Source organism: Photobacterium iliopiscarium (assembly GCF_003026395.1).
In the GTDB taxonomy this organism is placed as follows: Bacteria; Pseudomonadota; Gammaproteobacteria; order Enterobacterales; family Vibrionaceae; genus Photobacterium; species Photobacterium iliopiscarium.
Genome location: NZ_PYOO01000002.1, coordinates 115,343 through 173,013 on the forward strand (window position 1 = coordinate 115,343; position 57,671 = coordinate 173,013).

The 57,671-nt window shown below is 38.9% G+C and carries 51 protein-coding genes (2 of these 51 running past the window's edge); 23 read left to right on the forward strand and 28 right to left on the reverse strand.

Features of this window, described 5'->3' with window-relative positions; all coding sequences use genetic code 11:
- The 5 genes from C9J51_RS03870 to C9J51_RS03890 all read left to right on the forward strand — a co-directional run.
- Positions 1 to 505 carry the 3' portion of a porin gene (locus tag C9J51_RS03870; protein WP_045039361.1) on the forward strand. 449 nt of this gene lie to the left of the window's left edge, so the window shows 505 of its 954 coding nt (coding positions 450–954); its start codon lies off the left edge, out of view; it ends in the stop codon at positions 503 to 505.
- Positions 506 to 673: 168 nt separating this feature from the next.
- Positions 674 to 937, forward strand: a complete 264-nt coding sequence (locus C9J51_RS03875; RefSeq protein ID WP_045035599.1) for a GrxA family glutaredoxin — start codon at positions 674 to 676, stop codon at positions 935 to 937.
- Between the two features lie 261 nt (positions 938 to 1,198).
- Entirely contained in the window at positions 1,199 to 2,881 is a 1,683-nt protein-coding gene (locus C9J51_RS03880) for an aspartate:alanine antiporter (protein ID WP_045035600.1), read from the forward strand.
- Between the two features lie 254 nt (positions 2,882 to 3,135).
- Positions 3,136 to 3,810 carry a response regulator gene (locus C9J51_RS03885; protein ID WP_045035601.1) on the forward strand — a complete coding sequence of 225 codons (675 nt, stop codon included), beginning with the start codon at positions 3,136 to 3,138 and terminating at the stop codon, positions 3,808 to 3,810.
- The gene (locus C9J51_RS03890) at positions 3,807 to 5,150 is read left to right on the forward strand and encodes an ATP-binding protein (protein WP_045035602.1); all 1,344 of its coding nucleotides are present in this window, start codon (positions 3,807 to 3,809) and stop codon (positions 5,148 to 5,150) included. Before C9J51_RS03885 ends, C9J51_RS03890 begins: the two co-directional genes overlap by 4 nt.
- A 75-nt stretch (positions 5,151 to 5,225) precedes the next feature.
- Here the strand turns inward: C9J51_RS03890 and C9J51_RS03895 are convergent, their stop codons facing one another.
- The 5 genes from C9J51_RS03895 to C9J51_RS03915 all read right to left on the reverse strand — a co-directional run bounded on the left by C9J51_RS03895 (position 5,226) and on the right by C9J51_RS03915 (position 11,766).
- Complete coding sequence (locus C9J51_RS03895; RefSeq protein WP_107274874.1) at positions 5,226 to 5,636, reverse strand: PACE efflux transporter; 411 nt, start codon at positions 5,634 to 5,636, stop codon at positions 5,226 to 5,228.
- A gap of 163 nt (positions 5,637 to 5,799) precedes the next feature.
- Positions 5,800 to 7,002 carry an enoyl-ACP reductase FabV gene (fabV, locus tag C9J51_RS03900; RefSeq protein ID WP_045039360.1) on the reverse strand — a complete coding sequence of 401 codons (1,203 nt, stop codon included), beginning with the start codon at positions 7,000 to 7,002 and terminating at the stop codon, positions 5,800 to 5,802.
- Between the two features lie 214 nt (positions 7,003 to 7,216).
- Complete coding sequence (locus C9J51_RS03905; RefSeq protein WP_045039359.1) at positions 7,217 to 9,466, reverse strand: acyl-CoA dehydrogenase; 2,250 nt, start codon at positions 9,464 to 9,466, stop codon at positions 7,217 to 7,219.
- 44 nt (positions 9,467 to 9,510) lie between these two features.
- Complete coding sequence (locus C9J51_RS03910) at positions 9,511 to 10,176, reverse strand: TetR/AcrR family transcriptional regulator (RefSeq protein WP_045039358.1); 666 nt, start codon at positions 10,174 to 10,176, stop codon at positions 9,511 to 9,513.
- A 762-nt stretch (positions 10,177 to 10,938) separates the two neighbouring features.
- A complete protein-coding gene (locus tag C9J51_RS03915) occupies positions 10,939 to 11,766 on the reverse strand; it encodes an NAD-dependent epimerase/dehydratase family protein (protein WP_045039357.1) in 828 nt (275 codons plus the stop codon).
- A 358-nt stretch (positions 11,767 to 12,124) separates the two neighbouring features.
- Here C9J51_RS03915 and C9J51_RS03920 point away from each other — a divergent pair, with 358 nt between their 5' ends.
- Both C9J51_RS03920 and pyk read left to right on the forward strand, forming a co-directional pair.
- Entirely contained in the window at positions 12,125 to 12,982 is an 858-nt protein-coding gene (locus tag C9J51_RS03920; protein ID WP_045035607.1) for a MurR/RpiR family transcriptional regulator, read from the forward strand.
- Between the two features lie 196 nt (positions 12,983 to 13,178).
- On the forward strand, positions 13,179 to 14,624 hold the full coding sequence (gene pyk / locus C9J51_RS03925; RefSeq protein ID WP_107237420.1) for a pyruvate kinase: 1,446 nt from the start codon (positions 13,179 to 13,181) through the stop codon (positions 14,622 to 14,624).
- A gap of 102 nt (positions 14,625 to 14,726) precedes the next feature.
- Here the strand turns inward: pyk and rimJ are convergent, their stop codons facing one another.
- Positions 14,727 to 15,311 (reverse strand): ribosomal protein S5-alanine N-acetyltransferase, encoded by a 585-nt coding sequence (gene rimJ / locus C9J51_RS03930; protein ID WP_045035609.1) that lies wholly within the window; start codon positions 15,309 to 15,311, stop codon positions 14,727 to 14,729.
- Between the two features lie 202 nt (positions 15,312 to 15,513).
- Between rimJ and C9J51_RS03935 the strand changes: the two genes are divergently transcribed.
- On the forward strand, positions 15,514 to 15,975 hold the full coding sequence (locus tag C9J51_RS03935; RefSeq protein ID WP_232568082.1) for a methylated-DNA--[protein]-cysteine S-methyltransferase: 462 nt from the start codon (positions 15,514 to 15,516) through the stop codon (positions 15,973 to 15,975).
- Between the two features lie 77 nt (positions 15,976 to 16,052).
- Here C9J51_RS03935 and tyrR read toward each other — a convergent pair whose 3' ends face one another.
- From tyrR to pspA, 6 genes are all read right to left on the reverse strand, one after another.
- Positions 16,053 to 17,591 carry a transcriptional regulator TyrR gene (tyrR, locus tag C9J51_RS03940; protein ID WP_045039356.1) on the reverse strand — a complete coding sequence of 513 codons (1,539 nt, stop codon included), beginning with the start codon at positions 17,589 to 17,591 and terminating at the stop codon, positions 16,053 to 16,055.
- 310 nt (positions 17,592 to 17,901) lie between these two features.
- Positions 17,902 to 18,933: a YcjF family protein gene (locus C9J51_RS03945; protein ID WP_045035612.1), complete on the reverse strand. Its 1,032-nt coding sequence runs from the start codon at positions 18,931 to 18,933 to the stop codon at positions 17,902 to 17,904.
- A complete protein-coding gene (locus tag C9J51_RS03950) occupies positions 18,930 to 20,327 on the reverse strand; it encodes a YcjX family GTP-binding protein (RefSeq protein WP_045039355.1) in 1,398 nt (465 codons plus the stop codon). Before C9J51_RS03950 ends, C9J51_RS03945 begins: the two co-directional genes overlap by 4 nt.
- A 133-nt stretch (positions 20,328 to 20,460) precedes the next feature.
- Positions 20,461 to 20,850 (reverse strand): envelope stress response membrane protein PspC, encoded by a 390-nt coding sequence (gene pspC / locus C9J51_RS03955; protein WP_197076345.1) that lies wholly within the window; start codon positions 20,848 to 20,850, stop codon positions 20,461 to 20,463.
- Positions 20,847 to 21,074, reverse strand: a complete 228-nt coding sequence (gene pspB / locus C9J51_RS03960) for an envelope stress response membrane protein PspB (RefSeq protein ID WP_045035615.1) — start codon at positions 21,072 to 21,074, stop codon at positions 20,847 to 20,849. Before pspB ends, pspC begins: the two co-directional genes overlap by 4 nt.
- Positions 21,075 to 21,149: 75 nt before the next feature.
- Positions 21,150 to 21,818, reverse strand: coding sequence for a phage shock protein PspA (pspA, locus tag C9J51_RS03965; protein WP_045035616.1), 669 nt, complete (start codon positions 21,816 to 21,818; stop codon positions 21,150 to 21,152).
- 218 nt (positions 21,819 to 22,036) lie between these two features.
- On the opposite strand from pspA, the gene pspF reads away from it, so the two are divergent.
- The 6 genes from pspF (at position 22,037) to C9J51_RS03995 (ending at position 28,476) form a co-directional block, all read left to right on the forward strand.
- Positions 22,037 to 23,059: a phage shock protein operon transcriptional activator gene (gene pspF, locus C9J51_RS03970; protein WP_045039354.1), complete on the forward strand. Its 1,023-nt coding sequence runs from the start codon at positions 22,037 to 22,039 to the stop codon at positions 23,057 to 23,059.
- A 136-nt stretch (positions 23,060 to 23,195) separates the two neighbouring features.
- Positions 23,196 to 24,815 (forward strand): ABC transporter substrate-binding protein SapA, encoded by a 1,620-nt coding sequence (sapA, locus tag C9J51_RS03975; RefSeq protein WP_045039353.1) that lies wholly within the window; start codon positions 23,196 to 23,198, stop codon positions 24,813 to 24,815.
- Between the two features lie 3 nt (positions 24,816 to 24,818).
- On the forward strand, positions 24,819 to 25,781 hold the full coding sequence (locus C9J51_RS03980; RefSeq protein ID WP_045035619.1) for an ABC transporter permease: 963 nt from the start codon (positions 24,819 to 24,821) through the stop codon (positions 25,779 to 25,781).
- A complete protein-coding gene (gene sapC, locus C9J51_RS03985; RefSeq protein ID WP_045035620.1) occupies positions 25,768 to 26,655 on the forward strand; it encodes a putrescine export ABC transporter permease SapC in 888 nt (295 codons plus the stop codon). Before C9J51_RS03980 ends, sapC begins: the two co-directional genes overlap by 14 nt.
- Before the next feature lies 1 nt (position 26,656).
- Complete coding sequence (locus tag C9J51_RS03990; protein WP_045035621.1) at positions 26,657 to 27,655, forward strand: peptide ABC transporter ATP-binding protein; 999 nt, start codon at positions 26,657 to 26,659, stop codon at positions 27,653 to 27,655.
- Positions 27,652 to 28,476: a peptide ABC transporter ATP-binding protein gene (locus tag C9J51_RS03995; protein ID WP_045039352.1), complete on the forward strand. Its 825-nt coding sequence runs from the start codon at positions 27,652 to 27,654 to the stop codon at positions 28,474 to 28,476. Before C9J51_RS03990 ends, C9J51_RS03995 begins: the two co-directional genes overlap by 4 nt.
- Before the next feature lie 77 nt (positions 28,477 to 28,553).
- Here the strand turns inward: C9J51_RS03995 and pyrF are convergent, their stop codons facing one another.
- The 7 genes from pyrF to aroA all read right to left on the reverse strand — a co-directional run bounded on the left by pyrF (position 28,554) and on the right by aroA (position 35,341).
- Positions 28,554 to 29,264 carry an orotidine-5'-phosphate decarboxylase gene (gene pyrF, locus C9J51_RS04000; protein ID WP_045039351.1) on the reverse strand — a complete coding sequence of 237 codons (711 nt, stop codon included), beginning with the start codon at positions 29,262 to 29,264 and terminating at the stop codon, positions 28,554 to 28,556.
- A gap of 153 nt (positions 29,265 to 29,417) precedes the next feature.
- On the reverse strand, positions 29,418 to 30,587 hold the full coding sequence (lapB, locus tag C9J51_RS04005) for a lipopolysaccharide assembly protein LapB (RefSeq protein ID WP_045035624.1): 1,170 nt from the start codon (positions 30,585 to 30,587) through the stop codon (positions 29,418 to 29,420).
- Between the two features lie 6 nt (positions 30,588 to 30,593).
- On the reverse strand, positions 30,594 to 30,878 hold the full coding sequence (locus tag C9J51_RS04010) for a LapA family protein (protein WP_045035625.1): 285 nt from the start codon (positions 30,876 to 30,878) through the stop codon (positions 30,594 to 30,596).
- Positions 30,879 to 31,006: 128 nt separating this feature from the next.
- Positions 31,007 to 31,297, reverse strand: a complete 291-nt coding sequence (gene ihfB, locus C9J51_RS04015) for an integration host factor subunit beta (RefSeq protein WP_036795301.1) — start codon at positions 31,295 to 31,297, stop codon at positions 31,007 to 31,009.
- 80 nt (positions 31,298 to 31,377) lie between these two features.
- On the reverse strand, positions 31,378 to 33,048 hold the full coding sequence (gene rpsA, locus C9J51_RS04020) for a 30S ribosomal protein S1 (RefSeq protein WP_045035626.1): 1,671 nt from the start codon (positions 33,046 to 33,048) through the stop codon (positions 31,378 to 31,380).
- Between the two features lie 123 nt (positions 33,049 to 33,171).
- Complete coding sequence (cmk, locus tag C9J51_RS04025; protein ID WP_045035627.1) at positions 33,172 to 33,849, reverse strand: (d)CMP kinase; 678 nt, start codon at positions 33,847 to 33,849, stop codon at positions 33,172 to 33,174.
- 211 nt (positions 33,850 to 34,060) lie between these two features.
- Positions 34,061 to 35,341 (reverse strand): 3-phosphoshikimate 1-carboxyvinyltransferase, encoded by a 1,281-nt coding sequence (gene aroA / locus C9J51_RS04030; RefSeq protein WP_045039350.1) that lies wholly within the window; start codon positions 35,339 to 35,341, stop codon positions 34,061 to 34,063.
- A 173-nt stretch (positions 35,342 to 35,514) separates the two neighbouring features.
- On the opposite strand from aroA, the gene C9J51_RS04035 reads away from it, so the two are divergent.
- Positions 35,515 to 35,943: a nucleotide triphosphate diphosphatase NUDT15 gene (locus C9J51_RS04035; protein ID WP_045039349.1), complete on the forward strand. Its 429-nt coding sequence runs from the start codon at positions 35,515 to 35,517 to the stop codon at positions 35,941 to 35,943.
- 80 nt (positions 35,944 to 36,023) lie between these two features.
- Here the strand turns inward: C9J51_RS04035 and C9J51_RS04040 are convergent, their stop codons facing one another.
- The gene (locus C9J51_RS04040; RefSeq protein WP_045039348.1) at positions 36,024 to 37,163 is read right to left on the reverse strand and encodes a DUF5666 domain-containing protein; all 1,140 of its coding nucleotides are present in this window, start codon (positions 37,161 to 37,163) and stop codon (positions 36,024 to 36,026) included.
- A 101-nt stretch (positions 37,164 to 37,264) separates the two neighbouring features.
- Here C9J51_RS04040 and C9J51_RS04045 point away from each other — a divergent pair, with 101 nt between their 5' ends.
- The 3 genes from C9J51_RS04045 to C9J51_RS04055 are packed head-to-tail and all read left to right on the forward strand — an operon-like array spanning position 37,265 to position 39,695.
- Positions 37,265 to 37,936, forward strand: coding sequence for a response regulator transcription factor (locus tag C9J51_RS04045; RefSeq protein WP_045035631.1), 672 nt, complete (start codon positions 37,265 to 37,267; stop codon positions 37,934 to 37,936).
- Positions 37,905 to 39,152, forward strand: coding sequence for a sensor histidine kinase (locus tag C9J51_RS04050; protein WP_107274875.1), 1,248 nt, complete (start codon positions 37,905 to 37,907; stop codon positions 39,150 to 39,152). Before C9J51_RS04045 ends, C9J51_RS04050 begins: the two co-directional genes overlap by 32 nt.
- A gap of 18 nt (positions 39,153 to 39,170) precedes the next feature.
- Positions 39,171 to 39,695, forward strand: coding sequence for a lipocalin family protein (locus C9J51_RS04055; protein WP_045035633.1), 525 nt, complete (start codon positions 39,171 to 39,173; stop codon positions 39,693 to 39,695).
- Positions 39,696 to 39,728: 33 nt separating this feature from the next.
- Here C9J51_RS04055 and C9J51_RS04060 read toward each other — a convergent pair whose 3' ends face one another.
- The 4 genes from C9J51_RS04060 to gyrA all read right to left on the reverse strand — a co-directional run bounded on the left by C9J51_RS04060 (position 39,729) and on the right by gyrA (position 46,766).
- On the reverse strand, positions 39,729 to 40,454 hold the full coding sequence (locus tag C9J51_RS04060) for a sulfite exporter TauE/SafE family protein (protein ID WP_045035634.1): 726 nt from the start codon (positions 40,452 to 40,454) through the stop codon (positions 39,729 to 39,731).
- A 130-nt stretch (positions 40,455 to 40,584) separates the two neighbouring features.
- Positions 40,585 to 42,591 carry an EAL domain-containing protein gene (locus tag C9J51_RS04065; protein ID WP_107274876.1) on the reverse strand — a complete coding sequence of 669 codons (2,007 nt, stop codon included), beginning with the start codon at positions 42,589 to 42,591 and terminating at the stop codon, positions 40,585 to 40,587.
- A gap of 156 nt (positions 42,592 to 42,747) precedes the next feature.
- Entirely contained in the window at positions 42,748 to 43,830 is a 1,083-nt protein-coding gene (gene serC / locus C9J51_RS04070; protein ID WP_045035636.1) for a 3-phosphoserine/phosphohydroxythreonine transaminase, read from the reverse strand.
- Between the two features lie 266 nt (positions 43,831 to 44,096).
- Positions 44,097 to 46,766, reverse strand: a complete 2,670-nt coding sequence (gyrA, locus tag C9J51_RS04075; protein ID WP_045035637.1) for a DNA topoisomerase (ATP-hydrolyzing) subunit A — start codon at positions 46,764 to 46,766, stop codon at positions 44,097 to 44,099.
- Between the two features lie 488 nt (positions 46,767 to 47,254).
- Between gyrA and C9J51_RS19460 the strand changes: the two genes are divergently transcribed.
- The 5 genes from C9J51_RS19460 (at position 47,255) to yfaE (ending at position 52,524) form a co-directional block, all read left to right on the forward strand.
- Entirely contained in the window at positions 47,255 to 47,398 is a 144-nt protein-coding gene (locus C9J51_RS19460) for a hypothetical protein (RefSeq protein WP_164838136.1), read from the forward strand.
- Between the two features lie 162 nt (positions 47,399 to 47,560).
- On the forward strand, positions 47,561 to 48,271 hold the full coding sequence (gene ubiG, locus C9J51_RS04080; RefSeq protein WP_045035638.1) for a bifunctional 2-polyprenyl-6-hydroxyphenol methylase/3-demethylubiquinol 3-O-methyltransferase UbiG: 711 nt from the start codon (positions 47,561 to 47,563) through the stop codon (positions 48,269 to 48,271).
- A gap of 508 nt (positions 48,272 to 48,779) precedes the next feature.
- Positions 48,780 to 51,047, forward strand: coding sequence for a class 1a ribonucleoside-diphosphate reductase subunit alpha (gene nrdA, locus C9J51_RS04085; RefSeq protein ID WP_045035639.1), 2,268 nt, complete (start codon positions 48,780 to 48,782; stop codon positions 51,045 to 51,047).
- A 50-nt stretch (positions 51,048 to 51,097) separates the two neighbouring features.
- On the forward strand, positions 51,098 to 52,231 hold the full coding sequence (gene nrdB / locus C9J51_RS04090) for a class Ia ribonucleoside-diphosphate reductase subunit beta (RefSeq protein ID WP_045035640.1): 1,134 nt from the start codon (positions 51,098 to 51,100) through the stop codon (positions 52,229 to 52,231).
- A complete protein-coding gene (yfaE, locus tag C9J51_RS04095) occupies positions 52,228 to 52,524 on the forward strand; it encodes a class I ribonucleotide reductase maintenance protein YfaE (RefSeq protein ID WP_107237430.1) in 297 nt (98 codons plus the stop codon). Before nrdB ends, yfaE begins: the two co-directional genes overlap by 4 nt.
- A gap of 71 nt (positions 52,525 to 52,595) precedes the next feature.
- Here the strand turns inward: yfaE and adiA are convergent, their stop codons facing one another.
- The 4 genes from adiA to C9J51_RS04115 all read right to left on the reverse strand — a co-directional run.
- Positions 52,596 to 54,887 carry an arginine decarboxylase gene (gene adiA, locus C9J51_RS04100; RefSeq protein ID WP_045039345.1) on the reverse strand — a complete coding sequence of 764 codons (2,292 nt, stop codon included), beginning with the start codon at positions 54,885 to 54,887 and terminating at the stop codon, positions 52,596 to 52,598.
- Positions 54,888 to 54,942: 55 nt separating this feature from the next.
- Positions 54,943 to 56,265: a putrescine-ornithine antiporter gene (potE, locus tag C9J51_RS04105; RefSeq protein WP_045035643.1), complete on the reverse strand. Its 1,323-nt coding sequence runs from the start codon at positions 56,263 to 56,265 to the stop codon at positions 54,943 to 54,945.
- 303 nt (positions 56,266 to 56,568) lie between these two features.
- On the reverse strand, positions 56,569 to 57,411 hold the full coding sequence (locus C9J51_RS04110) for an META domain-containing protein (RefSeq protein ID WP_045039344.1): 843 nt from the start codon (positions 57,409 to 57,411) through the stop codon (positions 56,569 to 56,571).
- A 208-nt stretch (positions 57,412 to 57,619) separates the two neighbouring features.
- Positions 57,620 to 57,671: the final stretch of a CinA family nicotinamide mononucleotide deamidase-related protein gene (locus C9J51_RS04115; protein WP_052667770.1), read on the reverse strand. Its footprint extends 1,166 nt past the window's final position; the window shows 52 of its 1,218 coding nt (coding positions 1,167–1,218); its start codon lies off the right edge, out of view; it ends in the stop codon at positions 57,620 to 57,622.

Consider the following 57,671-nt stretch of genomic DNA (forward strand, 5'->3'; position numbering starts at 1 on the left):
AAACAATTTTTTATACGTTGGTGAATTTAATAATATTGCTGTTGCCACTAACTACATCGCTGAAAATAATAACAACCTAAAAGACAGCGATAGCTATGGTATTGCCGCACAATATCAGTTCCCATTTGGGTTAAATGTGGGTGCAGGTTACGTTAATGGTAATGATGGCGCTAATATTGATGCTCGCCAATTTAACTTCGCCATGAGTTATGAACTGAATAACATTTATGCGGCGGCTACTTATGCGAATGGTAAACATGGTGATGCTGATTTAAGTGGCTATGAGTTAGCCGCGGCTTACACCTTTGATCAGTTTACGGCGCGAGGTGTTTATAACTTTCAGCAATCAGAACAAAATAATACCACTACCGATGAAGTCGATTATTTTGCTCTAGAAGGTCTCTATAAGTTCAACAAATCGCTACGCACTTATATTGGTTATAAATTCCAACAACTCGATGCAAAAGATGACGAATTACAAGCGGGTATTCGCTACGATTTCTAAATAAAATCACAATATTAAAGCCAGACTCAGTGTCTGGCTTTTTGTGGTTGGATATTGTTTTAGGTTGTGGTTGCTATATCGCTTTTATCTATTGGTTTAACAGAAAAAACCCGCTTTCGCTATTGCCTTAGCCGCGTTATAGTAATGACAAATTATGAGGAGAAATTTATGTTCGTTGTTATTTTTGGTCGTCCAGGTTGCCCATTTTGTGTTCGTGCAAAAGAATTAGCAGAAAAAATCAAAGAAGAGCGCGACGATTTTAACTTCCGCTATGTTGATATCCACGCTGAAGGTATCAGTAAAGCTGATCTAGAAAAAACCGTTGGTAAACCCGTTGAAACGGTACCTCAGATTTTTGTTGATCAAGATCACATTGGTGGCTGCACTGAATTTGAAGCTTATGCAAAAGAACATAACCTTCTATATAAATAAACACCATATTATTGATTAACAAAAAGGCTGACATTGTCAGCCTTTTTTTATAATTTTATAATTGTCATTCATTATTAAAACACTATTTTTTAACGTATGACGCTCCTTTAAACAACCCTTCAAAAAAAATACAATTTATATTGAAGAGTTCGTTTATAAAATGGCTTTTCGTTATTTATTTCTAATATAAACTATAACCTCTGTTCAAAATCAGCTAGAATTTACCCCACTTTTATCTTTCCATTATTTCGGAAATCCGTCGTGAACATTGATGTAGCCGCTCTTCTACACCAAAATGATATTTTATTGCTATTTGTAGTCCTTGCTGTTGGTTTAAGTATCGGTAAAATTCGTTTTGCCAAAATGACACTAGGTAACTCTATTGGCGTTCTACTTACTGCTTTATTATTTGGTAATGCTGGTTTTACGTTTGACACTGACGCACTAAATATTGGCTTTATGCTATTTATTTTCTGTGTGGGTATAGAAGCTGGACCAAACTTTTTTGGCATCTTCTTCCGTGATGGTAAACACTATTTATTACTCGCATTAGTTGTCTTGTTGTCATCAATAGCTATAACGATGACCATGGCACGTTATCTGCACATGGATATAGGTTTAGCGACAGGCTTGATGGCTGGTTCACTAACAGCAACGCCAGTACTTGTGGGTGCAAAAGATGCGCTTCACAATGGTCTTGCGGGTATTACCGATCCTGCGGTGATTAAACAATTAAGCGAAAGCTTAAGTGTTGGCTATGCTATGTCATATCTTGTCGGCTTAGTCAGTTTGATCTTCCTCGCTAAACTGATGCCTAAATTACAAAAGCAAAACCTTGCTGAATCATCACAGCAAATTGCACGCGAACGTGGTATCGGCGAAGTCGCACAACGTAAAGTGTATCTACCCATTATTCGTGCCTACCGCGCAGGCCCTGAATTGATTAATTGGATTGATGGCCGTAATTTACGTGAACTCGGTATTTATCGCCAAACGGGCTGTTATATCGAACGTGTACGTCGTAATGGTATCTTAGCTAACCCAGATGGTGACGCTATTTTACAAGAAGGCGACGAAATCGCACTAGTAGGTTACCCTGATAGCCACGCGCGCCTTGATCCTAGTTTCCGTAACGGTAAAGAAGTCTTTGACCGCGATTTACTCGATCTTCGTATTGTTGAAGAAGAAATCGTGGTTAAAAATGATGGTATTGCAGGTAAGCGTTTATCAGAATTAAACTTATCTGAATATGGCTGTTTCTTGAACCGCGTAGTTCGAGCACAAATTGAAATGCCAATGGACCACAATATCCTATTGAATAAAGGGGACATTCTACAAGTTAGTGGTGAGAAAAGCCGGGTTTTAGGACTTGCTGAACGTATTGGTTTTATCTCTATTCACAGTCAAATTGCTGATCTTCTCGCGTTCTGTTGCTTCTTTATTATTGGCCTATTAATGGGCTTAGTAACCATGAAGTTTGGTCATGTTGCTTTTGGTTTAGGCAGTGCTGCCGGATTATTGATCGCAGGTATTACATTAGGCTTCTTACGTGCTAACCACCCAACCTTTGGTTATGTGCCTCAGGGCGCGCTTAATATGGCTAAAGATTTAGGCTTAATGGTCTTCATGGTGGGGATTGGTTTAAGTGCGGGTTCTAATCTATTTGCTTCTATTGGCAATATAGGTTTAACCGTCTTTATTACTAGCTTAATGGTCAGTGTTATTCCTGTCGTGTTAGCCTATTTATTTGGCGCTTACGTACTTAAAATGAATCGAGCATTATTGTTTGGTGCCATCATTGGTGCACGTACTTGTGCCCCTGCAATGGACATGATCAATGAACATGCTCGCAGTACAATTCCCGCGCTAGGCTATGCCGGCACGTATGCGATTGCCAACGTGTTACTGACTATCGCAGGTACACTGATCTTTATTTTCCAATAATTGCATCAGGCAACCTTAGTAGAGGCTGATTTATTAGTTTACTGATAAGTCAGCCTCTATTCAGTCAGACTCTCAACACTAAATATTTACGTTAAGTGTAACTAGCACAATAATAACGCTCTCTTTTATCATACTATTCTCCGCTAGCTTACATACCCCATCATGCCGTTATGGTAACAATAACTAATGCACTTTATGCTTTGATACTTTACCATAGCCTATCAATACCGTTTGTTATCTTTGGTGCCCAATCTATGCGTATTCTTATTGTCGAAGACGATGCTATTCTTAGCCATCACTTAAAATCGCAACTCAGCGAATTAGGAAATCAAGTTCAATGTGCCAACACCGCCGAAGAAGGGCTGTTTTTTGCACAAAACTATCCCAATGATATTGCCATTGTTGATATCGGTTTACCGGATAGAGACGGCATCAGTCTAATTAAAGATATGCGTAAAAAAGGCTTACGTTTACCGATAATGATTTTAACCGCACGTTCAAATTGGCAAGATAAAGTCACAGGTCTTGAAGCCGGTGCGGATGATTATTTAGTTAAGCCCTTTCAAAAAGAAGAAATGGTCGCTCGTCTCAGTGCCCTTGTTCGTCGTAGTGCTGGCTTTGTAAAACCAGAAATGACGGCGGGTGATATTCGTGTCGATTTATTAGCAAAGCAAGTTTATGTTTGCGACGAACTACTTGAACTCACCGCGTTTGAATATGATTTATTAGAGTATTTAATGCGTCATAGCCGCCAAGTCGTCTCAAAACAACGACTACTTGATGTGCTATATGAAGATCAAGAAGGCGATCCAAATACAATTGAAGTTATGATCAGTCGTCTACGCAAAAAATTCACTAAAACTGGACAAAACAACCCTATTTCAACCATTCGTGGTCAAGGGTATATTTTTGAAATCAGCGCTCAATGAAACGTTTTTTCCAGCCACGATTAAGACAACGAGTATTGATCACATCAGTCGCCATCATTGCATTGGTGACTTCTGCATTGGCGGCGGTTATCAATAAGCTCTACTCTCAAAGCTATATGGCATCATATTCATCAGAACTTGTTGCTCAAATGCCGATGGTAGTCGCACAACTTAATCGAGCCGGATTAATTAAAGATGTTGATAAATGGATAGATTCTCTCGACCCATCAGATACTGATTATATTGCCGTTGTTTGCGATCAAAGTGATCAAACAACCTGGGTTTCCAATCAAGCATCAGAAGCCAACTTACGTGATGTTTGTCGTTATTTACCCGAGAATATTTCGACACCAACATTGATTAAAATGAAAAATCATCAAGATTATATTGCTTATAATCTCAGTCGTAATAAAGAAGATGGCACCATTTATCAATTGGTTGTTCTTCGTTCTGCTGATGCCTATGAATATTCTTTATCCCAATTGCATAAACGTACCGCTTTTTATTTAGGATTATTTGTTTTAATTGCGGTTGCCTTTCTTATCGCTGCCTTTCACTGGGGGTTTCAGCCACTTCGAAAATTAGCCTCTCAGTTAGATCAAATGACCGAAGCTAAACGAGAAAAGCTAGATGATGATTATCCAATGGAATTACAAGAAGTCACCATGGCGGTTAATCGACTCAGCCGTATCAGTAATGACCAGCAAGGACGTTATCGTCATGCGATGGATGACCTTGCTCATAGCTTAAAAACGCGTTTAGCCGCCACCAATGCCCTACTTGATGACTCAACCTTAGATCGCCGTGAGCTGAACCAACGTATCATGGAACAAATCAGTCAAATGGATGATTTAGTACAATATCAGCTCAAACGAGCCATGGTGGGTCAGCAAGGGTTACATAAAAGTAATGTTGAACTTAAACCGATAATTACCAGCCTAAATCGAATGTTAAACAAGATTTATGCCGATAAACAGCCAGCATTACATTATCATTTTGATGAAGACTTAAAACTACCCATCAATAAAGATGATTTAATGGAATTATTTGGCAATATGTTGGAAAACAGTTTCCGCTTTTGTATTAGCCAAGTGAAATTATCTGTTATTGAAAATAGTGATTCTTTCACTATTATCATTGAAGACGATGGTCCTGGGGTTAAACCTGCATTACGTGAAGCTATTTTTCAACGGGGTGTGCGCGCAGATCAACTCAATCCAGGGCAAGGTATTGGCCTCTCGGTGTGTAATGAAATCATTGATAGCTACCAAGGTAAGATTCATGTTGAAGACTCAAAACTTGAGGGTGCTGCGTTCATTATTGAGCTACCAAAAAGCTAATGGTTAATCGTTTTCTCTGATTTATTAGCCAGCACTTTTATGCTGGCTTTTTAACACCTGAAAAATATAAAATTATTATGAATCAATAGGATAAATACGATCATAAATCAAATTATATCCATACGCGTAGAATAAATAAAATATCACCATACCAATATCTAACACTAACGCATGCCATAAACTCACATTCAGCACCCATGCTAAAGCTGGAATAGTGAAAATTAATAATCCAACCTCAAAACCTAAACTATGTACTATCCGTTGCGACATTGTTTTTTGAGTCACGTTATATTTTTTATACATTAACCGATCAAACCATCGGTTATATAAGTAATTCCATACTGTGGCTACAATAGAAAAAAATATCCCCATAATACCGACATGTCCAAGTTCAAACCCAAATTGACTTAAAATACCCACCATCAATATCAGACCAATAATCTCAAAACCAATAGCATGGCGAATGCGATCAAACGTTGTTCTCATAGTAAATGCTCTGTTGTGAACCAATAATATCTTTCACTAATATATCTACAAATCTCACCAATAAAAGTCATTAACTATCCGCTTAACAGATAGAAAAAAGAGCAAATATAAAAAAACCGCCATCACTGGCGGTTTATTCAATATCTATTTTATGATGCGATTACTAGATGTCTGCTACGTCAAAATCAACCACAGGATTCACATCAGCATCGTAATCAATGCCATCAACACCAAAGCCAAATAGCTTCAAGAATTCATCTTTGTATTGTTGGTAATCAGCAACATCATATAAGTTGTCATTAGTTACTGTTGACCATTGATCACGACAATGCTGTTGAATATCTTCACGCAATTCCCAGTCATCTAAACGAAGACGATTTTCAGCATCAACGTCAGGTGCCGTGCCGTCTTCTTTATATAAGCGCTGCTTAAACATACGTAGGATCTGCTCCATGCAGCCTTCATGTACGCCTTCTTCACGCATTTTCTTAAAGACCATTGCAATGTACAACGGCATAACTGGAATCGCAGAGCTTGCTTGTGTAACAACACTCTTTAATACAGCAACATTGGCAGAACCACCCGTCGCACTTAGCTGAGTGTTTAGTTCTTTCGCAGCACGATCTAGGTCCATTTTCGCTTTGCCTAACGCGCCATGCCAGTAAATTGGCCATGTTAGCTCAGTACCAATGTAACTAAAGGCTACGGTCTTACAACCATCAGCCAATACACCAGCATTTGCTAGCGCATCAATCCATAGCTCCCAATCTTGGCCACCCATAACAGTAACAGTGTCTTCAACTTCTTGTTCTGTTGCAGGCTCAATACTGGTTTCAATTAATACGTTTTTATTGGTATCAACGGCTGTTGTTGTGTACGTTTCACCCATCGGTTTTAGGCATGAACGAATCACTTCACCAGTCTCTGGCAATTTACGTACTGGTGATGCCAGTGAGTAAATAACCATATCAATTTGACCAAGATCTTGTTTAATCAAATCAACTACTTTTTGTTTTGCTTCGTTAGAGAACGCATCACCATTTAAACTTTTTGAGTAAAGACCTTCAGCTTTAGCAAACTTGTCAAATGCAGCAGAGTTATACCAACCAGCAGTACCTGGTTTCTTCTCTGTTCCTGGCTTTTCAAAGAAAACGCCAATTGTTGCAGCGCCACCGCCGAATGCCGCAGCAATGCGAGATGACAAACCGTAACCACTAGAAGAACCAACCACTAAGACACGCTTAGGTGCATTTGTAATTGGGCCTTGTGCTTTAATATCAGCAATTTGCTGCTTTACATTTTCTTCACAACCAACAGGGTGCGTTGTTGTACAAATAAATCCACGAGTCTTAGGTTTGATGATCATTTTCAACTTCCCTTACATAATTGTGAATAGGATAAAAGGTTAATGACAGATACGCATTAAATTTATGCCATAAATGAACAAAAATCACAGTGGTTGGAGGTGTTACGCTAAATTTTGGTCAAAAAAAGTGCCACGCATTTACGTGGCACACGGGAGAATCCAGGTTTATATATCAAAGACTAAGTACCCTAAGCTGCCTTCCCTGGTAGCAAACTTAGTTATTAAAATGGTTAGCACAGAAATGATCAACTTGAATCGCTCTCTGCCTTAGTTGCTCTGCATTCTCTATTTTTTTAACATCCTCTTCTGTGACCACTCCCGCATCCAACGCTAACTGTAACTTCTTATTTAATAAAGCCTTGCATGGGATCTCACCATTGCGTGTTGCTTGCATTAATTTGCGTTCTAAAGGTTTGATCTCGTGCAGAGCCAGAAATGCACGTTCCATAATAGCAATGGGATCATCATCTTTATCACCGACATAACATAAATGCGTTAATCGATCACGATGCACACTCGGTGTCATTAATAATGCTGCAATGTTGATACTAAGCGCATCTTTAGGCGCTGAATAATGTATACCCAAAGGGAATGTTAATAATCGTAATGTGCGTCCAACCCTTTTACGAGGAAAATTCGTAAACACGTCATCAAATGCGACCCCACATTGATGCAAACAATGCTGTAGCGCATAATCAACTAACGGTAGATCTTGTTGCTGACGTCCTTGATCTTCAAATCTTTTCAACGTTGCTGACGCTAAATATAAATAACTAAGCACATCCCCTAAGCGAGCAGATAATAACTCTCGACGTTTTAATTCACCGCCTAAGCTCAACATTGATATATCAGCACAAACGGCAAGCGCTTTTGACATACGGTTTAAATGCCGATAATAATGACGCGTTTCACCACTAACAGGCACACGATTAAAACAACTACCACTCACCGCATTTAACAATGACTTGGTTATATTGCGGGTCGCAAAACCAATATGCTGCATTAACAAGCTATCAAAATCGTTCAAACCTTGATCTAAATCTGGGTTAGCTGCTGCTGCCATTTCATCAAGTACATAAGGATGACAACGTGTAGCACCTTGACCAAATATCATTAAATTACGGGTAATTATATTTGCTCCCTCAACCGTTATTGCCACCGGCATACCAAAGTAATGATGACCCAAATAATTCATTGGCCCTAATTGAATAGCTCGTCCAGCATGCACATCCATCGCATCATTTAAAACAGTTCGAGACATCTCTGTCATATGGTATTTAGCAATGGCTGTCACAATACCCGGTGTTTGCCCCATATCTAATGCTGTGGTTGTCAATGTTCGTGCCGCTTCTAGCATATACGTAAAACCACCAATACGACCTAATGCTTGTGCTACTCCTTCAAAATGACCAATTGGCATACCAAACTGTTTACGTACAACGGCATAGGCTCCCGTTGTTTTGGCAGCTAAGTGTCCAACAGCCGTTCCTAAAGCAGGTAAAGATATACCACGTCCCGCAGATAAACACTCCACCAGCATCCGCCAGCCTTTTCCTGCATAATCTTGGCCGCCAATGATCCAATCTAATGGTATAAAGACATGATGACCGCGCGTAGGACCGTTCATAAATGCCATATTAAGTGGATCATGCCGCTCACCAATATCAACGCCAGCATGATCAGCGGGAATCAACGCACAAGTAATACCTAAATCAACTTTATCGCCAAGTAAGCCTTGAGGATCTTTCATTTTAAATGCCAGACCAAGCACCGTTGCAACAGGCGCAAGCGTAATATAACGCTTATTCCATGTTAGGTTTAAGCCAAGAACTTGCTCACCATCATATTCGCCATAACAGACTATTCCCTCATCAGGAATGCCGCCAGCGTCAGATCCCGCTTCGGGGCCTGTTAATGCAAAACAAGGAATATCTTCTCCATGAGCAAGGCGAGGTAACCAATACTCCTTTTGTTGTTGAGTACCATAATGGGTAAGTAATTCACCGGGGCCAAGTGAATTTGGCACCATCACACAAACCGCAGCACTTAAACTGCGGGTCGCTATTTGTGCCACAATGGTTGAATTAGCATGGGCTGAAAAATCAAGGCCGCCATATTGTTTACTGATAATTAATGCAAAGAATTTTTCACGACGCAGAAATTGCCAAACATCCTCAGGCAAATCTTTTTGTTGCTGCACAATTTGATAATCATTTAACATTGCCAATAATGTTTGCAGGGTTGTATCAATGAACCGTTGTTCTTCTTGCGTCAATGTTGGTTTAGGGTAACCAAGCAATGTTTGCCATTGTGGATCCCCACCAAATAACTCACCATCCCACCACACACTACCCGCTTCCATTGCTTCTTTTTCAGTATCAGACAGTGGTGGTAATAATGTTTTAAACCGTTTAAAAACAGGATCACTTACATAACGTTTACGCATGGTTGATAACGAGCTCATAATGCATATCCTTTTGTGATTCAATGGCGAGTATTCATGGTTTATTAGCCGTTAATATTAACGACAAAAGACTGATTCAATTCTATGGGTGCAGCAACGCCTGCCGCAAGATAAGGTACTAATCGATTAATTAGATCGTCAATTTGGATGCGATGAGAAAAATCATTGACTGCTATTTCGCATAGGGCCGTACTTGATGCCATCGTAAATACAGCCGCACCAAGGGTAAAATGTAATCGCCAAAATAATGTTTCAGGATCTAAACAAGGATAAGCACGACGTACAGCGCTGATAAATAAGTGAATAACATCATCATAATGTGTCGTTATAAACCACCGTAAATGCCCTTGTACATCGGTATAGCCACGGCCAAGTAAAGACATAAAAATAGTAGTACCATTAGTCTTACAGCTATTCAATGTCAGCAATGGCTGTTTAACGCAGAGAAACACCTCTTCCATCGTAAACTTATCACGCTGATGTAACGTCATTAATTCCATTTTTAATGCGGGCATAAATTGCTCAAGGTAACGGCTTAATACTGCACGAATTAATCCTTTCTTATCGCCATAATGATAATTAACCGAGGCTAGGTTAACCCCAGCAGTCGCCGTAATTACCCGTAATGACGTTGCTTTAAAACCACGAGCGGCAAACAATAATTCAGCAGCATCAAGTATTCGATTTTTCGTCGTTGCCTGTATCTTCATCTGTCAGCCCTGATTAAAACGCTTGTTTAAATATTACACAAACCACAATATTTAACAATTGCGCTACATCACAAACTACTATTTTAATTTAACCTCATGAAAAACAATTAACCTCTTTATAATCAAGAATAAAAAGCTGTCTGTTGTTTATAGAATAAGATTGGAACCAATATGAGGAAGCAGTGTCTTATCAATACCACTGCTTTTTTTAGAAGTTTTTACTTCAAAACCCATTAACAAATATTTGTTGGTGGGTTTCTTTATTTTTATGGTAATACACCGCTACAAAATATTAATTTCAAATAAAACCATTTTTTTTGAACTTTATCTTACATAGGCACTCTTACTTATGTATTCAATTTGATAAATGGTTATTTTGCACTGCAATAATGCCTTTTATGAAATGTTTAATTTACTACTGCTTTAAATCCTAATTGTATTTTTTTGGATAATCTCCATCCCGCTGATATTTGTCAGCGGGATTTTTTTATCTACAATCATCACATCTGCTTTATCAAACGTCGACGTAAGAGAAGTAAACAGCAGCTTTCAATAAAATAATGACATCTTTTTTATATTAAATTGAACTCTTTCATTAACGGGCAGTCTGATTATATAAGAATTGGAATTATAGATGATTATTTTGTTTTTCAGGCCGTCAAACACAACATCTGTAATTCAAATTGCTACTACTGCTTTAAATCCTAATTGTATTTTTTGTTTACGCTGAAATATTTATTTCAGCGTTTTTTTTTGCTTTTTTTAGCGAATCTGCGGCGTACCTTGCAGCAAATCATCATGCTGCAACACAATACCTAAATGTCTAATTGTCTGATTCGAATTGATTTTCTTACCATTAATACCATTATCATCATTACCAAACTCAGGAGGTGGCAACTGTAACTTAATCGCCATCGCTGTATAATATTGCTCGCGAGTAGGATGGGTACTTGCCGCTAAATGCATGATAGGCATTGAAGGATGCTGCGTAATAATGGCAGAGATCACACCAATACAATCATCAAGATGTACTAGATTTACAGGCTGTTTACCTGCACTCAACTGTTGACGACCAGATAAAAACGTTACCGGATGCCGTTGTGGTCCAATTAATCCAGATAAACGTAACACTGTCAGTTGTTGTTGCCATTGCTGACGTAACTGCTGTTCTAATGCGTAATGTAATTGCCCAGAAGCCGAACTAGGATTAACCGGGGTTGTTTCTAGTACCTCCCCTTGCAATGGGTCATATACAGAAGTAGTACTAATAAAAATAATCCGCTGACACCCGGCTTCCTTTGCTGCGGTTGCTAATGACATTACCTTTTCAATATGATCCTGTGGATCAAGATTTTTTCGTCCCGGTGGAATCGCAATTATCAATACATCCGTTGTTAAAAATTGGACTATTGTTGGATCAATATCCCCAATCAATGGCAAAGTTAATAAGCAGCTATTAATGCCTTGTTGTTGTAATACATTTGCCCCCTCAACGGTTGTTTTAGAGCCCCATACTTCAATCGCTTGGCTTTTTAATGATAATGCTAACGGTAATCCGAGCCATCCACAGCCACAAATACTAACTTTCATTGATATTCCTTTTTATTTATATCTACATTGAATCAAACCTGTCATTTAATTACTTTAATTAAAAACCTACACAATAGAATCATGCTTATTTATTTCACGGCTTAAAATAACGCTTTATTTATAAAACAAACACTTATAATTGGTAAAATAAAACGACAAAAAATAACATTATTTGTTTTAAAAATTTCAATTATGAAAATAAAAAGTCGATCCCGATCAAAATCTAATAAAAACGCACTGAAAAAGAGCGTAAATGGCTAGAATATGTTAACAGTTAAGTAGTATAGTTTCATTATATGGGCAACTTGATGACAAGAATGCTACAAATGAAATTCAATAACGAAGTGCATAAATAACTATGAATACCATAGAAAAAATACAAAATAACTTAGAACACTTCAGCAAATCTGAACGTAAAGTAGCGGAAGTTATTATAGCTTCGCCACAAACAGCAATTCACTCAAGTATTGCAACATTAGCTAAAATGGCCGATGTAAGTGAACCGACTGTTAACCGTTTTTGTCGTCGACTTGATACCAAAGGCTTTCCTGACTTTAAATTACATTTAGCACAAAGTTTGGCAAATGGTACCCCTTATGTAAATCGTAATGTCGAAGAAAATGATGGTCCTGATGCCTACACTGCAAAAATATTTGAATCGACCATGGCTTGCTTAGATGTTGCGAAAAATAGCATCGACCCTATGCAAATTAATCGTGCTGTTGATTTACTCACCCAAGCAAAAAAAATATCCTTTTTTGGTTTAGGTGCATCCGCTTCAGTCGCGCATGATGCTCAAAATAAGTTTTTTCGATTTAATATCCCGATTGTGTGTTTTGATGACATTGTCATGCAACGTATGAGTGTGATTAATTGCAGTGATGGTGATGTTGTGGTTGTTATTTCACATACTGGGCGAACTAAAAGTTTGGTTGAAATCGCACAAATGGCGCGTGAAAATGGCGCAACAGTCATCGGCATTACTGCAAAACATTCACCATTAGAGCGCGAATGTTCATTATCAATTTGTCTTGATGTTCCTGAAGATACCGATATTTACATGCCAATGGCGAGTCGCGTTGTACAAATGACGGTTATTGATGTACTCGCAACGGGCTTTACACTACGTCGCGGATCCAGTTTTCGTGATAATCTAAAACGAGTCAAAGACTCACTCAAAGACTCCCGTTTTTCTAAAGAGCATCACCTACTGTAATACAGATATATAGCGAAGTTTCGACTTCGCTACTACAAAGACAGAACACGCACGATTACCTCTTTTTCTTTAATACTAATCATCATCTTATCTTTTATTAGTGAGCGCACTCATCTACATAATCCTATTTGTTCAATGCGTTATATCTTGCAATTGCATTAAAGAGATAAGTTAGTTTATTTACACGGAGCTTATAATGTCAGAACAACTAAGACGTACCAAAATTGTAACGACCCTAGGACCTGCAACGGATCGCGATAATAATCTAGAAAAAATCATTGCTGCTGGCGCTAACGTAGTCCGTATGAATTTTTCTCATGGTAGCCCTGAAGATCATATCCTTCGCACCCAACAAGTACGCGAAATTGCAGCACGTCTAGGTAAACATGTGGCTATTTTAGGTGATCTCCAAGGCCCTAAAATTCGAGTATCAACCTTTAAAGAAGGTAAAATTCAGCTCAATATTGGTGATACCTTTACGCTTGATAGTGATTTACCCAAAGGTGAAGGTCACCAAGATGCTGTTGGTCTTGACTATAAAGAACTGCCAAATGATGTTATTAAAGGCGATGTGTTGTTACTTGATGATGGTCGAGTTCAACTACAAGTAACTGAAGTAACGGGTAATAAAGTACATACTATCGTTACCGTTGCTGGCCCTTTATCTAATAACAAAGGCATAAATAAAAAAGGCGGTGGCTTATCTGCCGCAGCATTAACAGCAAAAGATAAAGCAGACATTATTACAGCCGCTGCCATGAAGGTTGATTACCTCGCAGTTTCTTTTCCTCGCAATGGTGCAGATATGCATTATGCCCGTCAATTAGCAACAGAGGCGGGATTAACAGCAAAATTAGTCGCAAAAGTAGAGCGAGCAGAAACAGTTGCTACCACTGAAGCGATGGATGACATTATTCTCGCATCTGATGTAGTGATGGTTGCCCGAGGTGATTTAGGGGTTGAGATTGGCGATCCTGAGCTTGTTGGCGTACAAAAAAAGCTGATCCGTCGTGCTCGTAGCTTAGACCGTACCGTTATCACTGCAACTCAAATGATGGAATCAATGATCACTAGCCCAATGCCAACGCGAGCTGAGGTGATGGACGTTGCTAATGCTGTATTAGACGGTACTGATGCGGTAATGTTATCGGCAGAAACAGCAGCAGGTGATTTCCCTGTTGAAACCGTGACAATAATGGCGAGTGTTTGTCTTGGCGCTGAAAAAGAACCGAGTATTAATATTTCCAATCACCGTTTAGATCGTAAATTCTCAAATCCTGAAGAAACTATTGCAATGGCAACCATGTATGCCGCTAATCATATGGTGGGCATTAAAGCGATTGTCGTGATGACAGAATCCGGCCGTACACCCCGCTTAATGTCTCGTATTTCATCAGGATTGCCTATTTTTGCGTTATCAAGAAATAAAACGACATTGAACCAAGCTTCATTATATCGCGGCGTTACTCCCGTCTTTTTTGATCGTGATAGTGACGCGGGTTTAGAAGCGGCAAAACATGCTCTGAATGTGCTAAAAGAAGCAGGATATGTACAAGCTGGCGACTTAACCATTATTACCCAAGGTGATAAAATGGATACGGTAGGATCAACCAATAATATGCGTATTTTAACGGTTGATTAATTCTTAACTGCGCCGTTATACACGTATCATTAATAGCCGTGAAAACAATGAATAACAAAGGCTGAGATCGTATTCTCAGCCTTTTTCGGTTTTAAAACAGACTCAGTTTATCGGCAGTGACCAATTAGGGTTCACTAACGATGTTAAAATATGATCCTGCCATTGGCCATTGATCAATAAATAATCTTTCGCTAACCCTTCTTGCTCAAAACCAACCGCCGTTAATACACCGCCACTTTTATTATTATGTGGCATATACGCCGCCATAACACGATGAAAATGCTTATCGATAAAAATCCACTCACATACTGCCGTTAACGCCCGACGCATCACCGCTTTGCCCTGATGCTCTTGATCTAATGAATAACCGACATGGCAGGCATAAAAGGGTGACTTCACTAAATTACTAAAATTAATCACGCCAATAATAGTATTCGTCTCTCGGTGTTCAATCACAAAATAAAAAGCCATCTCATGACGATGTAGGGTCGCGATTTGTTCTAAACGTTGTTGCCAACCCGCAAGGCTAAAAAAAGCCTCATGCCGTAATGGCTCCCAAGGTGCAAGAAAATGACGGTTACGTTGATAGTATGCTGAAATTTGTTCCGCATCTCGCGCTTCAATCAAGCGAATTTTTATATCATCAAGTATAATAGTTGATGAGCGATGTATAATTGAATGAAACAAGTACGACCTCGACATGACAGTGTTAATTGATATAACGCACATTTTATGAGTTTACATGATATTGAATATAAGCCACATTCAATATTCGATATATTAGCATGACGTTGTCTGTTATTCTTTGTCAGTCAATGTTATTAATTATTACGCCTTTAGTGAGTTATTGATGTATTACGATTGTATTGAAACAGAACTGGGAAATATTATGTTGCTGGCAGATCATCAAGGTCTTCGACAACTATCGATTACAAGTCCCAGCTATAGCCCTAATGAAATATGGCAACATAATCCTGAATTTATGGCCCCTTTCATTAGACAACTCAAAGAATACCTCATCGGCTCTCGAAAAAAATTTACCTTTCCTCTCGCCCCACAAGGCACTTTATTTCAACAGCAAATATGGCATGCTATTGCTGATATTCCCTATGGTGAAACAGTCACCTACGAGCAAATAGCTGCAAACATAGGCAATACCAAAGCAACCCAAGCGATCGGTATGGCTAAAAATGTGAATCCCATCCCCATTGTGATCCCTTGCCACCGAGTATTAAATAGCCATAATTCATTATGTGGCTATCGTTATGGTGAAGAAATCGTTGCTCTATTATTAGCCTTAGAAGCGGGTGATACTATTTTGTTGGAAGAACATCAAAACGACGAATACTAATTCCATAGCTTTATTGTTTGTTATAAAAAATAAAGAGATAGCAATAATGGCTATCTCTTTTATTTTACGCTTAAGGATCAGTTACGTTTGCTAAGCCCATATTCACGAAGCTTATTCGCCACCGCGGTATGAGAAACCCCTAACCGTTTAGCGAGTTTACGGGTTGATGGATAGCTCTGATATAAATTAGATAAAATGCCAGATTCATAACGTTTCATTATTTCATCTAACGATCCAGTTAAGATTTCTTCATTGATTACTGTACTTGACTCATTTTCAGGTAATTGCACATCAGTCGATGTCATTTCATCGCCTTCCACCTGTGTCATTGCACGAAATAGTACATTTCGTAACTGACGGATATTCCCCGGCCAAGCATATTGTTTTAATGTTAATGCTAATTCTTCGGACAATAACGGCTTAGGTTGATGTAACTCTTGTGCAAATTGCGCTAAAAATAATTCCGCTAATGGCACAATATCAGCGGCTCGCTCACGGAGTGGTGGCACGACTAAAGCCAATACATTCAACCGATAATAAAGATCTTCACGAAATGCCCCTTCAGCAACTAAATTTGGCAATTTTTTCTGGGTTGAACAAATAACCCGTACTGATACCTTTATTTCCGCTTCTTCACCGACACGACGGAAAGTACCATCTTGTAGAAAACGTAATAATTTAATCTGTAAGTGTTTTGACATTTCACCAATTTCATACAAAAAAACAGTGCCACCAGCCGCTTGTTCAAAAATCCCTTTCTTTGCCGGTTCATTCGTACTTTCAATACAGCCAAATAATTCTGTTTCTGCTGCATTATCTGGCATCGAAATACAGTTAACCACTAAAAATGGCTTATCTCGATGTATGGATCGTTGGTGACAAGCACGCGCCAACATTTCTTTACCGGTGCCAGTTTCACCTTGGATCAGCAACGGCGCATCTAATAATGCCAATTTCTTTGCCTGGCCCAATAAGTGCTTAAACCGCGATGAATGACCAATAAGATGCTCAAAACCGCTGTCGCCATTAATGCTCCGCATCACAACAGGCATTTTAGCTTCAGAAAGTGATTTTAATAAAATTAACGCACTAACAAGTACAGGCTCAGGTGTATCATCACCTACAAATACGGGCATAATATCCATTTGATAATCTAACCCAGCAATTACTACAATTTCACTGTGTTTCTGAGCTTGGTTTTTATCTAGCCAACGAGAGAAATTAAATCCTAATAAAGTATGAATATTTTCATTAAATAAATCATCACTACGATGGCCCATTAATTGTTCAGCCGCTTGGTTTGCAAAATCAACTTTACCGTTTAAATTAATGGTAAATAATGGATCTGGAAGCGTCTGTAATAAAGCAGATAATTCAGTATGCTCTCGCTCACTTGGCATAAATTGAATTTTACGAACATCAGTAACGCCATCAAGTTGGCGGATTTGTGACATTAATTGACTAAATTGTTCAAATTCAACTTCTGGACAATTTAAATAAATAATACCAATACGATCAATTTCAATCCCACGAAGATCAATATCTTGACTGGTTAAAATATCCAATAGTTCACGAGTCATACCTACTCTATCTTCGCAAAACACCTGTAATCTCATTGTTTACACCTTATTGTTATTTATCTTCTGTGTATAATTAATTACAGTTATCCATTTAGGATAAAATGGAACAATACCAATATTAATCATAGTGTTAAGCTTTACCCCTGAACGACTTAATCCACACAATTAACAGTATTTACAAATGAATACTGTCAACTATTCCTGACAGTAATATCAGTGTGCGACTAACCCATTAATGAGTCAAGCCACGAGATCGCATATACATAGATTAAATATAAAAAGAAATATTATCGATAAGAAAAAAGAGAACCGAAGTTCTCTTTTTTATTGTGTGTTAATTCAATCGTTAGCGCTTATCTGGCTTACCTAATTGACTTAATAGGTCGCGACGAATCTCACTCAATCTTGGCTGTTCCCCCTCCATCCACGGCAATGGGCGCATAATATTAATCGCTTTAAGGCCTAACCGTCCGGTAAGTAAACCAACACCAACACCTTGTGCTACTCGAGTTGATACTCTTCCCGCCAAATCCATCGACAGCATATCCATCCCTAAATCAGCCACGACTTCAGATGCACCAGCAAATGCCATATTGGCAAGCACTAACTTTACTAATTTAATCCGTGACCAATAACTAAGCTCAATACCATACACAGTAGAAATTTGTTCGATTAAGCGGAAATTACGCCAAGCAACCAATAACATATCAGCCGCCGCTAGCGGACTCAGCGCCACCATTAATGCCGCTTCACTTGAATATTTTGCCACTAACTGACGGGCTAATTTATCTTGCTGACTCACCACCATTTGATCATAAAGAGCCAACACTTCTCTATCATTATGAGTTGCCGCTAATGCATGGAGCCAACGATCATAGCCATGATTATCCGTTGGAACTTGACTCAATTTGGCTAATTTCACACAAAAAGCCTTACCCGAACCAATGCCATCAGCCGTTAATAGTTGATGAGCTTGTTCTCGTTCAGTCTGGCGCTGCTTCAAACGACGTAAATTAATTAACTCACGTCCTAATGCACCAATACCCGCCACAGCAATACCAGCAACAATGGCACTCCATCCTAACGATAACCAATTACCCGTTTGATAAGCCGTCACCACATGATCTACCGTTTGCCAGCCCACCATCGCAGCACCAGCAACCAATAACCCTTTGAACCAACGATAACGGCGCTTAGGTTTAACCGCTAAAATTTGTCCTAGGGTTTGTTCACTTTCAATTTCAGCACATTCAACGGTATCAGGCAAAAACTCGCTTTGCTGTTCAAAGTTCATTTTTACCGTTAAATCCGGTTGTTGATCACTTAATGGTTGTTGTGCTTCATCAAACACTATTTTTGCTTTTAATGGCTCTGTCATTGCAATTTATCTCCCAATAGATATTCCAATGCTTTATCCATTCGAATATGTGGTAAAGGCTCATCTATTTGTTGTGGTAAAGGGCGTAAGTTAATGAAATCAAATCCATTCTTATCCCAAAAGTCTTGATTGGGTAATCGTCGCGGCACATCACCAGGAAAAAATGTTTGCGCGTTACCGTTAATATCCGTTCCACGTAATGCAGGCACTTGTTTACCTTGATAATTCACAAAGCCAGGTTCGCTAGCTTGAATCGATGCCAAACTCACACAATCCATGTTAATACCTTCAAACGAGGCGGTCTGCCATGCTTCATTAACTAACTGCTGTAATAATCCCACTAAGTTTGGGTGTTGCTCTGGTGTAATATGATCCGCTTTTGTTGCGGCAAATAGCACCTTATCAATCCGTGGAGCAAACAATCGACGTAGCATTGAACTACGGCCATATTTAAAACTTTGCATTAATTGGTCTAACGCTTGACGCATATCGTTAAACGACTCATGCCCAGCATTTAATGGTTGTAAGCAATCAACGAGTACAATTTGTCGATCAAACTTAGAAAAATGATCATGATAAAAAGCTTTCACAACATGTTGCTGGTAATACTTATAACGTTTTTTTAGCATGCCAAAGTTACTATCATCAGTGGCTGTTGCTAGTTGTTGCTCAGTATATTTATTGGTCCAAACCATAGGAAAGAACTGTAATACGGGTGCGCCCGCTAATTCCCCAGGTAAGACAAACCGCCCCGGCTGAACCCAATGTAAACCCCCTTCGACCTTACATTGATGTAAATAATCCGTAAACGAAGCAGCAATCGTTTCAATCAAGGCTTCATCAGCAGGAGCAAAAGGATCAAACAACTCGCCCATTGCTAACCATGATTGTGCTAATGCTAACCGCTGACCTTTTAATGCTTGTGCTTGTTGCTTCGACCAACTAATAAAATCAAGATCAAGTAAGGGTAAATCTAATAACCACTCACCAGGATAATCAATAATATCGAGATACAAGGTTGCCGTATCTTGAAATAATTTTAGGGCCCCTTTTTGCGGTTTAAAGCGTAATGCTAATCGTGTTTGACTAACATCACTGGTTGGCTGAGGCCATGATGGTGGCGATGATAACAATGCGTTAATACCATCATCGTACCCAAATTTAGGGACATGCATATCGAGCTGCGGAACGCGTTTTGAGCCAAGTAGATGCCCTTCTCTTACTGCTGAAAACATCGGTAATCGCGGATTAGTACTAACATGTAATAACTGATTAATCAGTGAGGTAATAAAAGCCGTTTTTCCCGCGCGTGATAAACCTGTGACCGCAAGACGCACATGGCGATCAAGGCTGCGGTTAACCCATTTATTCACTTCATTGCTAATTCGATTCATTACGGTTCCTAATTAACAGATATGGCTCAATAAATAACCATAAAAAAAGCAGGTCTGAACCATCAGTACCTGCTTATATTGATGCTAGCGACTTAATTTAAGCGAGTAACATCAAGCACCTTAGTTTTAGACACTAAAGTTTATTAAATTCACGATCAACTTTAAAGGCTGAAGATGTCACATAAGCTTCCATTTTTTGAATTTGGACTTCACTACGTCCAAGTTCAGTTTCAACATTATGCAAAATCTGTTGTGGTGACTGTCCACTTTGCCACGGCTTTTGCTTGACGTTATGTTCGGTATATTGATGTTGTTGTTCTTTTCGTTGTAACGGCATTTTATCTAAGATTAACCAAGCAGCAATATAAGCAACCGTTGCAAAAAAACCAACGCCGAGTAAAAAAGCCGTAACCGCTAAAATACGCATTAGCCAAATTTCAACACCAAAATATTCAGCTAAACCTGCACAAACACCGCCTAATTTACCATTTTTAGGATCACGGAATAATGTTTTACGCACTATTTCTGCCTCCATTGTGGTGCTTCAGCATCTAGAATTCGCTCAAGCGTGACGATCCGTTCTTGCATCACCTCTGCGCGTGCCACTAAGGTTTCTAATTTTTGATGATCCTCACCTGACAATCCCTCACCTGATTTGCGCTTACTGCGGTAATGAAGAATCAACCACAATGGCGCAACAATAATCATAAACACCACTAACGGAACACTAATAAAACCCATCGACATTTGTTGTTCTCCTTTCACGCAAAGGTAATAGCACTATTATTCTTTTTCTATTATTAAAAAAGCAATACCCTACGATTATTGTTGTTTTTCATTCATGCTTGCTTTTAGACGCTCAAGCTCTTTTTCAATATCATCTTGTGCTTGAAGATCAGCAAATTCTGACTCTAAGCTTTTTCCACGACCAAAACTATAACTATCCGCTTCTGCTTCCATTTCATCAATACGGCGCTCGTATTGTTCAAACTTTGACATCGCTTCATCAACCTTACTGGTATCAAGTTGACGGCGTACATCTCGGCGTGTGTCGGCTGCTTTATGTCGAGTCACTAATGCTTGCTGACGAGCACGAGTTTCTAATAATTTACGCTCAAGTTCAGCCACTTCTAACGATAATTTCTCAATCGTTTCATCAACTAATTTATATTCTTCATTTAATGTTAACGCAACATCAACTAACTTTTGTTTTTCAATTAATGCGGCACGAGCAAGATCTTCACGGCCTTTTTGAATCGCTAAACTGGCTTTTTGTTGCCAATCTGTCGATTGTGCTTCAATCGCTGTAATGCGACGACGTAATTCTTTTTTATCAGCGAGTGCACGAGCAGATGAAGTACGTACTTCAATCAATGTGTCTTCCATTTCTTGAATGATAAGACGAATCAATTTTTGCGGATCTTCTGCTTTATCTAATAATGAATTGACATTAGCATTTACGATATCAGCAAAACGAGAAAAAATACCCATAATAAAACTCCTTAGTCAACCGCATTGGATTTCACACAATAAACGGTTTATATCATCAAACTCACAATATATTGTCATGTGAGGTGCCATTCTTCCATATACATATCAACTTACGTGCCAACTTTTAACTCTTTGTTTCTAATGAACTAAAATAATAACACCGTCTTTCAATAAACAATGATATAGTGAATATAACCATTTTTTAGTGAGATTTACCAATGAGAAAAACCGAAAATTTAATTGGTGAGTCAGACGCTTTTTTAGCCGTACTTGATCAAGCGTCACGACTTGCAACACTTAACCGTCCCGTGCTTATTTTAGGTGAACGCGGTACAGGTAAAGAACTGATTGCACAGCGTATTCACTATCTATCAACCCGATGGGATCAGCCGCTTGTTAGCTTAAATTGTGCAGCACTAAGTGAAGGTGTAATTGACTCGGAACTGTTTGGTCATGAAGCTGGCGCATTTACAGGGGCCAAAGGTCGACATCAAGGACGATTTGAACGTGCAGAAAATGGCTCACTTTTTTTAGATGAACTCGCAACGGCACCAATGGGCGTACAAGAGAAACTCTTACGCGTGATTGAATATGATGAATATGAACGTGTGGGCGGTAATAAAACCTGCCAAGCTAATGTGCGACTCATCTGTGCGACCAATCAAAATCTGCCTCAACGTGCAAAAGATGGGAAATTTAGAGCGGATTTATTAGATAGATTAGCGTTTGAAGTGATCCATCTTCCGCCACTAAGAGCACGAATTGAAGATATTTTACCCTTAGCCGAACATTATGCGGTTCGCATGTGTCGTGAAATGAAGTTTAGTTACTTTGCCGGTTTTAGTTACCAAGCCCAACAACAATTATTAAGCTACTCATGGCCGGGTAATATTCGTGAACTAAAGAACGTTGTTGAACGTTCAGTGTTTCGTCACGCGCAGGAAGATGAAGTTATTGATACTATTGTTATCGATCCTTTTACAACACCATGGGATCAACCCAACGCGGCATCGACGCTAAAATCTCAAACAATAACACAACAAACAAATCAATCAGCGCCGACATTAACATTCCCTATTGATTTACGCCAACAGCTGCAACAACAAGAAATCATATGGATTGAACAAGCTCTTACATTAGCGAAATTTAACCAAACTAAAGCGGCTGAATTATTAAGTCTTAGCTACCATCAACTAAGAGGCTTAATGCGTAAATATAACCTCAATGTTAATGGTGATTAATCAACCAAATTAAAGATAAAATTCAACATAATTGACGCTTTTTTGCTAATTTAATTCAAAACGGGCGGGATAACTTGGTGACCGACATGGAAAATGTTAAATTTAAAAACTTATTTTCAAATAACGCCTATTAAATATGAGCGCTTACTATCATCTTTTTATTGCTGGTTTGGTTTTATTAGCTCTTAGTGGCTGTAAACAACCAGCAAAAGATTCTACCACGCAACGTCGTGGCTTTGTCTATTGTGGTCAAGATACACCCACAACGCTTAACCCCCAATTAACAGACGGTGGATTAACAGCAGAAACTCTTTCAGCACAAATTTTTGACCGCTTGCTATTACTCGATCCTGTTAGTCATCAACCTTTACCCGATTTGGCGAAAAGCTGGACCATCAGTGATGATGGCTTAATCTACACCTTTACTCTTCGTCAAGGGGTGCAATTTCAAACCACGGCATGGTTTACGCCAACACGTACCATGAATGCCAATGATGTTGTATTTAGCTTTGATCGCGTGATTAACCCTGATAATCCTTTTCATCATATTTCAGGCGGACGCTATCCATGGTTTGAAAGTCTCGGTTTTGCTAATGATATCGAAAGTATTAAAGCCCTTACGCCTCATACGGTTCAATTTACCCTAAGACGTCCTGATAACTCTTTTTTGTCTAATTTAGCCACCAGCTATGCGGTTGTTTATTCTGCGGAGTACGGTAAACAGTTATTAAAATCAGGCCAAATTGGTCAATTAGATAGTCGTCCTATAGGTACTGGACCTTTTTATGTGGATCAATTTATTCCTAACGATCTCATTCGCTTAAAACACCACATAGATTACTGGCAAGGGGTTGCTCCCATGGAACAAGTGGTGTTTGATATTTCATCTCGCGGTATGGGTAACTTAACTAAATTATTAAGCGCAGAATGTGACGTATTAGCTTCGCCTGTTGCTAGCCAATTACCCGTTATTACTGATAATAATAATTATGAATTATTGGCACAAACAGGTATGAACGTATCATTTTTAGCATTAAACACTGATCTAAAGCCCTTAAACAACCTCAAAGTTCGCGAAGCAATTAGTTATGCCATTAATAGAGATACACTATTAAATTCCGTTTATTATGGCACAGCAACCAAAGCAAAAAGCTTGTTACCCCCTACATCATGGGCTTATAACAATAACAGTAAAGCCATTAACTATAATCCCAAGAAAGCAAAAGCATTACTCAAACAAGCAGGATATAACACCGCACAAACATTAACCATGTGGGTGCCTTTAGAATCAAGACCTTATAATCCAAGCCCACAAAAAACTGCCGAATTAATTCAGGCAAACCTCAAAGCAATTGGTATCAATGTGATTATTTATCATCAAGACAATGTCGGCAGGCTGGGTGTCAATAACATGAATAAATACGATATGATGCTCGCAGGTTGGATTGCAGATAACGGGGATCCCGACAACTTTTTGCGACCATTATTGTCATGTAATGCGAAACATGCTGGCTTAAACGTTGCCAACTGGTGTGATGTTCAATTTGATAACTTACTTGAATTGGCATTACGCACCAACAAAACCCAACAACGGGTTAACTATTATCAACATGCACAGAATATCCTTGATCAGCAAGTACCCATCATCCCTCTTGCTCATGGTGTGCATTTTCAAGCACATAATAAAACACTCGGTGGACTACAAATGAGTCCTTTCGGCTCTCGTTCATTTTCCAATGTCTACCGGACTGAGTAAAGTATGTTTATTTACACTATGCGTCGCTTAAATCTGTTTGTTATTACATTACTCATTCTAACCATTGTGAGTTTTAGCATTTTAAGACTTGATACTCAATTGCAATGGGCTTATGAACCGTTTTGGCAAGGCTGGTTTATTTACCTACAAAACTTACTCTCAGGTAACTTAGGTATTAGCCCAACAGGTATTCCAATGAGTACTGAAATACTCAAAGTCTTTCCTGCAACATTAGAGTTATGCTTTTTTGCTTTTATATTGTCTTTAGTCATTGGTATTCCGTTAGGTACTATTGCTGGTGTCCGTCGTGGTTACCCAATTGACACAATAATAAGCTCAATTACATTACTGGGTTATTCCATTCCATTATTTTGGCTAGCCATGCTACTCATCTTATTGTTTTCATTAAACTTAGGATGGCTTCCTGTTTCTGGGCGCTATAGTTTATTATACCAATTTAACCATGTTACTGGTTTTGCATTAGTGGATATTCTGCTATCTGATAAACCTTACCGCATGGAAGCCTTCTTTGATGCAATTAAGCACCTCATATTACCGACTATTGTGCTAGCAATGGCCCCAACAACCGAAGTTATTCGTTTAACACGTGCATCAATAGCCGAAGTAATGACTAAAAACTACATTAAAGTTGCACAGACAAAAGGCCTGTCAACCTTTGAGATTGTACGCCGCCATGGTATGAAAAATGCGCTGCCACCTATTATTCCAAAATTAGGAATGCAGTTTGCCTCAATGATGACCTTTGCGATGTTGACTGAATCTATTTTTAACTGGCCCGGTATTGGTCGCTGGTTACTCAATGCTATTGCTGCACAAAACTATGTCGCCATCCAAGCTGGGGTTATTACTGTTGGTGGGTTCATTTTATTAGCCAATATCTTATCCGATGTTATTGGCGCACTTGTTAATCCATTGGTAAGAAAGGAATGGTATGCCATCAAATAGTGTTTACCAAGAAGCGACGATCCCAACCCAATGGGAACGTTCATGGCAAAATTTTCGAGCCAATTCATTAGCGATGTTTGGTTTATGGTGTGTATTGGCACTGCTATTAATTACCATTAATGCACGCTGGTTAGCCCCCTATTCTGCAATAGAACAAGTCGGCGAATTATTGATGCCACCATCATGGGATAACTCTGGCCATGTCTCGTTCTTTTTTGGCACCGACGATCTTGGGCGTGATATTCTGTCGCGACTATTAATTGGTAGCCAATTAACCTTTGGTTATGCATTACTTGTCGCTTTTGCATCCAGTATTCTTGGATTACTGATTGGTATTTTAGCGGGCATGAGTAGCGGTCTTAAATCAAGTTTTTTGAATCACATTTTAGACACCGTCTTATCTATTCCATCGCTATTATTGGCAATTATTGTCGTCGCTTATATGGGACCGGGTGAAACACATGTCTTACTTGCCATTTGGCTGGCGTTAATTCCACGATTTATTCGTGCTGTATATACTGCGGTACATATTGAGGTCGCAAAAGACTACATTATTGCGGCACGTCTTGATGGCGCAAATAACTTTTATCTTCTTTATAATTCAATCTTACCTAATATTTTAACCACTATTACCACTGAAATGACGCGTGCTATTTCCATTGCCATTATGGATATTGCGGCACTTGGTTTTCTTGGTTTAGGGGCACAAGCGCCACAACCCGAATGGGGAGCAATGCTTGGGGATTCGATTGATCTTATTTATCTTGCGCCATGGACAGTTACCTTGCCAGGGCTTGCGATTATGTTTAGCGTATTAGTCATTAACCTTGTTGGTGATGGTATGCGCCAAGCCCTTAACGCGGGAATTGATTAACATGCCATTACTCGATATACGTAACCTCACCATTGAAATAGACACCCCTCAAGGAATGGTAAAGGCGGTTGACCGCATGAGCCTAACGATTAACGAAAGTGAAATCCGTGGTTTAGTCGGAGAATCAGGCTCGGGAAAAAGCTTAGTCGCAAAAGCGATTGCGGGAGTATGTAAAGATAACTGGCGAGTTAATGCCGATCGAATGCGCCTCGGCGATGTCGATTTATTGGCATTATCCCCTCGCCAACGACGTAAAATTGTTAGCCGTGAAGTCGCGATGATTTTTCAAGAACCGTCAACATGCCTTGATCCCTCAGAGCGTATTGGTGAACAATTAGAAGAAGCGATTCCATCATCGTCATTTAGTGGTCGAATTTGGCAGCGTTTTCATTGGCGTCAAAAACAAGCGATTGCGTTATTACATAAAGTCGGTATTAAAGAACACAAACGGATCATGCGCAGTTATCCTTATGAGTTAACCGATGGCGAATGTCAAAAAGTAATGATTGCAATGGCGATTGCTAACCGTCCACGACTACTGATCGCTGATGAACCCACTAACGATCTTGATCCAATCACTCAAGCACAAATTTTCCGCTTGTTAAGTCGTATGAATCAATTAGGCAACACCACCATTCTACTCGTTAGCCATGATCTCACTACCGTAACCCAATGGGCCGATAGGATCACGGTAATGTATTGTGGACAATCCGTTGAATCAGGCACATCAAAAGAATTACTTGAGCTTCCTCACCACCCTTATACCGCAGCCTTGATGCGAGCAATGCCTGATTTTTCACTTGGTATTAGTCATAAATCTAAATTAGAAACATTACCGGGGTCTATTCCCCCGCTCCAACATTTACCCATCGGCTGTCGGTTAGGGCCTCGTTGCCCTTACGCACAACGAAAATGTGTTGAAGTGCCTCTACGTCAAAAAATAAAAGGTCATAAATTTAGCTGTCATTTCCCGCTAAATATGAAGGATGACAATAAATGAGTTCACTACTTGAAGTTGAAAATCTAAAAAAGGATTATCATTATCGTTCAGGTTTATTCCGTCGTCGTACGATTGAAGCGGTAAAACCGGTTTCATTTCAGCTCAATGCAGGCGAAACGATTGCCCTATTAGGTGAAAATGGATCAGGTAAATCAACACTAGCAAAAATGTTAGCGGGTGTGATCACGCCGACAGAAGGCATTGTACGTGTTAACGGTGAGCAACTTCATCATCATGATTATCAAACCCGTTGTAAACTGATTCGAATGATTTTCCAAGACCCTAATACCTCATTAAATCCACGCATTCAAATTGGACGGATTCTTGAAGGCCCATTAATACGAAATACCAATATGACGCCACAAGCCCGTGAGCGACGTATAATGGATACGCTTAAACGCGTGGGTTTATTACCCGAACATGCCTACTTTTACCCTCAAATGCTCGCAACAGGGCAAAAACAACGGGTATCTCTAGCACGAGCATTGATTTTACAGCCTTGTATTATTGTTGCAGATGAAGCATTAAATGGTTTAGATATGTCAATGCGTTCACAGATGATCAACCTGTTACTTGAATTACAAGAAGAGATGGGATTATCTTATATTTATGTATCACAACATATGGGTGTAGTGAAACACTTCAGTGATAAAGTGATGGTCATGCAAGATGGTGAAGTCGTTGAAAAAGGGCGTACTGCTAATGTATTTGATAATCCAAAACATTCATTAACCCAAAAGCTACTCGATAGTCACTTTAGTACACCAACGCGAGAGAAAAGTACTCGTATACTTAATAGCACCCCTAAAATCAGCTATTAAGGTTAAAAATAACGCCAGTAACATCACATTATTGAAATGAAAAACACTGGCGTTATCGTTTGCTTAATTATTTAAATTTATGCCAGCGTTTTATTGATAGCGGCTAACACTGCTGCTGGATCGCTCGCCTGAGTAATTGGACGACCAATCACCAAATAATCAGATCCTGCGCCAATAGCTTCAACAGGTGTCATTACTCGACGCTGATCACCCGCGTCACTCCCTACCGGGCGAATACCAGGTGTGACCAACTTAAATTGTTGCCCAAGTTGTGCTTTTAATAAACTCGCTTCTTGTGCAGAACAAACAACACCATCAAGACCGCTATTTTTAGTCAATGTCGCTAAGTTTAAGACTTGTTGTTGCGGCTGACATGCAATACCAATACCCGCTAAATCACTGGCTTCCATACTGGTTAAAACAGTAACACCAATGAGTAATGGGCGATCTTTACCGTATGGTTCTAAAATTTCACGCGACGCTGTCATCATGCGCTCGCCACCGCTAGCATGCACATTTACCATCCACACCCCTAATTCAGCCGCTGCTCTTACTGCCTTTGAACACGTGTTTGGAATATCATGAAATTTTAAGTCTAGAAATACTGAATGGCCCCGATCATGCAATTGACGCACGAAATCAGGACCAAAAAAAGTAAACATTTCTTTGCCGACTTTTAAACGACAACTTCCCGGCTCAATACGATCGACAAAAGCGAGTGCCTCATTATGATTATCATAGTCAAGGGCAACGATTACTTTAGGGTCTGTTACTTTAGCGTCTAGCATTGAGGCTCCTATTATATATAAATATATCCACTGTACGGTTGTCCTACCGCCGGCAGGATTTTACATTAATTGTTTAACTTTAATAGCTACAACTACAAAAAAACCAGTACATTACTGCACTGGTTTTAATAAGATAAAAATACTCGGTGATAATTATTCACCATCAAGCCCTCGAATTGGCTTAATTTGTCCCCAACTTTTACAAGAAGGACATTGCCAATATAAAGCATGCGTTGCAAAACCACATTGGCGACAACGATAACGAGGCTTTGCTTTAAGTTGCTCACCCACTAAGTGACGCAAACTGGTTAAGCTTTCTTTAGCTCGACCTTCCTCTGCTTCATCAAGATGGTATTCCATCAACTGATAAAAGCCTTTCATCGTGGGATTTTGTTGAAGTTGGCGGGTCATAAAAGATTGAGCGATAACCGCACCATCGTGCTTAGCAATTTCATCTGCAAGCATTAACTCAGCACTTGCCCCTGCTTTTTGTTCAACGCAATACTGTAAATATTTCAGCCATGCCGTTTGATTATTGGTCGCTTCATAACATTCAAGTAGTAATGGTAATGCTTCACCGACGAACTCAATATCTTGCTCTGAGATACGTTCTAAAATCTTAGCCGCTTGTTTATATTCTTGTTGCTTCACGAATATTTTAGCTATCGCAATTGAGGCTCGCACACAACTTTTATCAACTGACAGTGCTTTTTTTAATAGCTGAATCGCTTTATCTTGATTTTGAGCACTGAGTTCAAGCATAGAAAGCTCGCACCAATAATGGGCAATATCATGCTTTAATTTAATTTTACCTAATTTCACCAACTGAGAGGCCATTTCTATCGATTTTTCCCACTCACGTGTTTGTTGATAAATGGCTAATAGTTGTTGTAATGCAGGCTTTCGGTAATCGGGTTCATCTAACAATTGTTCAAAAATACGTTCCGCTCGATCAAAAAAACCAGCGACCATGTAATCTTTAGCTAACTGCTGTAACGATAAGTTACGCTGTTCAATAGATAAATTAGGCCTAGCTATTAAATTTTGGTGAATTCTAATCGCACGATCGACTTCCCCTCGGCTTCGGAATAAATTACCGAGAGCAAGGTGAGTATCAATAGTTTCACTATCAACCTGAAGCAACTCAATGAACAGGTCTACTGCTTTATCAGATTGGTCTGATAACAACATATTAAGACCTGTTACATATTGGCGAGATAAGTGGTCAGACTTTTCTTGCTTTTGGTTACTTGCGCTCCTGTTACCCATGTACCAACCGTAAGCAGCGGCAATAGGTAAAAGTAGGAACAACAATTCAAGCATTAATTCTTATTCCTTAATAGGCTGAGCACGAAGCTGATCAAGCTCTTGTTGTTGCTTCGTTACTTTCTTCATTAAACGATTTTTAGCAAATCGAGCTTTCAGGTATAAAGTACCACAGATTACCCAACCAATAACAAAACCAGCACCAAATGCTGTCCCTAGTAACGTAGAAAGTTGAAATTCACCCTGAGCAACTAAATAATCAAAACTAACCATTATCTGGTTTTGCGCACCAAGAGCCAAAGTGATCAAAAAGGCGGCGACTAGAACAATAATTCCCAAAATCTTCATCGTGAATCCTCTCACTAAATCTAAATTATAATTACTGATTATGCAGTAATTTTACCGATCAAACCATGATCTATAGACATAAAAAAACGGCATACAGAGAGTATGCCGTTTTTTTGTTCTATTCGCGGTTAAGCAGCTATTGATGCATTAACACGGTCACGTAATTCTTTTCCTGGCTTGAAGTGAGGAACGTACTTGCCGTCCAACTCAACTTTATCACCTGTCTTCGGATTACGGCCAACGCGAGGAGCACGGTAATGCAAAGAGAAGCTACCAAAGCCACGGATCTCAATGCGATCACCTTCTGCAAGTGTGTTCGCCATATGTTCAAGGATATCCTTGATTGCATCTTCTACCTGTTTGGCAGAAAGATGTGTTTGTTGACTACATAGTCTTTCAATTAATTCAGACTTTGTCATAAACACTCCGTTTTAGTAAGTTTCTCAATAGTATAGCCGTTTAGAAGAAAAAAGCTAAAGCGATTTTCCTCTATGCTCAATTATTCGCCTTTAGCAGCTTTGAAAGCATCAGCCATAGCATTACCAAACGCAGCATCATCAACTTTGTTTAGTGTAGCCATTGCTTCTTGCTCTTCAGCAACGTCTTTAGCACGTACAGAAAGGTTGATTACGCGATTCTTACGGTCAACACCAGTGAATTTAGATTCAATAGCGTCGCCAACTGCAAGAATTAGAGTTGCGTCTTCAACACGGTCTACAGATGCTTCAGAAGCGCGTAGGTAACCTTCAACACCTTCAGCTAGCTCAATAGTTGCGCCTTTAGCGTCAACTGCAATAACTTTACCAGTTATTAGAGTGCCTTTCTTAGTGTCAGCTACGAAGCTGTTGAATGGGTCTTCTTCGATTTGCTTAACGCCTAGAGAGATACGCTCACGCTCTGCGTCAACTGCAAGAACTACTGCAGAAATTTCGTCGCCTTTCTTGAAGTCACGAACTGCGTCTTCACCAGAAACATTCCAAGAAATGTCAGATAGGTGAACAAGACCGTCGATGCCGCCTTCAAGACCGATGAAGATACCGAAATCAGTGATTGACTTGATCTTACCAGTTACTTTATCGCCCTTAGCTTGCATTTCTGCAAATGACTGCCATGGGTTAGCTTTACACTGCTTAAGACCTAGAGAGATACGACGACGTTCTTCGTCGATATCAAGAACCATAACTTCAACTTCATCGCCCACGTTAACAACTTTAGATGGGTGGATGTTTTTGTTAGTCCAATCCATTTCAGAAACGTGAACAAGACCTTCAACGCCTTCTTCGATTTCAACGAAGCAGCCGTAGTCAGTAAGGTTAGTTACGCGACCAGTAAGCTTAGTGCTTTCTGGGTAACGCTTAGCGATTGCAACCCATGGATCTTCGCCAAGTTGCTTAAGACCTAGAGATACGCGAGTACGCTCACGGTCGAACTTAAGAACTTTAACGTTGATTTCATCGCCAACATTAACGATTTCAGAAGGGTGCTTAACACGCTTCCAAGCCATATCAGTGATGTGTAGAAGACCGTCAACACCGCCAAGATCAACGAATGCGCCGTAGTCAGTAAGGTTCTTAACGATACCTTTAACTTCCATGCCTTCTTGTAGAGAAGCAAGTAGCTCATCACGTTCAACACTGTTCTCAGATTCGATAACAGCACGACGTGAAACAACAACGTTGTTGCGCTTCTGGTCAAGCTTAATTACTTTGAACTCAAGTTCTTTGTTTTCAAGGTGAGCAGTGTCACGAACTGGACGTACGTCTACTAGAGAACCTGGTAGGAACGCACGGATGCCGTTAAGTTCAACTGTGAAGCCGCCCTTAACTTTACCGTTGATGATACCAACAACTGTTTCAGCATCTTCATAAGCTTTTTCAAGCTGGATCCAAGCTTCGTGACGCTTAGCTTTCTCACGAGAAAGCTTAGTTTCACCAAAACCATCTTCGATCGCATCAAGAGCAACATCAACCTGATCACCAACTGCAACTTCAAGTTCGCCAGCAGCGTTCTTGAATTCTTCAGCAGGAATAGATGACTCAGATTTTAGACCAGCGTCAACTAATACGTAACCGTTTTCGATAGCAATTACAGTACCTTTAACGATGGCACCTGGACGAGTTTCAACTTGGTTTAGCGACTCTGCAAAGAGTTGAGCAAAAGATTCAGTCATTTAATTAATCTTCAATATGATAAACAACCATGGGTATCCTACCGCATGGGGTTGATAATAAAGTCAGTTATCATCCATGACACCGACGTTATTTAGCTGCTTACGCAACTAAATAGGATTCGTTTATTTTAGCTTAGCATCAACATATGCCAAGACTTTTTCTAGTACTTGTTCAATTGACATTTCAGTTGAGTCAAGCACTAAAGCGTCATCAGCAGGGCGTAAAGGCGCTACAGCACGATTGCGATCGCGGTAGTCTCGCTCCTGAATTTCGCTTAAAAGGCTGTTAAAGCTAACATCTAAGCCTTTTTTTTGCAACTGATTCATACGACGAGTTGCACGTTCTTCTGCACTAGCATCTAAGAAGATTTTTACTTCTGCCGATGTAAATACCACGGTACCCATGTCACGACCGTCAGCAACCAATCCTGGTTGCTCATTAAATGCACGTTGACGACGTAATAATGCTTCACGTACTCGAGGTAAAGCTGCAACTTTTGATGCGGCATTGCCTACTTTTTCAGTACGAAGTGTATCAGAAACATCTTCACCTTCAAGAATAACTCGAACCAATTCACCTTCAGCAACAAACTGAACATCAAGATGTGCAGCTAAAGGTACTAAAGCATCTTCTGATTCAGTATCTACGCCATGATGAAGTGCTGCAAGTGCAAGAACACGGTAAATAGCACCAGAATCAAGCAGATTCCAGCCAAGCTTTTCTGCTAACAGCATACATAGCGTGCCTTTACCAGCACCACTAGGCCCATCAACAGTAATGACTGGAGCATGAGTAGACATAAGTTTTCTCCGAATAGGTATCCGTAATAGCAGTAACTTAACCTTAATTAAGGTTAGCCATCAAACGGTGGCACATTATACTGAAAAAAATCTTAGATTTATAGAGTTATTCCCTTTTCTATCATACCTTTTTACACTAGTTACAAACTCTGAGTAATCCTATAAGGCAACTATCGTTGTAAACTTAGATACCAATGATCAGCCAGAAAAACTACACACTCAAACCTTGAAGTCGAGTGAAATAATCAGGAAATGTTTTTGAAGTACATTTGGGATCATTAATCGTTACCGCCACGTCACCTAATGCCACCAGCGAAAAACACATTGCCATGCGATGATCATCATAAGTATCAATTTCAGCATGTTTTAATTGTGCAGGCGGAGTGATCACAATGTAATCCTCGCCCTCTTCCACTTCTGCACCCACTTTACGTAATTCTGTTGCCATAGCAGCAAGACGGTCGGTCTCTTTTACACGCCAATTATACACATTGCGAATTGACGTTGTTCCTTTAGCAAACAAGGCTGTGGTTGCAATAGTCATTGCAGCATCAGGAATATGATTAAAATCCATATCAATTGCTTTTAATTCACCACAACGCGCAATGACATAATCATCACCCCATTCAATATTCGCCCCCATTTTGGCAAGTGCATCTGCAAATTGAATGTCACCTTGAATACTGTTTTTACCAATACCGGTTACTTTTATCGCGCCACCTTTAATCGCAGCTGCCGCTAAAAAATAAGATGCCGATGATGCATCACCTTCAACCAAAAACTCACCTGGTGATTGATATTGTTGAGCCCCTTTCACCACAAATTGTTGGTAATCACGATTCTCAACTAGAACACCAAACTGCGCCATAATATGCAATGTAATATCAATGTAAGGCTTTGAAACCAAATCACCTTTAATATTAATCACGGTATCTGCCTGAGCCAAAGGCGCTGCCATCAAAAATGCCGTGAGAAATTGACTTGAGATAGAACCATCAATGTCGACTTCACCACCAGATAACCCAGAGCCTACAATTTTCAGTGGTGGATAATAGTCATTTTCTAAATATTCAACACTAGCGCCAGCACTGCGTAATGCATCAACAAGATGGCCAATCGGACGTTCTTTCATTCTTGGCTCACCCGTCAGCGTATATTCTCCCGCACCTAAACACAGTGCGGCAGCCAATGGGCGCATCGCTGTTCCGGCATTACCTAAATATAATTCAAGCGGCTGCATCGCGGTAAAAGCATGACCTAAACCGTCAACTTCACATTCGGTCTTATCTGCCGACAAACGATAATTTACACCAAGTTGCTGTAATCCATTCAGCATATGACGAATATCATCACTGTCTAACAAATTGGTTAAACGTGTTGTTCCCTGTGCTAAAGCGGCTAATAACAGTGCGCGGTTTGAAACACTTTTAGAGCCAGGGAGATTGACTTCACCATTTACTTTTGCAATCGGCTGTAAGGTTAAACTTTCCATTGATTATTCTTCCAATCCTAATTTTTTCTTGTCTAGCAGAGTACCCAATAATGTCACAGTTATCTAGCGGCAGTTTTTTTAAATTTTATCGCCACTATTGAATATTATGCCAGTATCTACACCACAATTACGGTAAAGTGCTTGTATATAGCAACAATGATATTGAGGTCATAATGAGTGCAATAACCCCCATGGTTGGAATTGGCGTTATTATCATTAATCAACATGGTCAAATCTTAATTGGCAAACGTAAAAATAGTCATGCACCTTATTACTCTATACCTGGTGGACATATGGAACTAGGTGAGACCTTTAGTCAATGCGCTATTCGTGAAGTGGAGGAAGAAACAGGGCTCACCATCTATCAACCACAAGTGATTGCTGTAACCAATAATCTTGCTACCTATTCAGAATCAGGCAAGCACTATATCAGCGTCGCCTTACTTACTACTGAGTTCAGCGGTGAATTAACATTAAAAGAACCAGATAAATGTGAAGGATGGCAATGGGTAAATCCAACTCAAGTCCCTTCACCACAATTTGATGCCAGTGAGCAGTCGATTCGATGTTACTTAGAACAACGGTTTTGCATCAACGAGTAGTCACTATAAATAAACCAACCGTTCTAAAACGCAAAAAGCGCCTGAGCAATAGGCGCTTTTGGTTCGAGGTTCGAGGTTATTTAATCATCTTCACGTTCGATTTCACGTGCAACGTAACGACTACCTATAATTACACCTTCAACTTCAACACGAGAACCATCAAGATCGACAAGTTTTTCATTTTTATCAACAAAGGTTTGGCTATCAATTTCAATTTTAAAATCATTTACAGTAAAACTAGTGGCTGTAATGTTTGCTAGAATGCCTTTTTTCTCAAATTCATGCCAAGCATCACCAAAATCACCATCGAAATCATTTTCAAATTCTATCTCACGAGCAATACCATTTACGGCAGTAACTTCAACCATCACCCCCATATTTAAATTTGCTTTCGTGCCGTCTTCAAAATAAGTTGAACCCGTTACCATAAAATGACCGCGAGCGTTTAATTCAAACTGAGACTTATCATTACTAACCCAGGTTACAACACCTTCGATTTCATTATCATTATCAGATGCATCGTAAGTTTCAACGTCCACTTCAGAGGCGTCAAAGGTGTCACCGACCATTTGACCTTTAACTTCAACCCACTGACCATTTTGTAATGTTGCATTATCTTCAATAATATTATCGGTATAACGTACTTGAGTAGCAGCACCAAGCGTAAAAGTTTTATTATTCTCATTTAACGAAGATAAACGACCTTCAACCTCATACTGACCCACAAGGCCTTCATGCTCAAATTTCACCACTGAAAGTACTTTATAGCCCAAACCAGTTTCAGTCGCTTGGGGTAATGATGACACCATCACCCAATCACTAACGTCAATATTTTGATCAAGACTAAAGGTTAATGTCGCGCCATTAATGACAAATGTTGAGTTAGCACGATCAATATAAGTAACCTTACCGACCATTGTAGGTTCTAACTGCACTAAAGCACCCGCTTTTGATGAAGTAGAAACAGCAACCATCATATTTTTTTGGAGATCTTTAATAGAAAACTGTATATCAGTACCATATGCCACTGACGCAACATCATAACTATAGCCATTTACTTCAATGGTATTAGCTGGAACATTAACTGCATTAATCGTACCTTGGACGGTTTGAGGCTTTATTTCAACTGGGGGTTGAGGTGCAGTGCTATCATCACCGCCTCCACCGCCACAACCAGTAAGAATTAGACCAATCAATGTCGCTAATGTGATTTTCTTCATGAATACAAACCTTTTTATTGAGCAAATTATGAATATTGTTTTATTGACGAGTATACTAATTCAACAAACGTGAAGTATTCGTGAAGAGCCTAATTAAAAAGATGAAAATTCTTATTGTTGATGATAATCATCAGATCGTCGAGACGATTGCAGATTATTTAGAACTAGAAGGCATGACCGCCGATTGTGCTTATCATGGTCAAGCTGCATTAACATTTATTGAAAATAACCATTATGACGTCATCATTATGGATATTATGATGCCTAAAATAGACGGCATTGCTGCCGTTAAAAAAATACGTAATGAGTTATATTGTGGAACACCGATTCTATTCTTAACCGCAAAAGATACCCTTGAAGATAAAGTTGCCGCTTTTAAAGCTGGTGGTGATGACTACTTATTAAAACCTTTTGCAATGGAAGAATTGTGTTTACGACTTCGCGCATTAGCTAATCGTGGTCATCGACAAGATATTGGTCTATTAACATATGCAGATCTAATAATGAATAATCGCAGTGATGAAGTCAGCCGGAATGGAAAAACCATAAAGCTTAGCCGCATCCAATTTAAAATTCTTAAAGTTTTATTGCACCATGCCCCTAATATTGTGACGCGCCAACAAGTTATCGATGCCGTTTGGGGCGAAGAATCCCCGTCAAGTGATGCATTGCGTAGTCATATATATGGTTTACGTAATGCGATTGATAAAGATTTCACCACTTCACGATTAGAGACTATCCATGGACAAGGTTACCGCATCAAAACCACATAGCTTTCCCAGTATTTATCGCAAAGTCGGTTTAAGTTTTGGGTTAATGACCTTTGGGATGTTTATTTTATTCTGGGCAGTTATTTATGTCGCAGAAAATCAACTTGAAGTTATTAGTCTTCATCATTGGTTAGACAAAGAATCAAGCCAATATGTTATCGACTATAAAACAATGGGTGATGATGCACCGCTGCCCAACAATAGTGAATTTAAGAGCTATTGGAGCGAACGTTCATTACCTGATTGGTTAAAAAAATATAATCAACCCGGTTTTTTTGAGCATTTACGTGGTACTGAAGATAAGCATTTTTTAGTCTTTGATCATCCTTCAGGTAGAGGGTTAATGTACGTTGTCTATCAAGATGATGCCGATGATTATCTTGATGAGTATGAAGATAGCCTCCATTCTTTTACCTTCATTTTTGGGCTGTTATTATCATTACTGATGGGAAGTTATAGTTTCTATTTTGTGCGTTCATTATCGCAACCATTAGCAAAAATAGATCAAAAAATTCGCCAAATGCCGCCTAATCAACCCACTTTTGAAGTCGAAACACAATACCGTGAAACTCGAAAAATTGAACAAGCATTACTGGACAGTAAAAATCACATTGCAGGATTTTTTCAACGTGAAAAAGAATTCAGCCGATTTGCATCCCACGAATTACGCACCCCGATAATGATTATTCAAGGTTCAGCTGATTTACTCAATAAAGTCCCCAATCAACCGAATGTCGCCAAAAAAGCCATTAATCGATTACATCAAGCCAGTGATGATATGCGGATCTTAACTGAAACATTTTTGTTATTAGGTAAAGAATCGATTGAAGAACATCATATTAGCCAATGTAATCTTGCTACCGAACTCCGCCAACAATTAATGGTAATGGAACCTTTATTTGCAAAACAAGATGCGAGCTACTATCTTGAGATCAACCACTCAGCCACGATTAATGCACCACTCAGTTTTATTACTATTATTATTAATAATCTAATAAAAAATGCCTTTAGCTACAGTATTGGCGACATCGAAATAAATTTAGCCCATGATCGCTTAACGATCATCAACCGTCATGATGGCAATGAACTTTACAATCAAGGTTATGGCTGTGGATTGGTCATCGTGCAACGTATTTGTGAACGAATGCAATGGGCATTTACTGTCACAGATAATGATATTACCTTTACCGCTGAAGTGGTTTTTTTACCTTCAGTGTAATTAAATAAGGAAGAATGGATGCTTACTTATATAAAATGGTTTTGTGGCGTTATCTTATTAAGCATAACGGCAGGCTGTACAACAGGAAAACCCAATAATGTTCAACCAGTGACTAATTTTGATATCAATCGTTATTTAGGACAATGGTATGAAATAGCAAGGTTAGACCACAGCTTTGAACGAAACTTAGATCGTGTTACCGCCATTTACAGCTTAGAGGCTAATAATACAATTAAAGTTATAAACAGTGGTTTTAATAGTGTTAATCAACAATGGCAACAGGCGCAAGGTAAAGCTAAATTTGTTGACCAGACAAACCTTGGCCATCTCAAGGTCTCTTTCTTTGGCCCTTTTTATGGTAGCTATATTATCTTTGCACTTGAAGATGATTATTCAGCGGCATTAATCAGTAGCTATAACTACGACTATTTATGGATATTATCACGAGAGAAAACCCTCGATCCTGCGGTACTCGAACGTTATATTCGTCGCGCTAAACTGGCGGGATTTGATACCGAAAAGCTTATTTATCCACAACAATAATAATCAATAAAATAGGCGTTATGACAATAATGCCTAACTAAAAAGATGAAAACCTTGTGACAAGGCAATAATTGCTGATAACGAGCATAGCCCTAATACACCATATTGCATTACTTGTTTTTTAATCTTATTACGCACACGATAAGCAAGTAAGCTCGCAATAATAGGTGCGGGTAATAACCAAACAATTGTATTGAAATCAGCCATTGAAAAACGGCCAGAGTAATGCAGAGCGGCCAGTGACACAATATTCGTTAAACAAAAAAATGCGGCTAAATTTGCACGAATTTTTTCAGGTTCTTCATTTTGCATCAGTAGTGCGATAACAGGACCACCAATACCCGTTGTGGTACCCGTTACCCCTGAAATAAAACCACCAATAAATAAATTACGAGGTGTGGGGGCCAAACGTAATTTCGCAAAGCTTAATATAACCGCACCTAACACCGTTATACCTAGCATAATTTCTAATTGATCAGTAGAAATCACCGTTAATACATAGGCTGCAACGAATATACCGGGTAAACGTCCTAAAAAAGCAAAGATTAAAAAACGAAGCGATAAAGCGTGACGATACTGATACCACACAATTGCAGACATAAACATACCAATAAAAATGATCGCACATGGCATTAATCGAGGTTCAAGCAACAAAATAAAAGGGCCAACAAGGACGCCCATGCCAAAACCAATCGTACTCTGAATAAAGCACCCGCCAATAAAGACCAGCAGACACGTGGTAAAAACAACAGGATCCATAACATTCTTATAGGGTAGAAAACACCTTAGATCCTACTCTTTATTTTTACTCATAAAGCATAATTAACGCTTAACAAATGCAAGCTTAGATTGATAAGCGCTATTATCACGTTTTACCTAGATGATTGGGCTAAACATTTTTAAACCACGTTAAAGCATCATTAAATGCCATCGGTTTAGCGAAATAAAAACCTTGGCATATATTAATACCACACTGCTGCACAAACTGTTTTTCTACCTCTGTTTCAACGCCTTCAGCAACCAATATACAGCCTGTCACTTCACTTATTTTAGCCAATAGCTGATATAAATTTTTCTCACGATCATGTTCAATATTACGTAATAAGGTACGATCTAACTTTACTTTATCAAAGTTAAACTTCAATAAATGAGGAAAAGACGCATAACCTGAACCAAAATCATCAATCGCAACCGTTATTCCTAACCCTTGCAATACCTCGATATTTTCTGATACCAGTTTATCATCTTCAAGTATGGCTTCTTCTGTGATCTCTATTTCTAAGTTCAATGGTGAAACAGCATAAAAACTTAATCTTTCAAGAAGATAAGCAACAATATGTTTATCCGAAATTGTCTCTGCTGAGACATTAATTGCTACTTTACAACCATTATCAAGTGGCATTTTTTGCATATCTTTTAAAACCAAATCAATCACCATTTGATCCAACTGCTTCATTGCTCCTAATTGCTGAAAATCTTGAATAAATAATGGTGGCAATATTTTACCGTCCACATCTTTATAACGAACAAGTGATTCAAACGATAATCCTTTACCCTGATTCAAATTAATTTGAGGTTGGTAGAACATCACAAATTCACCATGACTCAACATACGACTAACACGGCGGCTAATATCATGCTTACTGACATAGCTCGTCATGGCTTGATTCACATCACCTAAAAACGATTTAAGTGTGCTACGTCCAAGCTCATATTGCTGACTTATCGATGTATTATTAGATCGGCTTTTTCCCGCATAATGCAGATAAAATGGTCGGTAAATAACAATCCCTATAACCATTACAATTATCTGTAATATAACCCCAGATAAACTGTGTTGAGTGGCAACATAACCACTCAAAAAAGGAGGCGTCATCCAATCCACAATGGTTGTCACTGGGTGCACTAATCCAAATGAAATCGCACCATATACAACAACAAAACTCACTAAAGGAACACAAACAAAAGGTACAATTAATATTGGATTAAAAATAATCGGCAAACCAAACAGTAATAATTCATTGATATTAAAAATCACTAACGGTAATGCTGATAGTGCTAATGTAATATGTCGTCTTTCTTTTGAAAATAATAAGATACAAAACAGCAGACTGATCATATTCCCAGAGCCACCCATCGATAAGAAAGCATCATAAAACCCCTGCCCTAGCACATTTAAAGGGGCTTCTCCTGCTTGCCAATCAGCAATGTTTTGTTGAGTTACTTCAAATAATTGCTGCTTTGTTCTGAAAAGAAAATTATGACCATTAATACCAATTGCACCTAATAATCCCAAAATGAATTGATAGGTTAAACCGCCGTAAAAAGTGAGTGGATTCGGAGCAATATAATTATGTATGTTTTGACTAAACGCGATCACAATCTTAATTAATTCTTCTAACCCAACGGTTAATAAAAGAAAACAAAAAAAATGCAATACATGTTTATAGAGCGTATTAACAAAATCCAACCGAGAGGGATCGAGCGGGAAAAGACGAAATGAAATACAGCATGATGCAGAAATTATTGCTGAAAGTAGTGCTACAAGTGGGTTATTAGGCAACCCATTATGATCAGAAACTAAACCATTAGGAACCGACACAGCAATTAATAACAATAATGAATATGGCACAACCACCATCGCATTAACGCCATGTTTAGTTGCAATGTAATAACTGGTGATTAAGCATAGTGCAATCGGATAAATTCCAATTAATAAATTAGAAAAATAAAAGAAATGATCCGCTAATTCACTAAAATCAACCCACTTTAACGTATACCCCACAAATAATGTAATCGCATTACAAATAATTAACGGCAGTAATAATAAAAAAACAATAGAAATATCACGGATATAATCGTTGTAATATGATTTTAATATTGATTTTTTGTTCATACATTCACAGTGGCAATAGAAAGGGCACTGGATTATATAGAGCAATTCTAAATGCTCAAGCTAAAAGAGTGTAACGAGGTATTACGCATCTAAAATAGTAATAAAAAAATACACACGTAATGTGTGTATTTTTTATTAATTAACAGTCGTTATTCATTACGCATTATTTTTTTCAAACATCTGCATAAAGTCGACCAAAGCCTGAACGCCGTCTAATGGCATCGCATTATAAATAGAAGCACGCATACCGCCAGCGACACGATGGCCTTTCAATGCTTTTAATCCTGCTATATCTGCTTGAGCTAAAAACGCCTCATCAAGATTTGGATTTTTCAATTGAAATGGTACATTCATGATTGAGCGGTTATCCGCATGAACATCATTAATGTAGAAATTAGAATGATCAATAAAATCATACAATAATTTAGCTTTCGCAAGGTTACGTTGTTCCATTGCTGCAACCCCACCGACGCTTTTAAGCCATTTAAATACTTCACCCGCTAAATACCATGCAAATGTTGGTGGTGTATTAAACATCGATTCTTTATCAACTAACACCGTATAATCTAAAATACTCGGTAAAATTGATTTAGCTTTACCTAATAAATCGTCGCGCACAATAACGATGGTTAATCCTGCTGGACCAATGTTTTTTTGAGCGCCCGCATAAATAACACCGTATTTAGACACATCAATTTGACGAGATAAAATAGTCGATGACATATCAGCGACAATCGGTTTATCCGTTATCGGTAAATCACGAATTTCAATACCGTCAATGGTTTCATTTGGACAAAAATGCACAAATGCAGCTTCGTCAGAAAGTGGCCATTCGGCTGCGGGTAAAATAGCCTTCTTACCTTCTTTTACGCAGGTAATATCAATATTATTAGGCTGACAATACTTAGACGCTTCTTCAACAGCACTGTGCGCCCAAAAACCACCATCCATATAATCGGCAGTGGTTGCTTCACCCAATAAATTTAACGGCACAGCAGCAAATTGACCACGTGCACCACCATGACAAAATAAAACATGATAATTAGCAGGAATATTCAGTAAATCCCGTAAATCTTGTTCTGATTGAGCGGCAACCGCAAGAAATTCTTTACTACGATGGCTGATTTCCATAACGGAAGTGCCTAAGCCTTGCCAATTAATTAATTCTTGCTGGGCTTGCGCCATAACATCAGCGGGGATCATTGCCGGACCGGCACAAAAGTTATAAACCTTATCCATAATGTGGTACTTGCTCCTGCTCGAGTTACAAAATAAAAATTTACTGCTTCATAAAGCTAATAGCATCACAATCAGTACTACTTTTAGCATTACAAAACAGACAGTAAAGATAAATCTCAACATTGTGACAGATATCATTCATTTATTTTTACACCTTTATTGCGCAACTTTAAAGCCTTAATTAACGATTCGTTAGTTATAACTATGAAGACAAAAAAAACGCAGCCAAATGGCTGCGTCTTATTTAGAATAAAGCACTATAATGCTTACTCTTGCTCGGTTGAATCACCTGATTCTGCATCTGTTGCTGGCAGTTCTGTATTTTCAACAGTTTCACCATCAACTAATTCAGCATCTTCAATTAATTCAACTTCTGCTGGCTCATCAATACGCTGTAGGCCAACAACTTTTTCATCTTCAACCGTACGAATAAGTGTAACACCTTGAGTATTACGACCGACACGGCTTACTTCAGCAACACGAGTTCGAACTAATGTACCACCATTGGTGATCATCATAAATTCGTCGCCGTCTTCAGCTTGAACAGCACCAACAACGCTACCGTTACGCTCAGAGACTTTAATTGAAACTACACCCTGAGTGGCACGGCTCTTCGCCGGATACTCAGCAAGGCCAGTACGCTTACCATAACCATTTTCAGTTACTGTAAGAATATCGCCTTCATTGTGTGGAACAATTAGCGAAACAACTTTATCGCCTTCAGCAAGTTTAATACCACGAACACCAGCCGCAGTACGACCCATGCCGCGAACGCCACCTTTGGTATTGCCTTCGTCGTCAATAACAACTGGGCTTTCGTAGAAACGCACTACTTTACCGTATGCTGAGAACAGCATGATATCGCAGTCACCATCAGTAACATCAACACCGATCAATGAATCGCCTTCACGTAAATTAACGGCAATAATACCGGCACTACGAGGACGACTAAAGTCAGTTAATGGTGTTTTCTTCACAGTACCATCAGCTGTTGCCATGAAGACAAACTTATCTTCTGTGTATTCACGCACTGGAAGAATAGCAGTAATACGCTCATTTTCTTCTAGTGGTAAAATATTCACAATAGGCTTACCACGAGCAGTACGGCTCGCTAATGGTAATTGGTATACTTTCAGCCAGTACATACGACCACGACTTGAGAAACATAGAATCGTATCGTGAGTATTTGCAACCAACAAACGCTCAATGAAGTCTTCTTGCTTCATGCGCGTTGCTGCTTTACCTTTACCACCACGACGCTGTGCTTCGTAATCGCTTAGAATTTGGTACTTAACGTAACCTTCGTGAGAAAGCGTTACAACAACATCTTCTTTAGGGATCAGATCTTCTAAATCAATATCATTGCTTGCTGCTGTGATTTCAGTACGACGTTCATCGTTAAACTGTTCTTTCACTAGCTCTAGTTCTTCACGGATCACTTCCATCAAACGCTCAGAGCTTGATAGAATGAACATTAGTTCAGCGATTTCTTCAAGAAGTTGCTTATATTCTTCAAGAATTTTGCCGTGTTCAAGACCTGTTAATTTATGTAAACGAAGATCAAGAATCGCTTGTGCTTGTTGTTCAGTTAAGTGGTATAGATTGTCACGAATACCAAATTGCTCTTCTAGCCAATCTGGACGTGCAGCATCTGTACCTGCACGCTCAAGCATCGCAGCAACATTACCCAACTGCCAGCCACGTGCAACTAACGCTGCTTTAGCTTCTGCTGGTGTATTTGCCTGACGAACTAATTCAATAATTTCGTCGATGTTTGCAAGAGCAAGTGCTAAACCTTCAAGAATATGAGCACGATCGCGAGCTTTACGCAATTCGAAAATAGTACGACGCGTCACCACTTCACGGCGGTGATTAACGAAGCACTTAATCATTTCTTTAAGGTTAAATATCTTTGGTTGGCCATTATCAAGCGCAACCATGTTGATACCAAATGTTGTTTGTAACTGCGTTTGAGCATAAAGATTGTTCAGAACAACTTCGCCAACCGCATCACGCTTACATTCGATAACAATACGCATGCCGTCTTTATCAGACTCATCACGTAATGCGCTAATGCCTTCCACTTTTTTATCTTTAACAAGCTCGGCAATTTTTTCAATTAAACGGGCTTTGTTAACTTGATATGGAATCTCATGAACAAGAATAGTTTCACGACCATTCTTTTCCGTTTCGATTTCAGCTTTGGCGCGCATGTAAACTTTACCGCGACCAGTATGGTAAGCATCAACAATACCTTTACGGCCATTGATCATCGCAGCTGTTGGGAAGTCTGGGCCTGGAATATATTCCATTAGCTGATCAATGGTGATGCTCTCATCATTGATATACGCTAAACAGCCGTTAATCACTTCGCCAAGGTTATGAGGTGGTATATTCGTTGCCATACCTACCGCAATACCAGAAGAACCGTTCACTAATAAGTTAGGAATCTTCGTTGGTAAAACTGCTGGTATTTGCTCGGTTCCGTCATAGTTAGGAACGTAATCAACCGTTTCTTTGTCTAAATCAGCCAATAATTCATGGGCAATTTTAGACATACGGACTTCGGTATAACGCATCGCAGCGGCAGAGTCGCCATCGATTGAACCGAAGTTACCTTGACCATCTACGAGCATGTAGCGAAGTGAGAACGGTTGTGCCATACGAACAATAGTATCGTATACAGCACTATCACCGTGTGGGTGATACTTACCGATAACATCACCTACCACACGGGCAGATTTCTTATATGCTTTATTCCAGTCATTGCCTAGCACATTCATCGCGAATAAAACGCGGCGATGCACAGGCTTAAGGCCATCACGCACATCAGGAAGAGCACGACCAACGATAACTGACATCGCATAGTCGAGATAAGAGCTTTTCAGCTCATCTTCAATATTTATGGGCGTGATCTCTTTTGCAAGATCGCTCATGGAGCCAATATCCCTCAGGTAATTTCTGTCGTATTTTTATACGTGCAAGGTGCAATAATATAGCATATTTCAGCCCTAATAGGCACATCTTTCACGACTTATGTTATGGGTAATTTAGCGGAAATTACAGAAAACAGAAACAAACATCGTCACATCTGTGGATTAACCACATCTTACTGTTTATTTATTGTTCATTATACTAACCATCCTAAACTACTCTCTTTAACCTACAGAGTATGTAACCATTTGTAAAAATAAGATGTAACACTGCTTTATAGATGGAACTGCTTAAAATTAACAAAATAAAATCAAAAATGCGACATCTGTTCATTTATTACTCGTTATTAAGCCGCACACTATCTTCGATGGCTAACCATCACCATAACGAATATGTTTTTAAAGTTACGAGTACGCTGATGTTAAAAATAACACTATCGTTCAATTGAACATTCCATGCTCTAGAGCATAAATTCACTAAGGATAAAGTGATGGGTGCAGCAATTAATATGATTGGTTTATCAATCATTGTCGGTAAATATATTTTAATGTTCATACTTGCTATTACTACCTTATTTGGTGGGGTCTTCACGCCAGAACTCATTCCAACCACAATAAGCAGTTTCAATGAGTAACTCATGATCTCGCCAAGTGATATTGCTGTACTTGGCGACCACATCCAAATAGGGTTATAGCCATCAAACTATTCTGTTAACGTTTGTCACTGTTCTTCTTTGCAACCACCACTTTATTTCGCATAATAGCGAGTATCAATTAAGGAAAATGGCACCACTAAAATGACCAAATCGCGTAATGTTGACCTTGCAGAAATCGAAAAATTCGAACAAATAGCTTCACGCTGGTGGGATCTTGAGGGTGAATTTAAACCCCTTCACCAAATTAATCCGTTACGTTTAAATTACATCATTGACCATAGCAATGGGTTATTTGGTAAAAAAGTCCTCGATGTCGGTTGTGGTGGTGGTATCTTAGCCGAGAGTATGGCAATTGAAGGTGCTGAAGTTACAGGACTCGATATGGGTAAAGAGCCATTAATGGTTGCTAAGTTACATGCTTTAGAAACAGGAACAAAACTCAACTATGTTCAATGTACAGCAGAAGAACATGCTGAACATCATCATGAAACTTATGACGTAGTAACCTGCATGGAAATGCTTGAGCATGTGCCCGATCCCGCATCGGTCATTGCTTCATGTGCTAAAATGGTCAAGCCAGGTGGACATGTTTTTTTCTCAACACTAAACCGTAATATTAAATCTTACTTATTTGCGATTGTGGGTGCTGAATACGTCATGAAACTGGTTCCAAAAGGGACACATGACCATCAAAAATTCATTCGTCCATCAGAACTTATTGCAATGGTCGATCAAACGCCGTTGCAAGATCGTCATATCATTGGGCTTCATTACAACCCTCTCACTAATACCTACAGTCTTGGTAAGAAAGTTGAAGTGAATTATATCGTTCATACGGTTAAACCCGCATAGTTAACCTAAATCACTATTCAATATTAAAGGAGATTATTTTTTCTCCTTTAAACTACATTCTACTAACAAAATTAACGATAGATATAACTTTAGCAATCAAAAAAAACCTGTAAGATCAAGGGCTATTAACACTTTATTTAGCTAAAAATTCACCACTTTACTGATTCAAATTCGCATCCAAAAAGCAATAAAAATAAATTTTATTTATCTAAAAAAATAACTTAAAAAGCATTGATTTTTACTATCTATTTGATGCTATTCGCCACATCGGTGAGTTGGTACTAACTTTTTTATTGAAATCCCCATGTTATCCACAGCTGGTCAAAAAATACCATCTTGCAAAACCACGCATTCACCACTATCTTGTAAGCACTTTCGCTCAACACCCCAACATGTAGTGTTTTTGCCGAATAACGATATTTATAATAAAGATCACATTCTTTGCTAATCTAATAGATAAATTGCAAAAAAATATCATCTGCAAGGAAAACTGGGAAAATAATAACAAATGACTCAACAACTAACAGTTACCAAGCGCAACGGTCGTAAAGAACTTATCGATCTCGACAAAATCCACCGTGTTATAGACTGGGCTGCAGAAGGCCTAGAAAATGTATCGGTCTCTCAAGTCGAACTCAAGTCGCACATCCAGTTTTATGACGGTATTCGTACTGATGATATTCACGAAACTATCATTAAAGCGGCAGCTGATCTGATTTCAGAAGAAACACCTGACTACCAATACCTTGCTGCTCGATTGGCAATTTTCCATCTTCGTAAAAAAGCCTATGGTCAATTTGAGCCGCCAACACTGTTCAACCACGTTAAAAATTTGGTTGAAAAAGGTAAGTACGATAGTCACCTATTAGACGATTACACCGAAGAAGAATTTGCGGTGATGGATACCTTTATCGATCACTGGCGCGATATGAATTTCTCTTATGCCGCGGTTAAGCAACTTGAAGGTAAATACCTCGTTCAAAACCGTGTATCAGGTGAGATTTTTGAAAGCGCACAGTTTCTTTATTTATTAATTGCAGCAGCATTATTTAATAAATATCCAAAAGAAACGCGCCTTGATTACATTAAGCGTTTTTATGATGCTTCATCAACATTCAAAATTTCATTACCAACGCCAATCATGGCTGGTGTACGTACACCAACACGCCAATTTAGCTCATGTGTATTGATTGAATGTGATGACAGCCTTGATTCAATTAATGCAACCGCAAGCTCGATTGTGCGTTATGTTTCACAACGTGCTGGCATCGGTATTAACGCAGGTCGAATTCGTGCTTTAGGTTCTGAAATTCGTGGCGGTGAAGCATTCCACACTGGTTGTATTCCTTTTTACAAATACTTCCAAACAGCGGTTAAATGCTGTTCTCAAGGTGGTGTTCGTGGTGGTGCTGCAACATTGTTCTACCCTATTTGGCACCGTGAAGTTGAATCACTGTTAGTGCTAAAGAATAACCGTGGTGTTGAAGAAAACCGTGTTCGTCATATGGACTACGGTGTACAAATTAACCGCTTAATGTATACCCGTTTAATCAAAGGCCAGAATATTTCATTATTCTCTCCTTCTGATGTTCCAGGGTTATATGATGCATTTTTTGCAGACCAAGTAGAATTTGAACGTTTATACAACTTGTATGAACAAGACGACAGCATCAAAAAACAGTCGATCAAAGCAATCGAGCTATTTTCATTATTAATGCAAGAACGTGCTTCAACGGGTCGAATCTATATTCAAAACGTTGACCACTGTAATACACACAGCCCGTTTGATCCGGCTGTTGCACCCATTCGTCAATCAAACTTATGTCTTGAGATTGCATTACCAACCAAGCCATTAAAGAATGTTGAAGATGAAGATGGTGAGATCGCATTATGCACATTATCTGCATTTAACTTAGGTGCGATTGATAGCTTAGATGATTTAGAAGAACTGGCAGAGCTAACAGTTCGTGCACTAGATGCATTGTTAGATTACCAAGATTACCCATTACCAGCGGCACGTCGTTCAACCATGAACCGTCGTACTCTGGGTGTCGGTGTAATTAACTTTGCTTACTACCTCGCTAAACATGGCGTACGTTACTCAGATGGTAGTGCTAACAATCTAACCCATGAAGCTTTTGAAGCGATTCAATATTACTTATTGAAAGCATCAATGAACCTTGCTAAAGAATACGGTGCTTGTCCGTTATTTCACGAGACCACGTATTCACAAGGTGTTTTGCCTATCGATACTTACAAAAAAGAAATCGATAATATTTGCAATGCAGAATTACATTATGATTGGGAAACATTACGCGAAGAGATCAAGACACATGGTCTGCGTAACTCAACCCTTTCAGCACTAATGCCATCAGAAACATCATCGCAAATTTCAAATGCGACTAATGGTATTGAACCACCACGTGGATACGTTTCCGTTAAGGCATCAAAAGATGGTATCCTCAAGCAAGTTGTTCCTGAGTTTGCTAAATACAAAGACAACTACGAGTTACTTTGGAACATTGGCAGCAACGATGGTTACCTACAACTTGTTGGCATTATGCAGAAATTTATTGATCAGGCTATCTCGGCAAATACTAACTACGATCCGAGTCGACAACCTGGTGGTAGAGTTCCGATGAAACTACTACTAAAAGATCTGCTTAATGCTTATAAATTAGGTGTTAAGACACTGTACTACCATAACACTCGCGACGGCGCATCAGATAGCCAAGGCGACATGAGTGGCGATGATTGTACAAGTTGTAAAATTTAAGCATTGACATTGAAAGGGAGCCATATGGCTCCCTTTGATTTGAGGATATCATGGCCTACAGTACTTTTTGTCAAACAAGCAACGATCAACTTAAAGAACCAATGTTCTTTGGTCAGTCAGTAAATGTTGCCCGTTACGATCAACAAAAATTTGAAATTTTCGAAAAACTTATCGAAAAGCAATTAAGTTTCTTTTGGCGTCCAGAAGAAGTCGATGTATCTGGTGATCGCATTGATTACAATAACTTACCAGATCATGAAAAACATATTTTCATCAGTAATTTAAAATACCAAACACTACTTGATTCCATTCAAGGCCGTAGTCCAAACGTTGCATTATTGCCTATCGTTTCACTACCAGAATTAGAAACATGGATTGAAACATGGTCGTTTTCAGAAACGATCCATTCACGTTCTTATACTCATATCATTCGTAATATCGTCAATAACCCATCGCTTATTTTTGATGATATTGTACGTAATGAACATATTATTAAGCGTGCTGGTGATATTTCTAAATACTATGATGATTTAATCGCAGCAACCAGTGACTATCACCGTTACGGTGAAGGTCAGCATTCAGCAAATGGTATTGCGTTCACTGTCGATTTACATGAACTCAAAAAGAAACTGTACTTGTGCCTAATGTCAGTCAATGCATTAGAAGCGATTCGTTTCTATGTCAGTTTTGCTTGTTCATTTGCTTTCGCTGAGCGTGAAGTAATGGAAGGTAATGCAAAAATCATTAAGCTAATTGCTCGTGATGAAGCATTACACCTAACAGGTACTCAACATATGTTGAACTTGTTACGTAATGGCCATGATGATCCACAAATGGCGATTATTGCAGCTGAATGTGAAGAAGAATGTTTCAACATCTTTAAAGCCGCAGCAGAACAAGAAAAAGAATGGGCTGAATACCTGTTCAAAGATGGCTCTATGATTGGCCTAAACAAAGAGATTTTGTGCCAATACGTCGAATATATTACTAATTTGCGCATGGCTGCTGTTGGTCTACGTTCTGCTTATGACGGTGCCAATCAAAATCCAATTCCATGGATCAACTCTTGGTTATCATCAGATAACGTTCAAGTTGCGCCTCAGGAAGCTGAAATCAGCTCATACCTTGTTGGTCAAATTGACAATGACATTAGCGCTGATGATCTTGGTGATTTTGAATTGTGAGTCAATTAACCATTACGGTTAATGGAATTAAGGTTTGTGGCAATCGCCATGAACCTTTATTAACCCAGTTAGAAAAAGCCGGTATTAAACCTGAATATCAATGTCGCAATGGCATGTGTGGCGCTTGTCGCTGTAAACTCGTTTCAGGCACCGTCACTCAATCAGATACCTTAGCCTTTGTTGGCCCAAATGAAGTATTAAGTTGTAGTTCAATACCACAACAGAATATTGAAATTAGTTTTGATTACCAATTAAATACTCAACAACCAACTAAAACTAAAATAGCCCTTTAACGTTATCTGATTATTTTGATCAAGATAAACAATAAAGAGCTATTTTTTATTGTCTGTAAGTGGGTAACTAACTACTTCACACACATTACATGATAAACACCATCTTCAACTTCAGTCCCTTCCGTTTCATGTTCAAAGCCTGGGAATTCTTTATCCCAAATTTCTAAACTATGCAAATAACCGATTTGAGGGCTATTGGCATCACCAAAGTTCTCACCAGACATTAGCATCGGAATACCCGGTGGATAAGGAATAACGGCATTTGCAGCAATACGTCCTTGGAGTTTATTGGATGGTACCATTTCAACATTATCATCCACTATCGCTTCAAATGCTGCACGAGGTGTAATATCCGCTTTTGGTAACGTCGAATAAGCCGCATTCAACATTTCTGATGGGGTATGGGTTTTTAAATAAGTAAACATTTTGTCACCCAAATCTTTCAGCCCTAAATCACCATACACTTTCGGATGACTCGCAGCCAAATCAGGTAACACTGATTTTAATGGGGTATTGTTGTCATAATGGGTTTTAAAACTCAGCAAGGTATTAACTAAAGTCGCCCACTTACCTTTGGTTATCCCCATTGAGAATAAGAACATCACTTGAAAATCCGTGGTACGGGTTGGCACAATACCAAAACGGGTTAAATATTGGGTCACTAACGCGGCGGGAACACCAGTATCAAGTAACTTGCCATCATCCCCCATTCCTGGCGCTAAGATACTGACCTTAATCGGATCGAGCATGCACCAATCTTTAGGAATATCGTCAAAACCATGCCACTTATCGCCCGGTTTCATGATCCAAAAATCTTGTGTTGTTGCTAATAATTCTGCAGGAGCATCCTCAAAACCATATTCAATCCCAGTATCAGGATCAATAATAGATTCTGCATTCCATGGTTTAAAGAACCAATCACCATCAGCGACAAACTCACGGTGTAAACGTCCCATTGCCTGACGATAATCTACCGCTTCTTTGATAACTTCATTGGTTAATGATTCACCACGGTTACCCGCCATTTGTGACACTGCAATATCATTTGAAACACTAATAGCATATAGTGGCGATGTAGTTGCATGCATCATGTATGACTGATTAAAGCGTTCAAAATTAATATGATCTTTACCATAGCGTACATGAATCCATGATGCTTGAGAAAGCGCATTTAATAATTTATGGGTTGAATGAGTGGCAAAAACCGTTGGCCCGTCGTCTGGCATTTCTTGAGGCTCACCTCGCATAGCAAAATGATCGGTATAAATAGGGTTGAAACGTGCATAGCCATACCATGCTTCATCAAAGTGAATACGGTTACTACTCTCACTTAAAATATCTTGTGCGCGCTTTGCGTTGTAACATAAACCATCATAAGTACAATTTGTAACAACAGCATATGTGGCCATTCCACCCGCAAGATCTTTTGTTAGTTCGCTACTTTGTGCCGATTTTTTTAACCCTTCAGGTGACATTTGATCGGGATAAATCGGACCAATAATGCCGTAGCGATTTCGGGTTGGCACCATATAAACAGGCAATGCCCCGGTTAACATCAACCCCTGTTCAATCGATTTATGGCAATTTCGATCACAAATTGCGAGCGTATTTTCGCGCATACAAATCTGCATGATAGTGCGATTAGCACCTGAAGTACCCGTTACCAAGGAATAAGATTTATCAGCACCAAAGACTTTGGCGGCATAGTCTTCACTTTCACCAAAAGCCCCCGTATGATCAAGTAATGATCCTAAAGAACCTCGCTCAATCCCCATATCTGAACGGAACAGCCCTTCACCATAATAATTATAAAACCGCTGACCTTCAGGTGTTTTTAGAAAACCGACCCCGCCTTGATGACCCGGTGCCGCCCATGAGTATTCATGAATACTGTCGTACTTCATCATTGCATTGGCGAGTGGCGGTAATAATTGATCACGGTAGCGTTGCATAGCCGCAATCGCTCGACCCGCCATAAAATCAGAAGTGTCTTCTAAAATCCATGCAAATTCACTCACTAATGACATCAAATGACGATCAACTGTTAAGGTCATTTTCTTTCGTTCAGCAAGTAAGAAAACAGGAACACCTTGTTGACGTTGATTTAATTTTTCAATGAGAGAAAAGAACATATCATTCTCTTCTTGCTGTTTCCCCGTCATACTTGAAGTCAACATAAAGCAATCAACAGCCATATTGACATTAAGCATTGAGTAACAGTCATCGTAGGTAGATGCTTTGGCGACAATAATTGATTCATCTTCAAATTGTTCAACTAATCGGTCAATGGCATTTGCAACAACACCCGTAGCTTGAGAGTTATCAAAAATTAATACTCTCATATGCTTACCATAATTCAACATATACAATCCTTTTATATCAGACTAATAATTAACATTTCGTGTAATACAATTAAACTTACGATGACACTTTATTATTTACCGTTTCACGACTCGCAATAAACCCATAAAAGAAATAACCAAGTAACGTAATGATAGCGCCATAGAATACAGCTTCTTCACCAGTAGAATATGCACCATATATACTATATAGAACGGCAACAGAACCAATAATAATACCGTTCTTATATTCTTTTTGATTAACGTCTGCATTCTTCATAATAATACCGAGTGCAGTTAATGCTAATACATAAGGCACCATATTTATAAATACAGCTAAATTTACTAATACATTGAATTGTTTTAATAAGGTTGGAGAAATAGTCATAATCGCAAGGATTAATTCAAAGGCTAGCATAATCATCATGCCTTTAAATGGCGCATCATATTTATTTACATCCCCAAAAATTTTGGGGAATAAACGCATATCAGCAGCCACTTTAGAAACCTGAGCATTAGTAAATTGCCACCCAAGCAATGAACCTAAACAAGCCATGATTGCCATTGCGGTAATAACCTCACCGACTAATGGGCTAAACATTTGTGCAAAAACAAGCCCAAAAGGAGAATCCGATTTCGCTAATACTTCATTAGGAATAATGCCTTGAATAACGGTCGTTGAAGCAATATAGGTTGCCGCAGAAAATACAGTCGCTAGCATACATGCTAATGGTACATTACGTTTTGGATTCTCAACTGTACCGGAGTTAGCACCCGCAGATTCAATGCCTAAAAAAGCCCACAATGTTAGCGCCATACCTGAATAAATCGCACTACCAACCGAGATATCATGCGGATTCCAAGCTTCTTCAAACACTTGAGCATCAAACCAAAACCAGCCAATAATCGATAAGCCCAACACTGGAATAATAATACCCCATACCGTTATTGTGGATATTTGTCCGGTTATTTTAGCGCCCTTAACATTAGCAAACATCGTAATAATTAAAATAGAAATAACCCCAACAAAAGTATGTATTGGGGTTTCTTTTAACCACGGAATAAAATATTCCAAGTAGCCAACACATGACACTGCGATGGCTACAGCACTAATAACAAGACACACATAGTAAGTATAAGAGGCAATAAAAAAACTGGATTTACCATGTGCTTTTTCTGCATAAGCGGACATACCACCATCGTCAGTACAATACATTCCACACTTAGCAAAAGCATAAGCAATCGCCAATGCACCAATGGCAGTAACAACCCATGCAAGTAACGCTATTCCCCCCGTAGCGGCTAAACTTGAGGGTAATAATATTATCCCCGATCCCATCATATTAACGGTCACTATGGTTGTTAATCCCATAAGTCCCATTTTGTTATTATTTGAACTCATAACGTGAACTACCTTCTAGCTTATTTAATTACATTTAAAACACTATTATTTATATGGGATTACCCATCGCTGTGTTATGTCGAAATAAGTATAATTTAAAATATGAAGGTAGGTTTATTTGTTAATGACATATTCTAATATTTTGACTAATATATAATTAAATAAGTTTTTTTTTGCGTATTTCTATTTTTTGAACTAAGTTACTTTGTCATTTATTTAATAATCAACAATTAATACCCACAAAAAAAAAGCGTATAAAAGAAATTTTCTTCTATACGCTATAATATATTATTAATTACAGAGTTATTTTATTTTAAATGTCGCAATAATGTCAGCATTCTTATTTTTAACACTTAGTATATTATTATTAATACTGTAATTAGCAAATTCAGGTAATGACGCTAAGAACGCTTGCTCTAACTCCATACCTTCCATACACATTTTACGCGTTGACGCAGCCTGACCAACGGTTAGCGTTGTTGCAGTCTGAGCTTCTAGTGTGCCATGGAAATTATTACAACCCGCAAAACCATTAACACTGTTAGTCGTTGCATCAAACTGAATAAATGCACTATCACCACCAGCACCAGGTTTCACTGCTTGGCCTGATAATGTCACTAATTGCCATTGTGGCCCAGCAAGTGTGGGTTGATTAGCTTGTGGCGCTACATTTTGAGGTGGCGCAACACGATCTAATTTAACCTCTAATGGCTGTTTTGCATCAGTTGCAAACGGATCCATCGTTGACGTTGAAGTCATGATCAATTTATCATCAACCTTCACGGTTGCACGTACACTATAACGATGGTTTGCTTGCACTTTATTTGCATCATAATTTAGCGTTACAGGATAAGGTGGAGCACCCGCAATATCCATTGATTCAGTGCTCAATGTTACAGATGGAGCATCGGCAAGCGACACATCTTCAAGAGTAACATTCAATACCGCACCGGGTGGCAACATACGGCGATCTAAATAAATAACACTAACATTCAAAGGTTTCATATCAGCTTTCTCTGCTTTAACAACAGCAGTAGGTTGCTGAGGTGCCTTAACGGTCGCTTCATTATCATTACATGCTTGTAGCATTAATGCTGATAACATTACTGATGTTGCTAATACTACTTTTTTCAATTTGAAAGCCATTATTTTTCCTTAAATTTATGTCTGCTTATTTGAAGAAATTACTCTGCTTATTTTTAAGTTACTAATCATTAATATAACCACTGTTCATATAATACAAGCGTTGATTAGCAACTAATCTGATTGAATGTTAGCATTTATTTTTCCAATAATACAGCATTCAAAATCATGAACAAACAGGTATAAAGCCAACAATTATAATAGACTTATACTATAGACGTTCGCTTGCAACACGATCTAATGATTCATAAAAACCAAACACA

Coding starts and splice junctions, on each gene's coding strand:
- gyrA (WP_045035637.1), bottom strand. CDS start 46,766: ATGAGCGATCTTGCAAAAGAGATCACGCCCATAAATATTGAAGATGAG.
- C9J51_RS04055 (WP_045035633.1), top strand. CDS start 39,171: ATGCTTACTTATATAAAATGGTTTTGTGGCGTTATCTTATTAAGCATA.
- serC (WP_045035636.1), bottom strand. CDS start 43,830: ATGGATAAGGTTTATAACTTTTGTGCCGGTCCGGCAATGATCCCCGCT.
- C9J51_RS03905 (WP_045039359.1), bottom strand. CDS start 9,466: ATGAGCTCGTTATCAACCATGCGTAAACGTTATGTAAGTGATCCTGTT.
- pspA (WP_045035616.1), bottom strand. CDS start 21,818: ATGGGTATTTTTTCTCGTTTTGCTGATATCGTAAATGCTAATGTCAAT.
- C9J51_RS04035 (WP_045039349.1), top strand. CDS start 35,515: ATGAGTGCAATAACCCCCATGGTTGGAATTGGCGTTATTATCATTAAT.
- C9J51_RS19460 (WP_164838136.1), top strand. CDS start 47,255: ATGGGTGCAGCAATTAATATGATTGGTTTATCAATCATTGTCGGTAAA.
- pspB (WP_045035615.1), bottom strand. CDS start 21,074: ATGTCGATGGGTTTTATTAGTGTTCCGTTAGTGGTGTTTATGATTATT.
- C9J51_RS03995 (WP_045039352.1), top strand. CDS start 27,652: ATGAGTTCACTACTTGAAGTTGAAAATCTAAAAAAGGATTATCATTAT.
- C9J51_RS03920 (WP_045035607.1), top strand. CDS start 12,125: ATGAATACCATAGAAAAAATACAAAATAACTTAGAACACTTCAGCAAA.
- C9J51_RS03910 (WP_045039358.1), bottom strand. CDS start 10,176: ATGAAGATACAGGCAACGACGAAAAATCGAATACTTGATGCTGCTGAA.
- adiA (WP_045039345.1), bottom strand. CDS start 54,887: ATGTTGAATTATGGTAAGCATATGAGAGTATTAATTTTTGATAACTCT.
- pyk (WP_107237420.1), top strand. CDS start 13,179: ATGTCAGAACAACTAAGACGTACCAAAATTGTAACGACCCTAGGACCT.
- sapC (WP_045035620.1), top strand. CDS start 25,768: ATGCCATCAAATAGTGTTTACCAAGAAGCGACGATCCCAACCCAATGG.
- C9J51_RS03885 (WP_045035601.1), top strand. CDS start 3,136: ATGCGTATTCTTATTGTCGAAGACGATGCTATTCTTAGCCATCACTTA.
- nrdB (WP_045035640.1), top strand. CDS start 51,098: ATGGCCTACAGTACTTTTTGTCAAACAAGCAACGATCAACTTAAAGAA.
- cmk (WP_045035627.1), bottom strand. CDS start 33,849: ATGTCTACTCATGCTCCAGTCATTACTGTTGATGGGCCTAGTGGTGCT.
- nrdA (WP_045035639.1), top strand. CDS start 48,780: ATGACTCAACAACTAACAGTTACCAAGCGCAACGGTCGTAAAGAACTT.
- C9J51_RS04060 (WP_045035634.1), bottom strand. CDS start 40,454: ATGGATCCTGTTGTTTTTACCACGTGTCTGCTGGTCTTTATTGGCGGG.
- C9J51_RS03875 (WP_045035599.1), top strand. CDS start 674: ATGTTCGTTGTTATTTTTGGTCGTCCAGGTTGCCCATTTTGTGTTCGT.
- C9J51_RS03935 (WP_232568082.1), top strand. CDS start 15,514: ATGTTGCTGGCAGATCATCAAGGTCTTCGACAACTATCGATTACAAGT.
- sapA (WP_045039353.1), top strand. CDS start 23,196: ATGAGCGCTTACTATCATCTTTTTATTGCTGGTTTGGTTTTATTAGCT.
- pyrF (WP_045039351.1), bottom strand. CDS start 29,264: ATGCTAGACGCTAAAGTAACAGACCCTAAAGTAATCGTTGCCCTTGAC.
- C9J51_RS03990 (WP_045035621.1), top strand. CDS start 26,657: ATGCCATTACTCGATATACGTAACCTCACCATTGAAATAGACACCCCT.
- pspF (WP_045039354.1), top strand. CDS start 22,037: ATGAGAAAAACCGAAAATTTAATTGGTGAGTCAGACGCTTTTTTAGCC.
- C9J51_RS04065 (WP_107274876.1), bottom strand. CDS start 42,591: ATGAACAAAAAATCAATATTAAAATCATATTACAACGATTATATCCGT.
- C9J51_RS03915 (WP_045039357.1), bottom strand. CDS start 11,766: ATGAAAGTTAGTATTTGTGGCTGTGGATGGCTCGGATTACCGTTAGCA.
- C9J51_RS03980 (WP_045035619.1), top strand. CDS start 24,819: ATGTTTATTTACACTATGCGTCGCTTAAATCTGTTTGTTATTACATTA.
- ihfB (WP_036795301.1), bottom strand. CDS start 31,297: ATGACAAAGTCTGAATTAATTGAAAGACTATGTAGTCAACAAACACAT.
- C9J51_RS04110 (WP_045039344.1), bottom strand. CDS start 57,411: ATGGCTTTCAAATTGAAAAAAGTAGTATTAGCAACATCAGTAATGTTA.
- rpsA (WP_045035626.1), bottom strand. CDS start 33,048: ATGACTGAATCTTTTGCTCAACTCTTTGCAGAGTCGCTAAACCAAGTT.
- tyrR (WP_045039356.1), bottom strand. CDS start 17,591: ATGAGATTACAGGTGTTTTGCGAAGATAGAGTAGGTATGACTCGTGAA.
- aroA (WP_045039350.1), bottom strand. CDS start 35,341: ATGGAAAGTTTAACCTTACAGCCGATTGCAAAAGTAAATGGTGAAGTC.
- C9J51_RS04040 (WP_045039348.1), bottom strand. CDS start 37,163: ATGAAGAAAATCACATTAGCGACATTGATTGGTCTAATTCTTACTGGT.
- lapB (WP_045035624.1), bottom strand. CDS start 30,587: ATGCTTGAATTGTTGTTCCTACTTTTACCTATTGCCGCTGCTTACGGT.
- C9J51_RS03945 (WP_045035612.1), bottom strand. CDS start 18,933: ATGACAGAGCCATTAAAAGCAAAAATAGTGTTTGATGAAGCACAACAA.
- fabV (WP_045039360.1), bottom strand. CDS start 7,002: ATGATCATCAAACCTAAGACTCGTGGATTTATTTGTACAACAACGCAC.
- C9J51_RS03890 (WP_045035602.1), top strand. CDS start 3,807: ATGAAACGTTTTTTCCAGCCACGATTAAGACAACGAGTATTGATCACA.
- ubiG (WP_045035638.1), top strand. CDS start 47,561: ATGACCAAATCGCGTAATGTTGACCTTGCAGAAATCGAAAAATTCGAA.
- C9J51_RS04050 (WP_107274875.1), top strand. CDS start 37,905: ATGGACAAGGTTACCGCATCAAAACCACATAGCTTTCCCAGTATTTAT.
- C9J51_RS03895 (WP_107274874.1), bottom strand. CDS start 5,636: ATGAGAACAACGTTTGATCGCATTCGCCATGCTATTGGTTTTGAGATT.
- C9J51_RS04010 (WP_045035625.1), bottom strand. CDS start 30,878: ATGAAGATTTTGGGAATTATTGTTCTAGTCGCCGCCTTTTTGATCACT.
- C9J51_RS04045 (WP_045035631.1), top strand. CDS start 37,265: ATGAAAATTCTTATTGTTGATGATAATCATCAGATCGTCGAGACGATT.
- potE (WP_045035643.1), bottom strand. CDS start 56,265: ATGAGTTCAAATAATAACAAAATGGGACTTATGGGATTAACAACCATA.
- C9J51_RS03950 (WP_045039355.1), bottom strand. CDS start 20,327: ATGAATCGAATTAGCAATGAAGTGAATAAATGGGTTAACCGCAGCCTT.